This is a genomic window from Streptosporangium sp. NPDC023615 (assembly GCF_040640155.1).
In the GTDB taxonomy this organism is placed as follows: Bacteria; Actinomycetota; Actinomycetes; order Streptosporangiales; family Streptosporangiaceae; genus Streptosporangium.
In genome coordinates, this window is the sequence record NZ_JBFABE010000049.1 from 5,734 (window position 1) to 57,651 (window position 51,918).

41 protein-coding genes and 1 riboswitch are annotated in these 51,918 nt (G+C 73.1%); of the genes, 18 read left to right on the top strand and 23 right to left on the bottom strand.

Features of this window, described 5'->3' with window-relative positions; translation table 11 throughout:
- Positions 1-72: 72 nt before the first annotated feature.
- From AB0G16_RS27490 to AB0G16_RS27505, 4 genes are all read right to left on the bottom strand, one after another.
- Positions 73-1,455: a HAMP domain-containing sensor histidine kinase gene (locus tag AB0G16_RS27490; RefSeq protein ID WP_362810882.1), complete on the bottom strand. Its 1,383-nt coding sequence runs from the start codon at positions 1,453-1,455 to the stop codon at positions 73-75.
- Positions 1,455-2,162: a response regulator transcription factor gene (locus tag AB0G16_RS27495; RefSeq protein WP_362810885.1), complete on the bottom strand. Its 708-nt coding sequence runs from the start codon at positions 2,160-2,162 to the stop codon at positions 1,455-1,457. The genes AB0G16_RS27490 and AB0G16_RS27495 overlap by 1 nt, the downstream gene beginning before the upstream one ends.
- A gap of 34 nt (positions 2,163-2,196) precedes the next feature.
- Positions 2,197-3,387: an L-2-hydroxyglutarate oxidase gene (gene lhgO / locus AB0G16_RS27500; RefSeq protein WP_362810888.1), complete on the bottom strand. Its 1,191-nt coding sequence runs from the start codon at positions 3,385-3,387 to the stop codon at positions 2,197-2,199.
- 155 nt (positions 3,388-3,542) lie between these two features.
- Entirely contained in the window at positions 3,543-4,568 is a 1,026-nt protein-coding gene (locus AB0G16_RS27505) for an NAD-dependent epimerase/dehydratase family protein (protein ID WP_362810891.1), read from the bottom strand.
- A gap of 376 nt (positions 4,569-4,944) precedes the next feature.
- On the opposite strand from AB0G16_RS27505, the gene AB0G16_RS27510 reads away from it, so the two are divergent.
- Entirely contained in the window at positions 4,945-5,322 is a 378-nt protein-coding gene (locus AB0G16_RS27510; protein ID WP_362810894.1) for an STAS domain-containing protein, read from the top strand.
- A gap of 105 nt (positions 5,323-5,427) precedes the next feature.
- Here AB0G16_RS27510 and AB0G16_RS27515 read toward each other — a convergent pair whose 3' ends face one another.
- On the bottom strand, positions 5,428-8,856 hold the full coding sequence (locus tag AB0G16_RS27515; protein WP_362810897.1) for a hypothetical protein: 3,429 nt from the start codon (positions 8,854-8,856) through the stop codon (positions 5,428-5,430).
- Between the two features lie 72 nt (positions 8,857-8,928).
- The gene (locus AB0G16_RS27520) at positions 8,929-10,158 is read right to left on the bottom strand and encodes a hypothetical protein (protein ID WP_362810900.1); all 1,230 of its coding nucleotides are present in this window, start codon (positions 10,156-10,158) and stop codon (positions 8,929-8,931) included.
- Between the two features lie 120 nt (positions 10,159-10,278).
- Here AB0G16_RS27520 and AB0G16_RS27525 point away from each other — a divergent pair, with 120 nt between their 5' ends.
- Positions 10,279-11,247, top strand: coding sequence for an aldo/keto reductase (locus tag AB0G16_RS27525; RefSeq protein WP_362810903.1), 969 nt, complete (start codon positions 10,279-10,281; stop codon positions 11,245-11,247).
- A gap of 169 nt (positions 11,248-11,416) precedes the next feature.
- Here the strand turns inward: AB0G16_RS27525 and thpR are convergent, their stop codons facing one another.
- The 3 genes from thpR to AB0G16_RS27540 all read right to left on the bottom strand — a co-directional run bounded on the left by thpR (position 11,417) and on the right by AB0G16_RS27540 (position 13,987).
- Positions 11,417-12,154, bottom strand: a complete 738-nt coding sequence (gene thpR, locus AB0G16_RS27530; RefSeq protein WP_362810906.1) for an RNA 2',3'-cyclic phosphodiesterase — start codon at positions 12,152-12,154, stop codon at positions 11,417-11,419.
- Complete coding sequence (locus AB0G16_RS27535; protein ID WP_362810909.1) at positions 12,111-13,352, bottom strand: MFS transporter; 1,242 nt, start codon at positions 13,350-13,352, stop codon at positions 12,111-12,113. Before AB0G16_RS27535 ends, thpR begins: the two co-directional genes overlap by 44 nt.
- 173 nt (positions 13,353-13,525) lie before the next feature.
- A complete protein-coding gene (locus AB0G16_RS27540; protein WP_362810912.1) occupies positions 13,526-13,987 on the bottom strand; it encodes a MarR family transcriptional regulator in 462 nt (153 codons plus the stop codon).
- Positions 13,988-14,306: 319 nt separating this feature from the next.
- Here AB0G16_RS27540 and AB0G16_RS27545 point away from each other — a divergent pair, with 319 nt between their 5' ends.
- A complete protein-coding gene (locus AB0G16_RS27545) occupies positions 14,307-14,591 on the top strand; it encodes a hypothetical protein (protein WP_362810915.1) in 285 nt (94 codons plus the stop codon).
- Between the two features lie 96 nt (positions 14,592-14,687).
- Entirely contained in the window at positions 14,688-15,560 is an 873-nt protein-coding gene (locus tag AB0G16_RS27550) for a hypothetical protein (RefSeq protein ID WP_362810918.1), read from the top strand.
- A 164-nt stretch (positions 15,561-15,724) separates the two neighbouring features.
- On the opposite strand, the gene AB0G16_RS27555 is transcribed toward AB0G16_RS27550, so the two are convergent.
- On the bottom strand, positions 15,725-17,122 hold the full coding sequence (locus tag AB0G16_RS27555) for an NCS2 family permease (RefSeq protein ID WP_362810920.1): 1,398 nt from the start codon (positions 17,120-17,122) through the stop codon (positions 15,725-15,727).
- A 203-nt stretch (positions 17,123-17,325) separates the two neighbouring features.
- Between AB0G16_RS27555 and AB0G16_RS27560 the strand changes: the two genes are divergently transcribed.
- Positions 17,326-17,586, top strand: a complete 261-nt coding sequence (locus tag AB0G16_RS27560; protein WP_362810922.1) for a DUF2530 domain-containing protein — start codon at positions 17,326-17,328, stop codon at positions 17,584-17,586.
- A gap of 144 nt (positions 17,587-17,730) precedes the next feature.
- On the opposite strand, the gene AB0G16_RS27565 is transcribed toward AB0G16_RS27560, so the two are convergent.
- Together AB0G16_RS27565 and AB0G16_RS27570 are read right to left on the bottom strand one after the other, a co-directional pair.
- A complete protein-coding gene (locus tag AB0G16_RS27565) occupies positions 17,731-21,045 on the bottom strand; it encodes a hypothetical protein (protein WP_362810925.1) in 3,315 nt (1,104 codons plus the stop codon).
- Positions 21,046-21,294: 249 nt separating this feature from the next.
- Positions 21,295-22,119, bottom strand: coding sequence for a DUF3027 domain-containing protein (locus AB0G16_RS27570; protein ID WP_362810928.1), 825 nt, complete (start codon positions 22,117-22,119; stop codon positions 21,295-21,297).
- 181 nt (positions 22,120-22,300) lie between these two features.
- On the opposite strand from AB0G16_RS27570, the gene AB0G16_RS27575 reads away from it, so the two are divergent.
- Positions 22,301-23,920 (top strand): MFS transporter, encoded by a 1,620-nt coding sequence (locus AB0G16_RS27575; protein WP_362810931.1) that lies wholly within the window; start codon positions 22,301-22,303, stop codon positions 23,918-23,920.
- Between the two features lie 105 nt (positions 23,921-24,025).
- Here AB0G16_RS27575 and AB0G16_RS27580 read toward each other — a convergent pair whose 3' ends face one another.
- Positions 24,026-24,424 (bottom strand): cold-shock protein, encoded by a 399-nt coding sequence (locus AB0G16_RS27580; RefSeq protein ID WP_344921876.1) that lies wholly within the window; start codon positions 24,422-24,424, stop codon positions 24,026-24,028.
- 90 nt (positions 24,425-24,514) lie between these two features.
- Entirely contained in the window at positions 24,515-25,207 is a 693-nt protein-coding gene (locus tag AB0G16_RS27585) for an HAD family hydrolase (RefSeq protein ID WP_362810934.1), read from the bottom strand.
- Between the two features lie 371 nt (positions 25,208-25,578).
- Between AB0G16_RS27585 and AB0G16_RS27590 the strand changes: the two genes are divergently transcribed.
- A complete protein-coding gene (locus AB0G16_RS27590) occupies positions 25,579-26,202 on the top strand; it encodes a helix-turn-helix domain-containing protein (RefSeq protein WP_362810937.1) in 624 nt (207 codons plus the stop codon).
- A 25-nt stretch (positions 26,203-26,227) separates the two neighbouring features.
- Here AB0G16_RS27590 and AB0G16_RS27595 read toward each other — a convergent pair whose 3' ends face one another.
- Entirely contained in the window at positions 26,228-27,961 is a 1,734-nt protein-coding gene (locus AB0G16_RS27595; RefSeq protein ID WP_362810940.1) for a hypothetical protein, read from the bottom strand.
- Positions 27,962-28,107: 146 nt separating this feature from the next.
- Here AB0G16_RS27595 and AB0G16_RS27600 point away from each other — a divergent pair, with 146 nt between their 5' ends.
- From AB0G16_RS27600 to AB0G16_RS27615, 4 genes are all read left to right on the top strand, one after another.
- Positions 28,108-30,513 (top strand): helicase C-terminal domain-containing protein, encoded by a 2,406-nt coding sequence (locus AB0G16_RS27600; RefSeq protein ID WP_362810943.1) that lies wholly within the window; start codon positions 28,108-28,110, stop codon positions 30,511-30,513.
- Between the two features lie 279 nt (positions 30,514-30,792).
- Positions 30,793-31,704 carry a DUF4190 domain-containing protein gene (locus AB0G16_RS27605; RefSeq protein ID WP_362810945.1) on the top strand — a complete coding sequence of 304 codons (912 nt, stop codon included), beginning with the start codon at positions 30,793-30,795 and terminating at the stop codon, positions 31,702-31,704.
- 310 nt (positions 31,705-32,014) lie between these two features.
- Positions 32,015-33,658: a DNA repair helicase XPB gene (locus AB0G16_RS27610; RefSeq protein WP_362810948.1), complete on the top strand. Its 1,644-nt coding sequence runs from the start codon at positions 32,015-32,017 to the stop codon at positions 33,656-33,658.
- Between the two features lie 401 nt (positions 33,659-34,059).
- Positions 34,060-36,099, top strand: a complete 2,040-nt coding sequence (locus AB0G16_RS27615) for an AAA family ATPase (RefSeq protein WP_362810951.1) — start codon at positions 34,060-34,062, stop codon at positions 36,097-36,099.
- A gap of 70 nt (positions 36,100-36,169) precedes the next feature.
- Here the strand turns inward: AB0G16_RS27615 and groL are convergent, their stop codons facing one another.
- The 6 genes from groL to AB0G16_RS27645 form a co-directional block, all read right to left on the bottom strand.
- Positions 36,170-37,798 (bottom strand): chaperonin GroEL, encoded by a 1,629-nt coding sequence (groL, locus tag AB0G16_RS27620; protein ID WP_362810954.1) that lies wholly within the window; start codon positions 37,796-37,798, stop codon positions 36,170-36,172.
- A 552-nt stretch (positions 37,799-38,350) separates the two neighbouring features.
- Positions 38,351-38,551: a cold-shock protein gene (locus AB0G16_RS27625; RefSeq protein WP_362810957.1), complete on the bottom strand. Its 201-nt coding sequence runs from the start codon at positions 38,549-38,551 to the stop codon at positions 38,351-38,353.
- A gap of 417 nt (positions 38,552-38,968) precedes the next feature.
- Positions 38,969-39,244, bottom strand: coding sequence for a MoaD/ThiS family protein (locus tag AB0G16_RS27630; RefSeq protein ID WP_362810960.1), 276 nt, complete (start codon positions 39,242-39,244; stop codon positions 38,969-38,971).
- Between the two features lie 22 nt (positions 39,245-39,266).
- Positions 39,267-40,559, bottom strand: coding sequence for a threonine synthase (gene thrC / locus AB0G16_RS27635; RefSeq protein WP_362810963.1), 1,293 nt, complete (start codon positions 40,557-40,559; stop codon positions 39,267-39,269).
- 14 nt (positions 40,560-40,573) lie between these two features.
- A riboswitch (SAM riboswitch) is annotated at positions 40,574-40,714 on the bottom strand.
- 278 nt (positions 40,715-40,992) lie between these two features.
- Positions 40,993-42,618 carry an alpha-lytic protease prodomain-containing protein gene (locus tag AB0G16_RS27640; RefSeq protein ID WP_362810966.1) on the bottom strand — a complete coding sequence of 542 codons (1,626 nt, stop codon included), beginning with the start codon at positions 42,616-42,618 and terminating at the stop codon, positions 40,993-40,995.
- A 230-nt stretch (positions 42,619-42,848) separates the two neighbouring features.
- A complete protein-coding gene (locus tag AB0G16_RS27645) occupies positions 42,849-43,406 on the bottom strand; it encodes an RNA polymerase sigma factor (RefSeq protein WP_362810969.1) in 558 nt (185 codons plus the stop codon).
- A gap of 237 nt (positions 43,407-43,643) precedes the next feature.
- Between AB0G16_RS27645 and AB0G16_RS27650 the strand changes: the two genes are divergently transcribed.
- Both AB0G16_RS27650 and AB0G16_RS27655 read left to right on the top strand, forming a co-directional pair.
- Positions 43,644-45,068 (top strand): trehalose-6-phosphate synthase, encoded by a 1,425-nt coding sequence (locus tag AB0G16_RS27650; RefSeq protein WP_362810972.1) that lies wholly within the window; start codon positions 43,644-43,646, stop codon positions 45,066-45,068.
- 196 nt (positions 45,069-45,264) lie between these two features.
- Positions 45,265-46,569 carry an MFS transporter gene (locus AB0G16_RS27655; protein ID WP_362810975.1) on the top strand — a complete coding sequence of 435 codons (1,305 nt, stop codon included), beginning with the start codon at positions 45,265-45,267 and terminating at the stop codon, positions 46,567-46,569.
- On the opposite strand, the gene otsB is transcribed toward AB0G16_RS27655, so the two are convergent.
- Complete coding sequence (gene otsB, locus AB0G16_RS27660) at positions 46,526-47,311, bottom strand: trehalose-phosphatase (protein WP_362810978.1); 786 nt, start codon at positions 47,309-47,311, stop codon at positions 46,526-46,528. The genes AB0G16_RS27655 and otsB overlap by 44 nt on opposite strands.
- Positions 47,312-47,510: 199 nt before the next feature.
- Positions 47,511-47,813, bottom strand: coding sequence for a DUF3263 domain-containing protein (locus tag AB0G16_RS27665; RefSeq protein WP_362810982.1), 303 nt, complete (start codon positions 47,811-47,813; stop codon positions 47,511-47,513).
- A gap of 114 nt (positions 47,814-47,927) precedes the next feature.
- Between AB0G16_RS27665 and AB0G16_RS27670 the strand changes: the two genes are divergently transcribed.
- From AB0G16_RS27670 to AB0G16_RS27690, 5 genes are all read left to right on the top strand, one after another.
- Positions 47,928-48,743 carry an SAM-dependent chlorinase/fluorinase gene (locus AB0G16_RS27670; RefSeq protein WP_362810985.1) on the top strand — a complete coding sequence of 272 codons (816 nt, stop codon included), beginning with the start codon at positions 47,928-47,930 and terminating at the stop codon, positions 48,741-48,743.
- Between the two features lie 222 nt (positions 48,744-48,965).
- On the top strand, positions 48,966-49,418 hold the full coding sequence (locus tag AB0G16_RS27675) for a hypothetical protein (RefSeq protein WP_362810988.1): 453 nt from the start codon (positions 48,966-48,968) through the stop codon (positions 49,416-49,418).
- A gap of 25 nt (positions 49,419-49,443) precedes the next feature.
- A complete protein-coding gene (locus tag AB0G16_RS27680; protein ID WP_362810990.1) occupies positions 49,444-49,959 on the top strand; it encodes an OB-fold domain-containing protein in 516 nt (171 codons plus the stop codon).
- Positions 49,956-51,143 (top strand): lipid-transfer protein, encoded by a 1,188-nt coding sequence (locus AB0G16_RS27685; protein ID WP_362810993.1) that lies wholly within the window; start codon positions 49,956-49,958, stop codon positions 51,141-51,143. Before AB0G16_RS27680 ends, AB0G16_RS27685 begins: the two co-directional genes overlap by 4 nt.
- 132 nt (positions 51,144-51,275) lie before the next feature.
- Complete coding sequence (locus tag AB0G16_RS27690; RefSeq protein WP_362810996.1) at positions 51,276-51,776, top strand: hypothetical protein; 501 nt, start codon at positions 51,276-51,278, stop codon at positions 51,774-51,776.
- Positions 51,777-51,918: the final 142 nt, after the last annotated feature.

The following is a 51,918-nucleotide window of genomic DNA, read 5'->3' on the forward strand; positions in this document are numbered from 1 at the left end:
TCAGCCGATCCCGGAGACCAGGGGTCAGCCGATCCCGGAGACCAGGGGTCAGCCGATCCCGGAGACCAGGGGTCAGCCGGTCTCGGAGGCCAGGGGGAGGAACACCCGGAACGTCGCCCCCTTGCCCGGCTCGGACTCCACCGCGACGTCGCCGCCGTGCGCCTCGACCATCGCGGACACGATCGCCAGCCCCAGGCCGCTGCCGCCGTCCTCGGGGGCGCGCCGTCCCCGGGCGGAGTCGGCGCGGTAGAACCGCTCGAAGACGCGCTCGCGCTGCTCGGAGGTGAGGCCCGGCCCCTCGTCGGCCACCTCGATGACGGCCATGCCGTCCTCGCCGCGGAGCGCCACCCGCACCGGGGTGCCGTCCGGGGTGTGGGTGAGCGCGTTGGTCATGAGGTTGCCCACGACCTGGCGGAGCCGTACCTCGTCCCCGGAGACGATGAGCGCCGAACCGTCCACCGAGAGCCCGACCTCGCGCCCGGGGGCGAGGATGCGGGCGTCGTGGACGGCGTCGGCGGCGATGGCGAGCAGGTCGACCGGGCGCATGACCATCGGCCGCTGCTGGTCCATCCGGGCGAGCATCAGCAGGTCGTCGACGAGCAGGCCCATCCGGACCGCCTCGGACTCCACCCTGCGCATCAGCGGCGCGGCGTCGATGCCGGGCGCCTGCCGGTAGAACTCCGCGAAGCCCCGGATCGAGGTCAGCGGGGTGCGGAGCTCGTGCGAGGCGTCCGCGACGAACCTGCGCATGCGCTCCTCCGACCTGCGGGCCGAGGACTCCGACTCCGACCGGGCCCGGAAGGCCGCCTCGATCTGGGCGAGCATGCCGTTGAGCGAACGGCCCAGCCGGCCCACCTCGGTACGCGGGTCCGCGTCGGGGACGCGGCGGCTCAGGTCGCCCGCGGCGATGGCCTCGGCGGTCCGCTCGATCTCCTCCAGCGGGCGCAGGCTCCTGCGGATGATCAGGACCCCGGCTCCGGCGAGCATCAGCACCAGGCCGCTCCCGCCGAGCACCTCCACCAAGGCGAGCTGGCCGACGATCTGCCGCACCTCGCTCATGTCCACGGCCGCGACGACGCTCCCGCCGTCCCCCGTCGGGATCGAGCGGGCCCGCCAGTCGCCGCTGTCGAACGGCCGCGCCCCCTGGCCCGGCGCCACCTCGGGTCCCGGCCTGCCCTCCACGTCGGCCCCGCTGAAGGTGGTGCGGACCCGGCCGTTCCCGTCGCGCAGCTCCAGCTTCGCGTCGGGGGGGAGCGGCTTGCCGATCGGCGGGACCCCCCGGCGGATCCGGCGCAGCGCGGTGTCGGCGATGAGGACGGTCTGGGCGTCGACGCGGTCGATCAGGTAGCCGCGCATGATCGAGACGCTGCCGATCCCGATGAGCGTCAGCGCGATCGTCAGCAGGATCAGGACGATCGCGATCAGCTTCACCCGCAGCGGGGTCGTGTCGAGCATCACGGTCCCGGCGGCAGGCGCAGCACGTACCCGACCCCGCGCAGCGTGTGGATCAACCGGGGGTCGACGTTGTCGATCTTGCGGCGGAGGACCGAGACGTAGGACTCCACGATCCCGACGTCGCCCCGGAAGTCGTAGTCCCACACGTGGTCGAGGATCTGGGCCTTGGACAGCACCCGCCCGGCGTTGACCATGAAGTAGCGCAGCAGCTTGAACTCCGTCGGCGACAGCGCCACCGCCCTGCCCTCGCGCCAGACCTCGTGGCTCTCCTCGTCCAGCTCGACGTCGGCGAAGGTCAGCCGGGACGGCCTGGGCGGCAGGTCCCCCGAGGAGGTACGGCGCAGCACGGCCCGGATCCGGGCCACGACCTCCTCCAGGCTGAAGGGCTTGGTCACGTAGTCGTCACCGCCCATGGTCAGTCCCCGGATCTTGTCCTCGGTGGCGTCGCGGGCGGTGAGGAAGACCACCGGGGTGTCGCTCCCGCCGCCGCGCAGGCGCCGTACGACGTCGAAGCCGTCCATGTCGGGCAGCATCACGTCGAGCACGATGAGGTCGGGGCGGTGGCGTTGCACGGCCGCGACGGCGTCCGCGCCGTTGCCCGCCGTGTTGACGCCGAACCCGGCGAACCTCAGGCTCGCGGCGAGAAGTTCGAGGATGTTCGGCTCGTCCTCGACGATCAGCAGGCGGGCCTCGGGCGAATCGGTCACCGTTCCATCCTCACCGGCCCATATGGGAAAGCAGTCAACTGGTCGATATCGAGGTTAACCCCACGATGTGCCGTGCTATCGCCAGGCTGGAGGTGGCCGCCGGTGAGGGGGCGTTCCGTACGAGGACGACACGGCCGTGCACGTCGATCGAGAAGTCGTCCAGCATGCCGCCGCGCGCGTCCACCGCCTGCGCGCGCACGCCCCCGGCGGTCCTGACCAGATCGTCGCCGGTCAGGGCGGGTACGTAGCGGCGCGCGGCCCTCAGGAACGACCTGACGCCGATCGAACCGGCCACCTCCCTGACGCCGGTCCGCCAGTGCTCGGCGGCCAGCCGCCGGGTGCCCGGCCAGGCCAGGATCCGGGCCAGCTCGGACGGGTCGACGTCCCGCCAGGTGTAGCCCTCCAGCGCCAGGGCCATGACCGCGTTGGGCCCGACCAGCACCTCGCCGTCGATCCTGCGGGTCAGGTGCACGCCCAGGAAGGGGTAGCGGGGGTCGGGGACCGGGTAGACGAGCCCGCGGACCAGCTCCCTCGCCTTACCGGCCAGCGCGTAGTACTCCCCGCGGAAGGGGACGATCCGCACGTCTCCGGGCGCCCCGGCCATCCGCGCGACGGCGTCGGTGCCGAGCCCGGCGCAGACGATCAGCCGGTCGAAGGTCAGGCTCCGCTCGCCGGCCACGACGCGCACCCCGCCCGCGGTCTCCCGGACGGACCGCACCGGGTGCGAGAGCAGCACCGAGCCGCCGCCCTGCCGTACGTCCTCGGCCAGGCGGCGGGCGACCGCGGGGAAGTCGGTGATCGCGGTGCGGGGGGAGTGCACCGCGCCGGTGCCGACGACGTGCGGCTCGACGTCGCGAAGCGCCAGCGCGTCCAGCTCCGCGATGCCGGGCACCCCGTTCGCGCGGGCCCGCCCGGCGATCTCGCGCAGCGCGGGCCGCTCGGCCGCGGTGGAGGCCACGACGAGCTTGCCGACCTCGTCGTACGGCAGGCCGTGCTCGGCGCAGTACTCCCGCAGCAGCGCGACACCCTCCCGGCAGAGGCGGGCCTTGAGCGAGCCCGGGCGGTAGTAGATCCCGGCGTGCACGACGCCGCTGTTGTGCCCGGTCTGGTGGGCGCCGACGCGGTCCTCCTTGTCGAGGACGGTCACCGTGGCGCCGTGGGTCAGCGCCGCCTGCCTGGCCACGGCCAGCCCGACGATCCCCCCTCCGACGATCCCGAGGTTCATCGCGGCCTCCTTCCGGCGGTCACCGGTCTCCGACGGTCACCGGCCCTTGACGATCGTCGGTCTTCGAGGGTCACCGATCTCCGGCGTTCATCGGCCCTCGGCGGTCATCGGTCTCCGGCGGTCACCGATCCGCGAGGGGCGTCGGTCTCCGGCGGTCATCGGGTGACACTACCGGCCAGCCTGCCGACCCTGCCGGGGTCGAGATGCCCCTCCTGGGCGAGCCAGCACAGCGCGTCGGCGACGGTCTCGTGGACCGGGCGCAGGCCCACGCCCAGCGCCTCCAGGGTCGGGGTGTCGTACGTGCGGACCATCGTGACCATCATCTCGACGGCGTCCCTGGTCAGCGGGTAGTCGATCTCCTTGATCAGCTTCATCGCGTCCCCCACGGCGGCGGCGCCGCGCAGCACCGACCGGTGGATCCTGAACCTGCGGCAGCGGTTCCCGGTCACCTCGTCGCAGACGTCGGCGAGCCGCGCCCAGGTGAGGTAGTGCCCGCCGAGCATGAACCGGCGCGGGCCCAGCCCCGGTTCGAGGCAGCGGGCGAGCACGACGGCCAGGTCCCGCACGTCGACGATGTTGACGCCGCCCTCGGTGATCGGCCAGCCCTGCTCCAGGCCGGCGCGCAGGCCCTCCATGAGCGCGTCCAGCGAGGGCTGGCACGGTCCGGCGACCCCGGACGGGTAGACGATCGTGACCGGCATCCCCCGCTCCTGGAGGCCCCGGGCGTAGCGCTCGGCGGAGATCTTGCTCCTGCCGTACCCGTTCCTCGGCGTGGAGAGCGGGCTCTCGGTCGTGATCACCGGCCCGGACGGGGGAACGAAGACACCGATGCTGGAGACGTGCACGACGGGGTCGAGACCGAGTTCGACGGCCTGGCCGAGGACATTCTTCGCTCCGGTCACATTCGTGCCGTCCAGGTCGTCCGCGCGGCCGGCGATCCCGATTTCCGCGGCGGCGTGAATGACCGCGTCGCAGCCCTCCAGCCCGTCCCGTACGGCCGCGGCGTCGCGGATATCGGCCCGGTGCAGGGCGACGGGTTCCTTCACCCCGAGGCAGGCCAGCACGGTGCGCGTTTTCTCCGGATCGCGTACGAGGAGCAGCGGCTCGTGCCCGTCGGCGAGAAGGCCGGGGACCGCGTGCGAGCCGACGAAACCCGATGCTCCGGTTACCAGAACGCGCATGTTCGCAAGTTAGCGGCAATCCTCACCGGAAGAGAAGGGATGACCGGCACCGTTCTTAACCGTCATTGTCCATTGCGGGAAATCCGTATGGCACGGTCAAGGAATACGCGAATATGTCCGGGCAGTAAATCGCGATGCGGTCATTCACCTTCGACGGGGAACGCGCGCCCCACCGGTCCCGGGAGTGCTCCGTATCGGCCCCGGAGTGTTCCCCGCCGGCCCCGGGGTGGCATGCCGGTCCCCGGGGGCGGGGTCACCTCTGGGTGCACGCGCCGTTACGCACATGTCTCCGGTCCGTCGCCCAAGCGGGCGCCTGAGCGGGGTATACCTTGATCAGGCCGGATTTTGACCGTTCCCCGGGTGGAGATGCGAGGCGATGAGCAGAGAACTCTCCATCGGCGTCGACCACCACGAGCACACCGGCTGCGCCGTGATCACCGTCCACGGCGACATCGACCGCAATTCCAGCGTGCTGCTGAGGGCGGCCATCGAGCGGCTGGTCTCCGACCGGCACACCCGGATCGTCATCGACGCCGAGGACATCAGCTTCTGCGACTCCACCGGGCTGAGGGTGCTCCTCAGCGGCGCACGCGTGACCTCGGAGGCGGGCGGATGGCTCCGCCTCGCCGGGATCTCCGCGGTCCTCGAACGCCTGTTGCGGGTGACCGGCCTGTACGACTGGTTCCCCGTCGACGAGGACGTGACCGTCTCCCTCGGCCACGCCAGGAGCCGCGGCCTGCAGTCCCCGGGCTGAGGACCGCCGGGGACGGGTGCGGCCCGGGGACGGCCATCGGGGCCGGGGCCGGGCGGGGACACGGAAAGGGACGGGGAAGGGGAAGGGGACGCGGACGGCCGTGGGTCAGCGCATCCGGCCCAGGGACGCGCGCAGGCGCCGCACGTCCCCCAGGCGGGCCTCGTAGGTCGCGCCGACGGCCACGAGCAGCAGACCGCCCAGCGCCATCGGCACCCACCGGGGCACCAGCGCGACCATCTGCCCGATCCACGGGGCCAGTTCGTGCAGGGCGACGACCGCCAGGCCCAGCCCGCCGAGCACCGCCGGGGCCTGGAGCCGGGACCGGGCGCCGACCAGCAGCACGGCCAGCGAGACCCCGCCGAGCAGCAGCGGCCGGAGCCAGCCCGAGCCCCCCAGGAGCGCGAGCAGGGAGGGCACCAGGCTGGAGGCGAGCCCCGGGCCGTAGGCCACCCAGGAGGAGGTCTCCGAACGGCGCGCCCGCAGGAAGCCGATCACCAGCAGCACCAGCGAGAACGGCACCGTGTAGGCCTCGATCACGGTGACGTCGGAGGCGAGCAGCCGCAGCCAGGAGGCCACCAGCAGGAATCCCGTCCCCACGTATCCGGCCCACCGCCGGTCGGGCCGCAGCGCGGTCCCGGCCGTCAGCACGCCCGCGACGGCACAGGCCAGGCTCGCCGTCGGCAGGTCGGCCGAGGCGAGCGGCAGGGCGACGACCACCAGCACGTACCCGGCCGTCTCCACGCCGGCCGCGTACGACGCCCGCCGGAACCGGCCCGCCAGGACGGCGGCCGCGCAGGCCACGGCGAGCAGGCCGAACGCCGCGTACCGCACCGGCCGCTCCAGCGCCAGCACGGCCGCCAGCGCCTCGCCGCCCACCAGCAGCGTCGCCACCCCCGCCGCGACCGGCGCGACCGCACCCGCCCGGCTCCCGGGGGTCACGCCCGCCCGATCGCCCGGGGTCACGCCCGCCCGGCTCCCGAGAGCCACCGCCACGGCGACCGCGGCCACCAGCGGGAGGACGACCAGCGTGGCGGTCCGGCTCATCAGGGCCCAGGAGACCGCGACGAAGGCGATCCAGAGCGCGGCCACCCCGCCGAAGGCCCAGGCGGCGCGGCTGCGCGCCGCCGCCCACGCCGGTGGGACCACGCCCGCGACGAACAACGCCACCTCGACCCCGTACGGCAGGGCGGCCGAGATCGGCAGCGACACCAGGACCGGGGGCCAGGCGAGCAACGCCGCCCTCAGCGCTCCCGGACGGCGTGCCACCTGCCACGAGACCAGCACCGCCGCCACCGCGACGAGGACCACCACCGTCACGAGCAGCGGATGGCGGCCCCCCGGTCCGGCCACCACGGCCCAGGGTCGCAGGAGCGGGCGATGGAGCTCGCCGATCGCGGTGAGGGCCGGCGCGGCGGAGAGGACCGCGAGGAGGGCCAGCGCCCCGCTCAGCACCAGCCCGGCCAGGCGTCGCGGATCGTCTCCGGCCGGGTTCCCCGGGGGCGTGACGAGCGGCACGAGGACGGGCGGCACGAGGAGGACGGCCAGCACCGCGCCGGCCCCCAGCGAGAGGGAGAGCCCGTCCCCCACGCTCGTCCACCCCGCTCCGGCCGGGACCGCCCAGATCAGGCCCGTCGCCGAGAGCACCCCCATGACCAGCGAGAACGCCGCCACGGGTCGCACCCTGGCGGTGTAGGCGGCCACCCCCCAGGCGACGAGCAGGACGGCGAGCACCGCGTAGGTGGTCGCCCGGCCGCTGAGCGCGGTCGCCAGCGCCTCGGCCGACACCGCCCCGGCCGCGAGGGCGAGGGCCCAGGCCCACCGCCGCCGCGTGGACAGGGCCAGCGCGGCCACGAGCGCGACGGCCAGCGCCGGCAGGACCACCAGGTCCACCCGGTGACCCCAGCCGAAGGCGACGGGGGCGGCGGCCACGGCGAGCGTCCCCGCCGCGAGCGCCGCGAATCCCATGCGGCGCCGCCCCCGGACGGCCGCCCACGCCGCGGCGAGGGCCAGCGCCCCGGCCACGACCGGGAACTGCGGGAAGGGCGCGATCAGCCCGGCGTCGGCGAAGCCCGGCGCGCCCCAGCGGGCGTACTCCCAGCGGGCGAGCAGGGTGAAGGCCACCGCGTCCGCGAACGGGAGCGCGGTGACCACCGCCAGCACCCCGCCGGAGACGGCGCCGATCGAGCGGATCCGCGGCCCGTCCAGACCGGGCGCGCGGAGCATGACCACCACGGTGGCCAGGGCCGCCGCGGTGTAGGGGACGACCTCCCAGGTGTACGGGAGCAGTGCCCGCAGAGGCGACGCCAGGCCCACGGTGAGGGTCAGCGCGGAGAAGGCGGTGAGGTCCATGAGACGGCCGCCCTGCCGTACCCGGCGCGCGACCGCCAGCCCGGTCACGGCCAGCACGACCAGCAGGGCGCCCCGGAGGGCGGAGATCGCGACGCCGTCGACCTGGCCGAGCAACTGCTGCAGGAGGACGGACAGGGTGCCGTGGCAGACCCCCAGCCCCCAGAGCACGCCGAAGCAGACCGCGACCGTCCTCCTGGGCGCGCCTCGGGGGCGGGCCGCGGCGGCGGGGCTCCGGTGTGCGGCGCCGCGGATCAGGAGGGCCGCGTCGGCGGCGGCCGTGGCGGCGAGGGCGGCGGTGATCCACAGCGCCGTCTCGTCGAAGGCCAGGAGCGAGAGCGGGAACTGGGCGATCACGACCGCGACGGGGAGCGGCAGCCGCAGCGGGAGGAGCCGCGAGTACCCCGCCATCACGAGGGCGACCAGGGTGAACAGCAGGGCGGCGTAGTGGGGCCCGGTGAGCGTGTCGGCCCCGGCGAGCCCCGTGTGCCTGGCCGCGTACCCGTCCAGGAACAGCAGGGCGACACCGAACATCGCGATGGTCTCGGCGGTGGTGACGAGACCGCGTCTCACCAGGAGCACCGGGGCGGCGAAGGCCAGCCCGGTCACCACGGCGAGAACCGTCGCCCGCCCGCCGAGGCCCATGCTCCCCCAGCTCACCACCGTGAACACCACGGCGGCGACGACCAGCAGCAGGCCGCCGAGGCCGAGCAGCAGGTTCTGCACCGCCCGGGGGGAGACCTCCTTCGGCGCCCCGGACGCGGGCGCGGGCACGGGGGCGGCGGCCGCGGGGGTGGGGGCGGAGGTAGCGGGCGCGGGGGTGAGCGCGGAGACGGGGGCGGGGGTGGACGTGGCGGCCGGGGAGGGTTCCGGGCTCGCCGGGCTCGCCGGGCTCGCCGGGCTCGCCGGGGGCACCGGAGGCACCGCCTGGCCGGCCCGCGCCAGGCGGGTCCGTTCGGCGCCGAGCAGGCCGAGCAGGTGGGCCCGGCGGGCGAGGAGCCCGGACTCGCGGGCGCGCAGGCCCTCCAGTTCCCGGTCCAGCCGCCACAGCTCGGTGGCGACCGGCCCTCGCAGCGGCAGCTCACAGCGCGGGCAGCGCTCGTACGTCCCGGCGAGGGGGGCGGCGCACTCGGGGCAGTACACCCGCACCGGCGGGCGGCCGGGCGCGGGAGCCGGGATTTCGTCCATGATGTGCAGGATGGCGGAGACGCCTTGCGACGCGCTTGCGCGGGACTACTCAATCGCGTCTGAGTACCCCCGTCAGCGGGTGATACGGGCGATCAACGCGATCACTCCCGTGGCTCCCGCAGCGACGGCCAGCCAGAGGAGCACCGACGAGGTCGGCACCCCGGCGTCGGCGTCGTCGCTCTCCCTGCCGGCCACCGCCGTCGCCTCCAGGGGGGCGGCGGGGCCGGGCGGCGACGTCGGAACCGCCCGCCGCGACGCGGAGGGGGGACCCGGGGTCGCCGTGCCGAGGACCGTCTCGGGCAACGGCACCTGGTAGACCGGGCTGCGGGTGCCCTCGGTGCCGGTCAGCAGGCTCCTGCCGTCACGCGTATAGGTGATCGACTCGGCCTGCTCCAGGTCCGGCATGGTCACCCGGGCGATCTGCTGCCCGGGGGCGCGGTAGACCGTGGCGGAGAAGTAGGTGCGGATCACGAAGCTCGACCCGTCGGGGGCGTAGGCGGCGTCGGTGGCCATGATGGGCGCGGGGCCGGCCTCGCGGAGCACGTTGACGCGGTCGGTCCGCAACCGCTTCGGGGCCTGGTAGACGGCTCCGGCGAACTGCTTGGTCACGACGTAGAGGCGCCCGGTACGGGGATGCACCATGATCCCCTCGGCGTTGTGCCCGCCGTCCTCGTATCGGAACCGGTAGCGCACGGCCGGTACGACGGCGTCGGCGAGCGCGGTGGGCTCCTCCACCCGGTACACCGAGACGTCGGGCCAGGCCCCCTCGAAGTTGTCGCCGATGTCGGCGAACCAGAGCACCCCCCGCCCGGTACGCGGGTCCGTCGAGGCGGCCATGCCCTCCCAGTCGCGGGAGGCCGCGCCCCGCAGCGTGAAGGTCGCGCGGGTCCGTCCCCCGGGACCGACGGCGAAGAAGACCGGGCCCGCGGAGCTGTCGTTGTGGGTGTAGTAGACGCCGTCGTGGGTCGGCGAGACCGCCAGGCCGCTCGACTCGGTGATCCGCTCGTCCCTGAAACGGAAGAGGAGCCGTCCCCTGTCGTCCACCGGCGAGACCCGTCCCGGCCCCCACGTCGCGGCGTGCCCGGCGGCGCCTCCCACGGTGTTCTCCACGGCGCTTCCCGCGGTGTTCTCCACGGCGCTCCCCACCGCGTTCTTCGCGGTACCGCCCGGGGCGTTCCCCGCCGTGCCCCCGGCGGCCCGCTCCGTACCGGCTCGCGCCCCCTGACCGGCGAAGACCAGGGACGCGATCACGCCGGCCACCGCGAGCACGCGAACCACGACATCCCCCGGCTTGTTCAGCATGCAGCCATCATGCCCCGGCGGCCGCGGTGGACGTCACCGACGCGACGGGCCGCACCGGCGCGGATTTCCCCCGTGCCCCCGCTCGCCTGGAGTGCACTCCAGGTACCTAATGTGGGAGTCATGGATTACACGCAGCTCGGCCGTACAGGCCTGAAGGTCAGTCGTCTCTGCCTCGGCACGATGAACTTCGGTCCCCAGACCTCGGAGGAGGACTCCTTCGCGATCATGGATCATGCCCACGATCTGGGGATCAACTTCTTCGACACGGCCAACGTCTACGGCTGGAAGAAGGGCGAGGGAGTCACCGAGAACATCATCGGCCGGTGGTTCGCCAAGGGAGGCGGGCGCCGCGAGAAGACGGTGATCGCCACCAAGCTCTACGGGGACATGGGCGACTGGCCCAACGACGGGCGCCTGTCCGCCCTCAACATCCGCCGGGCCGCCGACGCGTCGCTGAAGCGGATGCAGACCGACTACATCGACCTCTACCAGGCACACCACGTCGACCGGAACACCCCGTTCGAGGAGTTCTGGGAGGCCATGGACGTCCTCAAGCAGCAGGGCAAGATCCTGTACGTGGGGTCGTCCAACTTCGCGGGCTGGCACATCGCCAAGGCCCAGGAGGAGGCCCGGCGCCGCAACACCCTCGGCCTGGTCTCCGAGCAGTCCCACTACAACCTGCTGGTCAGGGCTCCCGAGCTCGAGGTGATCCCGGCGGCCGAGGACTACGGTCTCGGGCTGATCCCGTGGAGCCCGCTCGCCGGCGGCCTGCTCGGCGGCATCCTGCGGAAGATCGACAAGGGCCGTTCCGCCACCCCGCAGATGGCGTCGGAGCTGGAGAAGCACCGCGACAAGGTGGAGGCCTACGAGGCGTTCGCGGACGAGCTCAGCGTGGACCCCGCCCACCTGGCGCTCGCCTGGCTGCTCCACCAGAGGGTCGTCACCGCGCCGATCATCGGCCCGCGCACGATCGACCAGCTCGACGGCACCGTGAAGGCGCTGGAGGTCGACCTGGACGAGAAGGCGCTGGCCCGGCTGGACGAGATCTTCCCCGGTTTCAGGACGGCCCCCGAGCACTACGCCTGGTGACAGACCGCCGGAAAGCCCGCCGGCCGGCGCCACGAGACGGTTCCGGACGGCGGAAGGCGGCGTGAGGCGGGGCGGCTAGGAGACGAGGGCGCCGACCACCACGAGGAGCACGAGCACGACGAGCACCGTGGGCAGAAGCCAGCGACTGGGACGATCCACGCCCTGGAGCCTAGCTCTGCCCGCGGTGTGCCCGCGCCGTCAGACACCATTGCGCCACGCTCTCGTAGCGGACCTCGTCCCCCCGGCGGAGCGCGGCCCCGGCGTCGCTCCGCATCAGGTGGACGGTGGCGGCCTCCCAGGCGGTGCCGGAGAACGGCGCGAACTCCTCGACGAGCCCCCGCACGTCCGTACCGGGACGGCATCTGGCCAGGGTGAGATGAGGGGTGAACCGCCGGCCGGCCCGGCCCGTCCCGGCTCTCGCCCCCGCCCTCGAAGCCCCGGCCCGCCCCGCTTTCCCGCCCGCTCCGGCGCCCGCGGACCCGTCCAGCCCCGCTCCGGACCCGACCAGCCCCGCTCCGGCCCCGTGAGGGTCGCGAGGGTCGCGATCCACCCGAGACCCGTGATCCACCTGAGCCGCGTCCTCCACGGATGCGGCCAGGCGTGCGAGCCGTGAGCGGTCGCCGTCCACCCCGGTCCAGAAGACCCGTGCCCCGTCCGCCGACGGGAACGCGCCGGCGCCGGTGAACGACAGCGTCATCGGCTCGTGGCCCGCGACGGCGTCACCGAGCCGCGACCGCAGCCCGGGCAGCGCCCCGTCGGGCACCTCTCCCAGGAACGACAGCGTCACGTGCCAGTTCACCGGGTCCACCCGGCGGAGCACGGGCCACCACGCCCGGGAGGACTCCAGCGCGCGGACGAGTTCGTCACGCACCGGCGGTGGTGGCGTCAACCCCACGAACAGCCGCACGGGACCTCCTGCTGATCACCTTCGTCAGTAGCATCGCCGCGCCGACGCCCACGAGGGTGAGCGTCCCGCCCACCGTGACCCCGGCGCGGGGGCCGCCCAGCTCGGAGATCCAGCCGAGCAGTGGCGCGCCCAGCGGGGCGCCACCGGTGAAGACGAGCACGTAGATGCCCATCACCCGGCCACGCATCTCCGGCGAGGTGGCCATCTGCACGCTGGCGTTGGCAGCGGTGTTCACCGAGATCAACGCTATTCCGGCGGGCACCAGCAGCACCAGGTAGAGGGGGTACCAGGGGGCCAGTCCGCTGGCGATCTGGAACAGGCCGAACGAGACGGCCCCGGCGATCAGCAGCCGCCTGCTGGGTCGCACCCTGCGCGCCGCCATCAGCCCCCCGGCCAGCGCGCCCACCGCGAACATGCTGGAGGCGATGCCGAACGAGGACGCGCCCGCCCGGAAGACCTCCCTGGACATGAGCGCGATCGACATCGAGAACGACTGGGTGAACAGCGAGACGAAGCCGAGCAGCAGGATCGGCATGAGCAGCTCGGGCCGGCCCATGACGTACCGCACCCCCTCGCGGAGCTGCCCCTTGCCCCTGGGCACCGGCTCGGACGCGGTCAGCTCGCGGGTGCGCATCAGCAGCAGGCCGCTGATCACGGCGACGAACGAGAGCGCGTTGATCATGAAGATGGGGCCGGTGCCGCCGAGCGCGTGGATCAGGACGCCGGCGACGGCCGGGCCGACCACGCGGGCGAGGTTGAAGCTGGACGAGTTCAGCGCGATCGCGTTCGGCAGGTCCTCGCGGCCGACGATCTCGACGACGAACGCCTGGCGGGTCGGGACCTCGACGCAGGCCAGCAGGCCGACCGAGAACGCCATCACGTACACCTGCCAGACCTGCGCCGAGCCGGTCACCGTGAGCACGCCCATGGTGAGCGCCAGCAGGCCCATGAGGGACTGGGCGACCAGCAGCAGGCGCCGCTTGGGGTAGCGGTCGGCCAGCACGCCGCCCCACAGCCCGAACAGCATCAGCGGCAGGAACTGCAGCGCGACGGTCACGCCCAGCGCGGTGGCGTTGCCGTTCGTCAGGTCGAGCACCAGCCAGTCCTGAGCGGTGCGCTGCATCCAGGTGCCGACGTTGGAGACCACGCCTCCGGCGGCGAACAGCCGGTAGTTGTGGATGCGCAGGGAGCGGAACATCCCGCCCCGTGTCCCGGGCGCGTCCGCGGCCTGGGCGGTCCCGTTCCGGGTCGTCCGGTTCCCGCCCGCCGACGTGGCGCCCGGGGTCACCGGGGCGGCCGTGGGTGCCGTGGGTGCCGTGGCGGCGGTCGTGGCGGCCGGGGCCGGTGGGCCCGCCGGTTCCTCGGGGTCGGCTAGATCCGGCTGAGCTTCTCCAGTATCGGAGCCGCCTGCCGGAGCGTGGCCCTCTCCTCGGGGGTCAGCTCCTTCAGGCGCTGCGTCAACCAGGCGTCCTTGAGCCGCCGTTCCTCCCCGAGCAGGGTCGAGCCCTCCTCGGTCACGCTCACGCTCACCTGACGCCGGTCGGTCGGGTGCGGCGTACGCGACACCAGCCCCCGGTCGGCCAGCGCGGCGATCACGCGGGTCATCGAGGGCGGCTGCACCTTCTCGAGGTCGGCCAGCTCGCCGGGGGTTATCCCGGAGTTTCGCTCCACCGTGGCGAGCGTCGCGAGCTGCGTGGGCGTCAGCGAGTGCACCGCGGCCTGCCTGCGCAGGCGTCTGGTCAGCCGTGCCAGGGACACGCGCAGCGCCGAAGCCAGACCGGCGTCGCTGCGCAGGCTGGCGACGCGGTCCTTCCTGGGAAGATTCGTTAGCATAAGTCATTACCTTCGCTAACTATATAGGGATGCACGGGATTCCCTCCAGGGGGCACTGCTCGGCGCGGGCCGTACAGCGTCCCAGACGGGTGAGGGTTCGCCAAACCTTCGCCCCGGAGCACCCGCCACCCCGGCGGCCCGGCCTCCACTCCCGGGACGCGCCCCCCGGAGGAAACCGCCCGAGGAGACCGTCCCGACAAGGCCGTCCCGGACCGTCCCGGCCGGTTCACCCCGGGGCGCCTCCCGCTCGGCCGGTTACCTTCCCCGGCTGCGGGGTAGCCGCCCGGCCACTTCCGCAGAACGGGAAAGGATGATCGATATGGGAATCAAGGAGACGCTCTTCCAGGGACGCGCCGAAATGGTCTACGACGGGCACACCATCGCCGTGGAGAGCAAGACCGGCCGCGGGGTCGGCAACCATCACCGCCTGTTCGTCGACGGTCAGGCCCAGGACGCCGAGACGACGTTCCTCGGCGACCACCTGGACGGCACCCTTCCCGACGGCAGGGCCTTCAAGGTCCGTGTCGAGCAGGGCGTGCGCACCCACTACCACCTGCTCATCGGCAACGAGGAGATCAAGATGGGCAGCGACTTCGTCGCCTGACCCCGGCCCCGGCCCCGGCCGGATCACCCGGCCCGGGGTGGCACGTGTCCGATTCGTTCAAGACGGCCGGTCCCGCCCCGGGCCAGTATGGGCGTCATGCGTGACGACATCTTCGACGCCGCCCGGGATTTCATCCTCCGCGAGGGACGCCTGCTCGAACGGCGGCTGTTCGCCACCCTCTTCGAGGGAGCGCCCGCCGACGGGGTCATCGACTCCCTGCGCGGCTACCGGAACCCCGACGGCGGCTTCGGCCACGGCCTCGAACCCGACAAGCGCTGTCCCGACAGCCTGCCCATCGACGTGGAGGCCGCCTTCCAGGCGCTGGCGGCCGCCGGCTGCCCGCCCGACGGGGACCTGGTCACGCGCGCGTGCGACTGGCTGGTGACGGTCAGCGCGCCGGACGGGGCGGTGTCCCTGTCCCTGCCGGTCATGGAGGGTTACCCGAGGGCCGGGCACTGGTCCGACTGGACGTACGCGCCGGGCCTGAACCCCACCGCGGGCCTGGCCGGGCTGCTCCACCTGATGAAGGTGGACCATCCCTGGCTCACCCGGGCCACCGACCGGTGCTGGGCGGCGCTGGAGAAGGGCTTTCCCGGCGACGCCCACGCCATGTCCGAGACGATGGTGTTCCTCGAGCACGTCCCCGATCGCGATCGGGCCGAGGCCGTCGCCGAGCGGGTGGGGGCGTGGCTCCCCGAGCTGACGTGGTACCGGGCCGACCCCGCGGACCCGTCCTACGGCGTCACCCCGCTGCACCTGGCCCCCACCCCCGGCAGCCGCTGGCGCCGCCTGTTCGCCGACGACGTGATCGAGGGCCACCTCGACCGCCTGGTGAACGACCAGCAGCCGGACGGGGGATGGGCCATCACCTGGGAGCCGCCGGGCGCGGCCGCCACCCTCGAGTACCGGGGGGTCGAGACGCTGCGGGCCCTGCGGGTGCTCACCGCCTACCGCGGACGCGGGAGGTGAGCGAGGGACGATCGTCGGTCCTGCGCGAACGGGGGCCGTCAGGGTGATCGGTCCCCGGCGCGGACGAAGACCGTCACGGCGATCGTCTCCACCGTCGCCGTGACGGCCTCCACCGGTCACCATGACGGTCCTCATCGTCGCCGTGACGGCCTCCGGGGCACCGCTCAGGCGAGGTTGAGCAGCGTCCTGATCGGGCCGAGGGCGAAGTAGATCACGAACAGCCCCGCGACGATCCACATCAGCGGGTGGACCTCGCGGGCCCTGCCCGTGACGGCCTTGATCAGCACGTAGGTGACGAAGCCCGCCCCGATACCGGTCGCGATCGAGTACGTGAACGGCATGAGGACGATCGTCAGGAACGCCGGGATGGCGATCCCGTAGTCGCTGAAGTCGATCTCACGGATGGCGGTCATCATCAGGAAGCCGACCACGACCAGAGCGGGCGCGGCCGCCTCGTACGGGACCACCGCGACGAGTGGCGAGATGAAGATCGCCAGCAGGAAGAGCACGCCGGTGACGACGCTGGCCAGGCCGGTGCGCGCGCCCTCGCCCACGCCGGCGGCCGACTCGATGTAGGTGGTGTTGGAGGAGACCGAGGCCGCGCCTCCGGCCGCCGCGCCGATCGAGTCGACGAGGAGGATCTCCCGCGTCCTGGGCAGGCTGCCGTCCGCGCGCAGCAGCCCGGCCTGTCCGCCGACGCCCACGATCGTGCCCATGGTGTCGAAGAAGTCGGTGATCAGCAGGCTGAAGATGAGCAGCAGCGCCAGGATGGCCGAGACGGAGCCGAAGGCGCCGAAGGGGTCGAACTCCCGGAACAGCACCAGCGGGTTGTTGAACCCGAAGACCTGCTCGGGCAGCCGGGGGACGACGAGCTGCCAGCCCGACGGGTTGGGGGGCCGGCCCGGCACCGTCGAGGCCCCGACCTTGGCGACCGCCTCCACGACGATGGCGAGGACGGTGGTGGCCAGGATGCCGATCAGGATGGCACCCCTGGTCCTGCGCGCCACCAGCACCACGATCAGCAGCAGGCCGAAGACGAAGACGAAGATGGGCCAGCTCGCCAGCGAGCCGGCGATGCCCAGCTCCAGCGGCGGCCCGGCCGCCACGCGCCGGACGAAACCGGCGTCCACGAAGCCGATCAGGGCGATGAACAGGCCGATGCCGACGCTGATCGCGGTCTTGAGCTGGGGTGGGATGGCGTTGAACACGGCGGTACGGAACCCGGTGAGCACCAGGAACGCGATGATCACGCCTTCCAGGAACACCAGCCCCATCGCCGACTCCCAGGACATCTGGGAGGCGATGCCGTAGGTGACGAAAGCGTTCAGGCCGAGACCGGCGGCCATCGCGAAGGGGACCTTGCCGATGACCCCCATCAGGATGCTGAGCAGACCCGCCACCAGGGCGGTGCCGGCCGCGACGAGCGGGATGTTCGGCGTGCTCCCGTCGCCGATGAACTGTCCCTCGGCGTCCTTCACGGTCGCGATGATCAAGGGGTTGAGCACGACGATGTAGGCCATCGTGAAGAACGTGGCGAACCCGCCGCGCACCTCCCGGCCCACCGTGGAACCCCGGTCGGAGATGAAAAAGAAACGGTCAAGTCCACTGCTTCGGGAAGGTAGGACATCTTTCACTCACGCAGAGTGACATTCACCTCCCCTTCAGGGAAGTACCGGCCACCGATGGTGATGGTTTCGAGACGGATTCGCGCCTTGACGTAATCCGTTTTGCGAACAGTGAGATGCCATCACCTAGTCTGGATGGCGTGAACCAGCCACACCCTCCGGAGCTGCAGCCGTTGAGGACCAACGACACGCTCACGATCCTCGTGGGCACGGTCCTGTGGGCCGTCGCCCTGATCGTGCTCCTGGTCGTGCAGCCCGACCCCGGGCAGCGCTGGTGGATCTGGACGTGCGTCTCGGGCATCTGCGGCGGCCTGTTCGGCATGTGGTTCGTACGCCGCCGTGACCGCCGCCGGCCGCCCTCGTCCGAGGAACCGATCGAGCCGACCACGGCGATCCTGTAGGACCGCCCGGTCCCGCCGGGCTCCGCGGCACCGCCGCGGCGATCCCGCGGAGCCCCGCGGAGCCCCACAGAGTCCCGCGGAGTCCCGCGGAGTCCCGCAGAGCCCCACGGAGCCGGTGCCGGAGCCGTCCGGCCCCGCCGGCCGCTAGGTGGAGGCGGTCCAGCTGTCCAGGTCGGCCTCGGCCAGCAGCAGCGGCACCGCCGCCGGGTCCCTGAGCAGCGCCGCCACCGCGAGCCGGTCACCCCACTGGCCGGACGCCCAGGCGAGCCCCCGCGCCAGGCCCTCCACACCCGAGGCGTGCACCGTGCCCTCGAAGAACCGCCAGGCGGCGGGGACGCCGTCCACCAGCAGCCTCTCGTGCTCCACGTAGCTCGCGGGCGCGCCCGGCAGCAGCGACCGCACCGCGGGCGGGACCTCGCGGGTCTCGCCCGAGGACGTCACCTCACCCGCGGCCTCCTCCCCCGCCAGCGGCAGGTCGAGCAGCTCCGACAGGGCCTCGGCCAGGTCGAACGGGGCCAGGACGAGCGGCCTGGTCGCGACGAGCGGCAGCAGGTCCGGCGCCTCGACCACGACCGGCTCCCCCGCCGGACCGGCCCCGTCCCCCCGGCCGGGACCCGGACCCGAGACGGAACCGGAACCGGGATCCGAGCCGGAGGGGAGCGGGCGGCCGTCCTCGGCGTCCACCACGACGACCTCGCCCTCCAGGACGGCGCGGATCGAGCGCGGGGGCGCGACGCGGGAGGGGTCGACGGCGGCGAGCGCCACCCACAGGGAGCGGAGCTGGGCGCGGTCGACCTCCACGGACGGATCGCCGAGCAGGTCGAGCAGTTCGTCGGGCCCGCCGTGCGAGGCGAGCAGGTCGGCCAGGGTGCTGCGGACGCCGATCATCGCCAGCGCGGCCTCGTCGACGAGCGGCGGGGCGTCCCCGTACAGGCCGAAGAGCAGCGGGTCGCCGGCGGGGAGCCTGAGCTGGGTGGGGCGCCTGCCGCCCAGCACCGGGTGCGTGGAGAGCCACCACGCGGTGTAGGAGGGCACCTCCACGACCTCCCCCGCCACCAGGACCCGCAGGGGGTGCAGGACCGAGCGGAGCGGCGGGCGCGACAGCAGCGCCAGGGCGGCCGGCCAGTCGGCGACGTACTCCAGGTCGCGTACGGCCGAGAACTCCCGGGCGACCGGCGGGACGTCCATCTCGGGCAGCAGGTCGAGGACGGTCTCCAGCCACTCGTCCTCGCGGTCCAGGTCGTGGTCGCACTCGTCCGGGTCGATCATGACGTCGGCGTCGTTGACCACCGCGAAGCCGTCGAGCACCCCGGTCGCGGCGAGCACCCGGGGACCGTACCGCTCCACCAGCTCGGGCGCGGCCGTGCCGAAGTGCGTCTCCTCGTCGAGCAGCCCGGCCAGCGAGCCGTCGGCCAGCAGCAGCTCACCCGCCGGGTACAGCTCTCCGTCGGCACCGCGCAGCGCCAGCTCCGCCAGCCAGGGCGCGTCACCGGGGGCCAGCCCGGCGGCGTCGACCAGCGCGAGCACCGCCCGGCCCACCGGCTCGGGGTCGGGACTGTCCAGGGACTCCGACACGGCGGAGCGGGTCAGCGGATCCTCCAGGACCGTACGGGGGGTGGCCTCGCCCGCGCCGAGCCGCAGCAGGAGCGGGTGGGCGGCGTCCGGGTGCACCACGCGCAGCCCCAGGGGGGCCAGGACGGCCGGGTCCAGTGCCGCGCCACCGGCGCCACCGGCGCCGCCGGCGAGCAGCAGGGTGCCGCGCGGCCCCCTGACCAGGCGGCCGTCGGCGAGCGGGACCGGCAGCGCGCCGAGCGCCTCGGGGTCGTCGGCGGGCAGCACCTCGTACAGCGACCGCCACCAGGCCGGGTCCCTGTCCTTGACGGCGTCACCGGAGAGCATGTCCACGATGTCGGAGAGCTGCACCCTCCTGACCCCGAGGGCGGTGATCGCCGGATGCCGGGACGGCCACCCCGCGGGCAGCAGCCCGGGGATCATGGGGGCGACCCTGTCCAGCAGCTCCGCGGGCGCCGCCACCACGGAGGCCTGCCGCCCGGAGACGACCAGGCCCTCCCCGGGGACCGGCGAGCCGGCGGGCGCGGCTCCGGAGGGGGCGTGCGAGGCGGCCGGGGCCGCGCCCCCGGCGGCGCCCCCGAAGGCGCCCCCGGACGCGGGCCTGGACGTAGGCCCGGTCTCGGCCGCGGACACGCCGGGGTCGGTGAGGCCGAAGTCCGCGAGCAGGGCGGAGTCCGGGGAGCTCGCGGGGTCCGCGGGCGGGGAGAGGGCGGGGAGAAGCGGCGCGTCCGGGAGTCTGCGCAGGACGGCACGGCGGATGCGGGCGTCGAGCTCGCCCTTGCCCATCAGGCCGGGGACGAGGTCGAGCAGCCTGGGCGTACGGGGCAGCTCCGCGAGGAGCTCCAGGTACGTGTCGGCCGCGCGCTCGACCAGGAAGTCGGCCAGCGGCCCCGGCGCCACGTGCCGGCGGTCGGTGGCCATCGGGAACGAGGCGATCAGCAGCGCGGGCAGGTCCAGCGGCTCGTCGCTCGGCGTGGGCGCGTGTACCACCGGCGGCACCAGGGCGGGCAGCGGCATCGGCTCCCCGCCCGCCGCGCCGGAGCCGGAACCGGTGGCGGGCCCGGGAGCGGCGACGGGCACCGCCCAGCGCACCAGCCAGTGCGGCCGGGAGCGCTCCTCGGTCGGGCGGTCGGCGAAGAGCTCGGTCACCTGCTCGGGGGTGAACCGCCCCGAGGCGGAGACGACCTTCCAGCCCTCCGCGGTGACCGTCCTGGTCTCCCCGTCCACGTCGACCTCGATCGACTCCAGCGCGGGCAGGCCCAGCAGCAGCGCGGGGCTGGTCTGGCGGAGCATCGCGCGGACGGCGTCCTCGGCGGCCTCGTCGCGGAGCGGCAGCCGTACGAGCGTGTCGAACCCGGCGGGGATCTCGACCGGGCCCGCGGGGAAGGGCAGGCGCAGCAGCGGGACGTGCCCGCCGCGCTCGGCGAGCTCCTTGGCCAGCGCGGGCTCGGCCGCCACCAGGGCGGCGGTCTGGTCACGGGACCAGCGCACGACCCCGGAGCCGAGGGAGCCGATCACCGGCTCGTCGCAGACCGACACCACGGCCGCGAACCCGACGCCGAAGCGCCCGGCCGCGCGGGTCTCGTCCCGCTTGGCCGAGACGCGCAGCGTGGACAGGCCCTCGATCCCGGCCTCGTCCACCGGGGCGCCGGTGTTGGCGGCCGAGAGCACGCCCTCGCGCAGCGAGAGGCGGAGCCGCCCGGGAACGCCCGCGCGCAGCGCCGCGTCCGCGGCGTTCTGGGCGAGCTCGACGATCAGCCGGTCACGGTAGCCGCCGAGCGCGAAGTCCTCCTCGGCGTTGGCGTCCTCGCGGAAACGCGCGGGCGAGGCCGTCCAGGCGGCCAGGACGGCCGAGCGCAGACGTTCGGTACCGAAGATGTCAGTCAAGGCGATGCTTCCAAAGGTCAGGGCCCCGTGGGCCGTCTCTCACGTCCGGTCGTCCGGCCGTCCGGGGGTGTGCGCCGCACCGCCCGGAGCCCGATCCCGGCGCCCCGCGACGGAAAGGGCGGCCCGGACACCCCGGGAGCGTACCGGCCGCCGGCGACAGAACCGGTCGCCGGTGCGGCGGCCCGGAAGGGGACGCCGGGAGGAGGCGTCACGGGCCGCCGGGTCACCCGGCGACCCGGGGTCGCCGGATCAGGAGTGGCCGAGCGGCTCGGAGGCGGTCTCGTCCACGGAACCGGCCAGATCCGGCTCCGGTCCGTTCTCCGGGTTCTCGGCGGTGTCGTAGGAGAGATCGTCGAGGATCGGCGAGGCGGGCTCGACCTGGTGCGGCAGCACCGCGGCCTCGGAGTGCGCGCCGCACCCGTGGTCGGCGGCGACCACCCGCCCGTCGTCGGGGGCGTACTCGTTGGCGCAGACGCCGAAGCCGGTACGCAGCGCGCCCGCGAGCGGCCAGTAGAAACCGCAGGTGGAGCACTGGGCCGGAGCGGCGTGCGCGAGCGGGGTGTGCGGCCCGGACTCGCCGGAGTGCCAGCGGCGCACGGCGCGGTCACGGCCGATCGGGGAGAGCACCCGGGCCCGGCCGAGACCGTACTCGAAGATCATCTGGTGGTCGGTCTCGTCCGTGGTCTCGGTGAAACCTGGCGCGAGCCGATCGTCGTCGTCGGAGGTGGGCAGCAGGTCGCCCACGCCGAGGTCGCCGGGCAGGAGCCGGTCGCTCCACGGCACCCACTGCGGCGGCATCAACGCGCCCGCCCCGGGCAGCAGCACGACCTCGCTGACCGTCACGTTGCGCGCCCGGGAGGCACGGGCCACGGTGACGGCCCAGCGCCAGCCCCGGTAGGCGCGGTCGAGACAGGCGAAGTAGTGGGTGACCACGCGGTCGCCCTCGCCCTCCACCCCGAGGTGGTCGCCCACCTGCTCGGGCTTGACGTTCTCCTCCACCGCCGCGCGGGCCAGGTCGACGGCCGCGACGCACGCCTGGTCCGGGACCACGGCGCGGGATCGAGTCCGGCTCACGAGTCGTCTCCCGTCAGCCTCGCAGCACGACGGCTGCTGTCCCTACTGGCTCGCTCGCTGCGCTCACTCACAGTTCATTCTCACCCATGACCGGAGCGAACGGCACCGCGGACCGCCGATCATCCGGCGAGTGACCAACCGCACCGGACAACTCACGCGCCCTTCGGGTATGACTGGATACGTGGCAGCGGGGTGGGAGCGGGTGCGGCAGGCGGCGGGCGAGGCCTCCCGGCAGGTGGGCCGGTCGGTCTCCGCCGCGGGCCGGGCGAGCGTGCGCGCGGGCAGGAGTACCGGCCGCACGGCGGCGCGGGCGGGCCGGGGCGCGGTCGGCGGCACCCGCCGGGCGGGGCAGGCCGCGCGCCGGCTGACCCACGCCCAGGGCGCGGGCCGCACCGGGCTGGGCCAGCTGATCGAGTTGACCGCGGCGCACAGCGCGGGCGACGCCCTGGTCACCGCGGCCCTGGCCGGGACGCTGTTCAAGCTCCCGGTCAACGAGGCACGCGGCCAGGTCGCGCTCTACCTGCTGATCACGATGATCCCGTTCGTGGTGGTCGCGCCGTTCGTCGGCCCGGTCCTCGACCGGTTCCGCTCCGGGCGGCGCTTCGTGATGGCGGGCACCCTCTTCGGCCGTGGCCTGCTCTGCTTCGCGATGGCGGCGGCGATCGTCCCCGGCGACGTCTTCACGATCTTCCCCGCGGCGCTGGCCGTGCTGGTGCTGTCCAAGGCCTACAACGTCTCCCGGGCGGCGATCATGCCGAGCGTGCTGCCCGCCGACATCGCGCTGGTGACCGCCAACGCGAGGGTCGCCCTGTTCGCGCTGGTCGCGGCGGGGGTCGCGGTGCCGATCGGCGCCGGCACCAGTGCCTGGCTGGGCGCCGAGTGGGTGCTGCGCGGGGCGACCGTGCTCTTCCTGCTCCAGGGCGTGCTGGCCGTACGGCTCCCCCGGCACGTCGACTCCCCCGACCTGGAGGGCCTGGACGAGGAGGGGGAGGACCGGCCGCACCGCTGGCGGACCATGCTCAACGTGGGCCCGGTGGTGGCCGAGGCGATGTACGCCAACGTGGCCGTCCGCGTCTACTCCGGTTTCCTGCTGTTCTACCTGCTCTTCCTGGTCCAGGACAGGAACCTGCCCGGCCTGCCGCCGACGGCGGCGATCGCCGCGCTGGCCGTGGCCGCCGGGGCCGGCGGGCTGGCGGGCACGGCGGTGGCCTCCTGGGTGCGCAACCACTCCCCGCAGGTCATCGTGCTGGCCACGCTGGCGGTGACGACCGCGATCACCGTGCTGGCCGCGGTCGTCTTCCGGATGTGGAGCGCGGTCGCCGTCGCCCTGGTGGCGGCGTTCGCCCAGGGGCTCGGCAAGCTCGCGCTGGACGCGATCGTGCAGCGTGAGATCGGCGAGGAGGTGCGCTCCTCCACGTTCGGCGTGGTGGAGGCCTTCCTGCAGATCGCCTGGGTGCTGGGCGGCCTGGTCGGGCTCTGGCTCTCGCTGTTCGCCCCCGGGTCGGCCGGGCTCGCCGCGATGGCCGTGGGGCTGGCGGGCTCGCTCGGCTGGCTGCTGGTCCGGCGCCGCGGACGGGTCCGCGAGGTGGAGGCCAGGGTGGAGGCGGCCCGGGGCTCGTCCTCGGCGGCGTCCGCGCCGGACGACGCCCGGGACGGGGACGGCTCCACGCACTCGGGGCGTTCCGCCCACCAGGACGCGTGGGGCAGGCCGCGACCGGCGGGGACGACCACCGCGGTGGTGCGGCACACGGATCCCCCCACCGAGAAGCGGACCAGGCCGCTGACCAACCCCCACGGCTGAACCACGACCGGACCGGGCCCGGCCGCGGTCGCGCCCGGTCCGGGCCGGTCGCGCCACGGCCGACCGGGTGACCGGTCGGCCGTGGTCCGGGGGGACGGCCGGAGGTCAGTCGTCCAGGTCGTCGGCCACGGCCCGCAGGACGGCAGCGATCTTCTTCGCGTGCGCGGCCTCGGGCTGCTTGCCCTTCTGGTACGACGTGGAGACCGTGTCGAGAAGCTTGATCAGGTCCTCCACGATGACGACCATCTCGTCGGGCTTCTTGCGCTTGCCCTTGGGCTTGGCGGTCTTCGCGAGCGTTGGAGGCTGGTCGATCACTCGGACCGACAGGGCCTGCTGGCCGCGGCGCCCCTCGGCCACGCCGAACTCGACCTTCTGGCCCGGCTTGAGGGAGTCCACGCCGGAGGGCAGCGCGGAAGAATGCACGAAGACCTCGCCGCCGTCGTCGCGGGTGAGGAAGCCGAATCCCTTGTCGGCGTCGTACCACTTGACCTTGCCACTCGGCACAGGGGTGACCTCGTTCAGACTGTCGTGAAAAGGAATGGAAGTAGGTTATGCCCAGCGGGCGCCGGGAGCGACCGTATATCGAGCCCCGAATTATGCGGGAACGCGTATGGTTCTCCAGCCTTCGAACCATTCGGCGAACTCGGTCAGGTCACCCAGGACCACGTCGGCTCCGTGGTCGCGCAACTCACCCTTCGAGCAGGGACCCGTCGCCACCGCCACGCTGAAGGCACCCCCCGCCCGCGCCGCGTCGACGTCCGCGACGTGATCTCCCACGTAGGCGTCGGCGCCGAACGCCGCGAGGGCCGTTCCCTTGGCCGTCCCGAAGAGCGATCCGGCGACCTCGTCCACCTCCAGGCCGAGGAACTCGACCGTGCGCGTCGCGTCGCGGACGTTCTTCGCCGTCACCACGATGACCCTGCCGCCCGCCCGCCGCACGGCCAGCACCGCCTCGCGGGCACCGGGCATGAGCGTGGTGACGGGGACGGCGATCGACGCGTACAGCCGCCGGTAGAGATCGGCGACGGCGGGGACCTCCTCCGCGGGCATCCAGTGGGCCAGCTCCCACTCCAGCGGCGGCCCCAGCCTGGACAGCACGGCGGCGGTGTCGATGCGGACACCGGTGCGCACCGCCACCTCGTCGAAGGTCGCGGAGATGCCGGCACGCGTGTCCGCGAGCGTCAGATCGAGGTCGAACCCCACCGAGTTCATCGGGTTCATCGGGTTCACCGGGTTCACCGGGTTCACCGGGTTCACGGGGTCCACGGGGTTCATGGGGTCACTCACCGCTCCTTCTCGACTACACGGAGATGGTTCTCTGATAAGCCCTCAAAGAATGCCAAATAGCCTTAAACATGGCCAATCAAATCCTGCCGTCACCGCGCCCCGCCGCGTCGCCCTTCGGAAAAGGGTTTACTTATCCCGAAGGCGGATGACACCCTTCCGGGGGTTCCACGGGCGCCCCTCCGGCGAATCCATGATCGTCCGTTCCGTCGGACGCGAGCCCGTCCCGTCGGACGTGAGCTCACCCGGCCGGACGCGGGCGCGCCCTGCCGGACACGACCGTCCCGCCGGCCGCTCACCCCGGGCACGCCCGGCGCGGCGCGATCCGGTGCGCTCGGCACTGGATAAGGTCACCGTGGAGGTATCGGCAGAGAATGACCAGATCGACGCGCGAGCGGATCATCGACGAGTCCCTGCGCCTGTTCGCCGAACGAGGCTACGCGGCGACCTCGGTGGCCGAGATCGAGGCCGCCTCGGGGCTGTCGCCGGGCGCCGGAGGGCTCTACCGCCACTTCAAGTCCAAGTACGAGGTCCTGGCGGCGGCGATGAACGAGCACGCCGCCCGGACGCGGGTGCAGATCGCCGAGACCCTCGCCGAGTTCGGCGTCGTCGACACCTCGACCGGTATCGAGGAGCGGCTGGCACACCTGTGCAGGGCGGGCCTGGCCAAGGTCCGCGAGGAGCGGGAGCTGACCCGCGTCTTCTTCCGCGACCTGAGCCAGTTCCCCGAGCTGGTCGCGACCGTGCGCGAGGGTCTCCTGCAGCCCATGTTCGACGCGATCACCACGTGGTTCCGCGCCCAGCCCGAGTACGCCGGGGTGGAGGCCGACTGGCAGGCCATCGGGGCCGTGCTCGGCGGGGCGGTCGTGCACTACCAGCTGTTCCAGGAGACCGTGGGCGAGCCCCCCGGCCGGGCGGAGCGCGATCGCTTCGTCTCCGCCTGGGTACGCCTCGCGCTCGGCCTGCTGCCCCGCCCGGCGGCCCGGAGCGTCGTCTGAGCGGTGGGCCACGGACTGGGCGGGGTCACCGGTGTCCCCTGCCCGGCTGGATCACCGGGTTGAGCAGGCGGTAGGTCAGCCAGAAGACACCCCACGCCGTACCCAGCAGGAACATGAGCCCGCTGATGGTGAAGAACTCCTCCACCACCCTGCCGAGGTCCTCCCTGGCGCGGACGAGGGCGACCAGGCCGCCGCCCAGGGTGTAGCTCAGCATCGGGGAGGCGATCCCGACCACCTTGTCGGAGGGGGTCCACGCCTGGCAGGCGACGACCACGAGCGCACCCACGGCCCAGACCAGAACCGGGACGGTGAAGATCGCGATCGTGGCGAACGGGAACGGGATCAGCAGCCCCGCAAGGGTGAGCAGGGCCATGCCGATCGTCTCGCGGTGGTGGCTCAGCAGGATCGTCCGGGCGTCCTGCGTGCCCGGTGTGATGTCCTCGCGCGATCGGGGCGGACGGTTGCGGCGCAGCAGGCCGGGACGGCCGCGCGCCTGCCTTTTGGCCAGCCGCTCCTCCGCCTCCCGGATGCCCCTGGCCACGCCGGGCGGCATGTCCGGCCGGATCCCGGCGCCACCGGGCCCGTTCCCGGGCGCCTTCACCGGCGGTCCGGCCGGCCCGCCGGGCACGTCCCCCTCCCCTGACACCCCTGACGGTTCCGACGGCTCCCCCGGCTCCTTCCGCCCGGCCTCCGGCGTCCTCCCCGGTGACTCCCGCCCCTCCTCGGTCCCCGTCGGCGTCCGGCGCGTCTCCGGCCCCGGTACGACGGGGGCGAGGGGATCCGGCGGGAACGGCGCGAGGGGGTCGGGCACGGGCGGCGCCGGAGGGGCCGGGGCGGGCGGCGCGAGGGGGGCGGGCGGCGCGAGCGGGTCCGGCACGGACCGGTCCCGCACGGGCCCGCGCCACACGAGCTCGTCCTGCATGGGCTCGTCCCGCACGGGTGGGATCTCCTCGGTCGGCGGGTCCCCTTCCACCTCGTCCTCCCACTCCGCCTCCGCGGCCCGCCGGTCCGGGGAGTCCTCGGACTCCGAGGAGGGCATCGGGGCGTAGGGGTGGCCGCGTACCGGCCGACGGGGAGCGGGGACGCCGGCCTCGCCGGCGCCGCCGGGGTTCCGGGACCCGCCGGGATCGCCGGGGTCGCCGGGGTCGCCGGGGACAGGGGGATCGCCGGAGCCACGGGAGCCGGGAGAGTCGTGGGGGTCGCCGGGCGTCGGCGCGGCGAGAGGCGACTCGGACGGCGCCGAAGGCCGCGGCACGGGCACCGGCGACACCGAGACCGCCGAGGCGGACTCGGAGGCGGGCTCGGAAGCAGAGGCGGAGCCGGACTCGGAGGCGGTCACGGTGGTGGAGGTGGGGACGGGCGATACCCGGGCGGACGGAAGCCGAGCGGGCGGAGCCTGGGCGGACGAGGCGTGCGCGGACACGCCGGAAGCACCCACCACGCCGGAGGCAGCGGCCGGACCGGAGGCACCGGCCACCCCGGAAGCGTCCGCCGCACCGGACGTCGTCCCGGACGGCCGGGACGCCTCCTCCTCACCCAGCCGGCGCAGCTCCCGGCCCACCAGCTCGACGGGATCGCCGAACCCGGCCAGCACCCCGGCCACGACGGCCGGGTCGTCCCTCCCCGCCCGTTCGGCGTCGATCCGCCTGCGCAGCCCCGCGATGAAGTCGATCCGCCGCCTCGGTGGCAGCACTCCGTGGGCGGCGTCGGCCACCTTGCTGACATAGTCCAGGACGAGCTGGTCGGCGCGCTCGATCACACTGACCATCCTCTCTCGGGATCGCCTCCCCCGGAGGGGTTCTTCCCCGATTCACCGCGCATCACGTGATCGATTCGCGTCCTTCACACGATCACGGAATTCCCCCAGGCCGCGCGATGTCGGTCAAGCCTCCTACCATTGGCGGAATGAGCACGGAGTTCACCGAGTGGCTGCGCGGCCGGAGCGACGATCGGCTGCGGGCCCTCGTCTCCGTGCGTCCCGAGCTCATCACGCCCGTGCCCGCCCACCTGGAGGGGCTGGCCGGGCGGGCGAGCAGCCCGTCCGCGATCGGAAGGGCCCTCGACCGGCTCGACCGGTTCACCCTGGCGGTCGTGGAGACGCTGGCCGTGCTCCCCGGCCCCCTGCCCTACCGGTCGCTCCGCGCCCAGATGGCCCGCGCCCTGCCCGGGGTGGCCGACACGACGTTCCAGAGCGCGCTCAAGGAGACGGTCGAGCGGCTGCGCACCATGGCGCTGGTCTACGGGCCCGACAAGGCCCTGGCCACGGCTCCCGGCGTGCGCGAGGTGATGGACGGCCCGGCGGGGCTCGGCCCGCCCGCCGTGGAGGCGTTCCGGCACCACCCCGCCGAGCGCCTCGCCGAGCTGGTGCGGGACGCCGGGGGCGAGGACGGCGACACCAAGGAGGCCCTGGCCGCGCTGCTCGCCGATCCGGGCGTCGTCGGACGGCTGGTCGAGGAGGTCTCGCCGCAGGCCCGATCGGCGCTCAACGAGCTGGCCTGGGGTCCGGCCAGCGGCCGGGTGCCGAACGCGCGGCGCGAGGTGCGCGCCGCCACCGCGCAGTCCCCGATCGACCAGTTGCTCTCCCGGGCGCTGCTGGCCGCCACCGGTGAGGAGAGCGTGGTGCTGCCCCGCGAGGTCGCCCTGTTCCTGCGAGGCGGCCGCGTCCATCGCGACCTCTCCCCCTTCCCGCCCGCGACCGAGGGCACCGTGCGCGACCAGGGGCTCGCCGACCGCACGGCGGCCGGGCAGGCGTTCGCCTTCGTCCGCGCGGTGGAGGAATTGTGCGAGCGCTGGAGCGCCGATCCGCCCGGCGTGCTCCGCAGCGGCGGCCTGGCCGTACGCGACCTCAAGCGGACCGCCGCGCTGCTCGACCTGCCCGAGTGGGTGACGGGGCTCATCGTCGAGGTCGCGTACGCGGCGGGGCTGGTGGCGGCGAGCGGCGCGGTCGACGGCGACTGGATGCCCACGCCCGGCTACGACGGCTGGCGGGTGAAGGCTACCGAGGACCGCTGGGCGGTGCTGGCCACGACGTGGCTCGCCATGGACCGGCTGCCGGGCGTCATCGGCGACCGGGACGAGCGTGACCGGCTGCTCAACGCCCTCCATCCCGACCTGCGCCGCTCGTCGGCGCCCGAGGTCCGCGCCGCCACCCTGGGTGTTCTCGCCTCCGCGCCGGGGGTCGCGCCCACGCCGGAGGCCGTACGCGACCGCCTGGCCTGGGAGCAGCCGCGCCGCCGCGGCGGCCACCGCGACCAGCTGGTGGAGTTCACGCTGCGGGAGGCCGAGCAGCTCGGCGTCACCGGGCTGGGGGCGCTCTCCGGTCACGGCCGCGCCCTGCTCCCCGACGCCTCCGGTGATTCCGGCGCCTCTGCGGGCACCGCCGGTGGCCCCGCCTCCTGCGCCGCGGCCCGGTTGCTGCTCCCGCTGCTGCCCGAGCCGCTCGACCACGTCCTCCTCCAGGCCGACCTGACCGCCGTCGCCCCCGGGCCGCTCACCGGGGAGCTGAGGCGCTGGCTGGCGCTGGCGGCCGAGGTGGAGTCCACCGGCGGGGCCACGGTCTACCGGTTCGACGAGCGGTCGGTCCGGCGGGCGCTGGACGCGGGGCAGGGCGCCGACGAGCTGCTCGCCATGCTGGAGCGTCACTCCACCACGCCCGTGCCCCAGCCGCTCGGCTACCTGATCGCCGACGTGGCCCGGCGGCACGGCCGGATGCGCGTCGGCACGGCGAGCGCGTACGTGCGGTGCGACGACTCCTCGCTGCTGGACGAGGTCATGGCCGACAAGCGGGCGATCCCGCTGCGGCTGCGGCGGCTCGCCCCCACCGTGATCGCCTCCAAGTCCTCCAGGCCCGCGCTGGTCGACGCGTTGCGCGCGATGGGGTACGCCCCCGCGGCGGAGTCGCTCGACGGTGACGTGATCGTCACCCAGCTCGACGTCCGCCGGACCGAGGGCGTGCCCGCGGCCCGCTCACCGGTCATGTTCGGCGGGCCGGAGGCCGAGGTGGTGGCGGCGGCCATCCGTGCCGTACGCGCCGGGGACGCCGCCCACCTGGCCCGCCGTCCCCCGGTGGCCGCCCCCGACGGCCAGATCCCGCGCTCCCCGGCCACCGCCACGATCACCGCGCTGCGCGAGGCCATCCGTCAGGGGTCGCAGGTCTGGATCGGCTATCTCGACTCGCAGGGCAACGCGACCAGCCGGATCCTCGAACCGGCCCGGATGGAGGGCGGCTACCTCACCGCCTACGACGAGACGCGGGCGGCGGTGCACCGCTTCGCCCTGCATCGCATCACTGGGATAGCCGACATCGCCTGACATGCCGCTCACCCGTTCCACCGAGGACCGGGAACGACCGTACGGCTCCGGTGTGCCGGGGAAGACCAGGGGGTAATGTCGGTCCCGGGACGGACCGCCCCGGGACCGGCCGCCGGGCCGCCGAGGCACGTCGCCGTCCGGGAGCCGGAGCCTTCCCGGCCTCGTCCGGAATCCGGCCACCGGAACGGAGGCCGACCCATTCGTCCCTGGCACACGGTTCACGGCTCATATCGTGATATCTGTTGATGTCCCGAGCTCCACAGAAGCGAGAGATCCACGGTGAGCAGCGGTCATTCCGAAGGTCCCGGCACCGATCCGGACGACTGGAAGAGCCCCTACGGCACGGGTGCCGGTCAGGTCCCCGGCGACGGCCGGCTTTCCCACGACCGGGAACGGTCCGCTCAGAGGCGTCCGTCCGGGCACGCCGGGTCCGGGCACGCCGGGGCCTTCGGCCACGGGGCCTCCCCCTACGACGACCAGGCCCCGGACGGCCCGGCCCGCACCGGCTCCCCCTACTCCGGCCCCGCCTACGGCGATCCCGCCTACACCGACCAGGACCATGACGCCCCCACCCTCGTCGGCCTGGATCTCGGCGGCGAGGACCACACCCTTCGGGGCCACGACCTGGGGTACAGCGGCCGGACGTACGCCGACCAAGGCCACACCGGCGGCCACCACGACACCGGGTGGTACGGCGGCGGAGGACACACCGCCGCGGGTCACGGCGGGGGCCCGGGGAACGGAGGTCACGACGGCGGAGGCCACCCCGACGCGGGACACGCCGCCGGGGAGTACGCGGGCCACACCCGGCGCGATCACGCGGATCCCTCCCTCCACGGATACGGGCAGAGCGCCCCCTCCCCCTACGGGTACGGACAGGGTTACGTCGAGCAGCCCCACGCGCCCGGCCACGGTCCCGGGACGTCCCGTGCCACCGAGGGCGTCAGGACGCACGCGATCGTCGCCATGGTCGTCGGCATCGTGCTCTCGCTGAGCTTCTTCCTGAGCATCGGAGGGCTGGTCGCCGTCGTCCTGTCGGGTCTCGCCCTGGGCAGGGTCGACACCGACACGCGGGGGGCCGGGAAACTGCTCAGACGGGCCTGGATCGGCATCGGCGTGAACATCGGGCTGATCGTCCTGGGGGCGGTCGTCTTCGTCGTCGCCGGGCTCAACCACGCGTTCGGTCCCTGATCGTGCCGGGACCGGCGGGGCCGCCGCCGGGCCCCGGCCGCCGCGGCGACACAGGGTGTCCGGCAGGTCCCGCACGCCCGGTGCCCGCACACCCGGCGACCCCGTACTCTCGGTGTCCGGGCACGTGGTGAACGCGCGCGTGCCGGCCGGGGATGTGAGATCGCTCGCATCGGCGGGCCGCGCGGGACTGCCCACGCGTCCCCGCCCGTTGCACCCGGGGAACGTGGGGCAGGGGACGGCCCGGTGGACGACCGCCGGGTGCGACCATGAGCCGAACCGCCGCGACACGCCGTGACCGAGGGAGACGTCTGTGACTGACGGACCATTGATCGTCCAATCGGACAAGACCCTGCTCCTCGAGGTCGACCACGAGAAGGCCGGGGAGTGCCGCAAGGCGATCGCGCCCTTCGCCGAGCTGGAACGCGCCCCCGAGCACGTGCACACCTACCGGGTCACGCCCCTGGCGCTGTGGAACGCGCGGGCCGCCGGGCACGACGCCGAGCAGGTGGTCGACGCCCTGATCGCCTACAGCCGCTACCCGGTGCCGCACGCGCTGCTGGTCGACGTCGCCGAGACGATGGCGCGCTACGGCAGGCTCCGCCTGGAGAAGCATCCCGTGCACGGACTCGTCCTGACCAGCACCGACAGGGCCGTGCTGGAGGAGGTGCTGCGCTCCAGGAAGATCCAGCCGCTGCTGGGCGAGCGCCTGGACGACGGCGTGGCGGTGCACCCGAGCGAGCGCGGCAACATCAAGCAGCTCCTGCTCAAGCTGGGCTGGCCCGCCGAGGACCTGGCCGGGTACGTCGACGGCGAGCACCACCCGATCGAGCTCACCGAGGACGGCTGGGAGCTGCGCACCTACCAGCGCGAGGCCGCCGAGGCGTTCTGGCACGGCGGCTCGGGCGTGGTGGTGCTCCCGTGCGGGGCGGGAAAGACGATCGTGGGCGCGGCGGCGATGGCGCAGGCCAAGGCCACCACGCTGATCCTGGTGACCAACACGGTCTCGGCCCACCAGTGGAAGCAGGAACTGCTCAAGCGGACCTCGCTGACCGAGGACGAGATCGGCGAGTACACCGGGACGAAGAAGGAGATCCGGCCGGTCACCATCGCCACGTACCAGGTGATGACGACCCGCAGGCAGGGCGTCTACCGCCACCTGGAGCTGTTCGACGCCCGCGACTGGGGGCTGGTCGTCTACGACGAGGTGCACCTGCTGCCCGCGCCGATCTTCCGGATGACCGCCGACCTGCAGGCCAGGCGGCGGGTCGGGCTGACCGCGACGCTGGTGCGCGAGGACGGCCGGGAGGGCGACGTGTTCTCCCTGATCGGCCCCAAGCGGTACGACGCGCCGTGGAAGGAGATGGAGAACCAGGGCTGGATCGCCCCGGCCGACTGTGTCGAGGTGCGGGTGACGCTCACCGACGAGGAGCGGCTGGCGTACGCGATGTCGGAGTCCGAGGAGCGCTACCGGTTCTGCGCGACCACGCCGTCCAAGACGCGGGTGACCGAGGCGCTGGTCCGGCGGCACCTGGACGAGCAGGTGCTGGTCATCGGGCAGTACATCGACCAGCTCGACGAGCTCGGCGAGCACCTGAACGCGCCGGTGATCAAGGGCGAGACGAAGGTCAAGGAGCGGGAGCGGCTCTTCCAGGCGTTCCGCGACAAGGAGATCCAGGTCCTGGTCGTCTCCAAGGTCGCCAACTTCTCCATCGACCTGCCCGAGGCCGCGGTGGCCATCCAGGTGTCGGGCACCTTCGGGTCACGGCAGGAGGAGGCGCAGCGGCTGGGCCGGGTGCTGCGGCCGAAGGCGGACGGCGGCGGGGCCCGGTTCTACTCGGTGGTCAGCCGTGACACGGTCGACCAGGACTTCGCCGCCCACCGGCAGCGTTTCCTGGCCGAGCAAGGGTACGCCTACCAGATCATCGACGCGGACGACGTGCTCGCCGGAGAATGACACCACTGGCGAACACGCCGTCGATGTGTGTCAGGCCCACGAAATCCCTCGGGCTTTCGACAAACAGACCACCCCCTCGCTAGGCCTCAGCGGCCACTGGCGACATACCCCCATGATCTGCGCGAGTCACCATGTTCGGCTGCCTTTTTCGTCATTTCATCGCAGAATCACAGAGAGTATCAGGTTGATTACCGATTGATCTGAGATCGGCCTGAAGAATGCCCGGGACGACCGTCGAAGGATCGTCCACGGGCGAGTCCCACGATCATCGAGGTGTCCCGGACCGCCGCTCCCGGTCCGGCCCTAATCCCTTTGAGGCGCGCGAGCGCCGCCGCTAGGCTGGTCGATTCGCTGCCCGATGACCACCGTCACCTCCGTTCATGAATGGGAGGCGCTTCAGCATGCCCGCACATCAATTGGCCCCCGACATAACCGAAGATCCCGCCCGGATCCTCGCCGCCGAACGCGAACACCTGGCCGTCTCCAGGGCGGCGCTGCGCGCGATGCGCGAGCACGCCGCCTCCCTGTCCTCCGACGCCGCCGGGGACTGGGTCTCCCAGCAGATCCTCCAGGCCCTGCTGGACCAGCGGGTCGCGGCGCTCGCCGACCACTCCGGCACGCCCCTGTTCTTCGGCCGCCTCGACCGCGAGGCCGACGACGACCTGCCGGGGACGGTCCACGTCGGACGCAGGCACGTCCACGACGACCGCAGCCGCCCCCTGGTGATCGACTGGCGGGCCCCGGTCTCCCGGGCCTTCTACCAGGCCAGCCCGTCCGACCCGATGGGCGTCGTCCGCAGGCGCCGGTTCGGCTACCAGGGCGGCGACCTGACCGCCTACGAGGACGAGCGCCTCGACCAGGACGGCCCCGCCGTCGCGCGGAGCAGGATCCTCACCGAGGAGATCGAGCGCCCCCGCTCGGGGCCGATGCGCGACATCGTCGCGACGATCCAGCCCGACCAGGACGAGATCGTCCGCTCCGAGCTGACCCGGACCGTGTGCGTCCAGGGTGCCCCCGGCACCGGCAAGACCGCGGTCGGCCTGCACCGGGCGGCCTACCTGCTCTTCACCCACCGCGAGCGGCTCGCGCGGTCGGGCGTCATGATCGTCGGCCCGAACCGGGCGTTCCTGTCCTACATCTCCTCGGTGCTGCCGGCCCTGGGCGAGGTCAAGGTCGACCAGACCACGGTCGCCGGGATCCTCGGCGACCACTCCGCCCCCGAGGAGGCGGCGGTCGGCGCCCTCAAGGGGGACGCCAGGATCGTCGGGGTGCTCAGGCGCGCCCTGTGGATGCACGTCGTCAAGCCCGCCGAGGGCGTGCTCTACACCAAGGGGATCAACCGCTACCGGGTCGCCGACCACGAGGTCCGCGAGATCGTCGCCGCCCTGCGCGGCACCGTCCGCTACGGTCCCGGCCGCGCCACGCTCGCCCAGCGCCTCGCCCACCTGGTGCTCGTCCGGATGGAACAGCGCGGCGAGTCGCCCGACGACCGGGTGCAGGACGCGGTGGCCCGGTCGGCGCCGGTCAAACGGCTGGTGGACGCGGTGTGGCCCAAGCTCACCCCGCAGCAGGTGCTCCACCGCCTGTTCAGCGACCCCGGCTTCCTGGCCGCGGCGGCCAAGGACGACCTCACGGCCGAGGAGCGGTCGCTCCTGCTCTGGGCCAAGCCCCCCAAGTCCTTCCGCTCGGCGAAGTGGTCGGCGGCCGACGCCGCGCTGATGGACGAGCTGGGCGACATGATCGAGCGGACCACGCCGCTGGGTCACCTGGTCGTGGACGAGGCCCAGGACCTGTCGGCGATGCAGCTGCGGGCGCTCGGGCGGCGCTGCCGCACCGGGTCGGCCACCGTGCTGGGCGACCTCGCCCAGGGCACCACGCCCTGGTCCGCCCGCTCCTGGACCGAGGTGCTGGGCCACCTGGGCTTCGAGGACGGCGCCGTCACCGAGCTCACCCTGGGGTTCCGGGTGCCTCGCGAGGTCCTGGACTACGCGGCCAGGCTGCTGCCGTCGGTGGCCCCAGGTCTCGCCGCCCCCCGGTCGCTGCGGCCCGGCGCGGGCTCCCTGTCGGTACGGCCGGTGACGGACCTGACCACGGCGTTGTCCGGCGCCGCCGAGGAGGCGCTCGCCCGCGAGGGGTCGATCGGCGTCATCGTCCCCGACGCCCTGGTGGACGCCGCCTCCGCCGCCGTGTCCCACCTGGACCACCGGGTGCTGAGCCCCGACACGACCGGGGACCACCGCCTGCTGGTCGTCCCGGCCACCCTGGCCAAGGGCCTGGAGTACGACCACGTGATCGTGGCCGAACCGGCCGGCATCGTCGCCGCCGAGCCCCGGGGCCTGGCCCGCCTGTACGTGGTGCTGACCCGCGCGGTCACCTCGCTGACCGTGCTGCACGCTCGGCCGCTCCCCGAGCAGCTCGGCCGGGCCGTGTCGTCCGGGTGACGTGTCGCCGGTGAACGACAAAAAGAGGCGGCCCCCGGAAGGGGTCGCCTCTTTTTCGAAAGCGTCAGGACTAGAAGTCCATGTCGCCGCCGCCGCCGGGCATGGCGGGAGCGGCACCGGCCTTCTCGGGCTTCTCGGCGATGACGGCCTCGGTGGTGAGGAACAGCGCCGCGATGGACGCCGCGTTCTGCAGAGCGGAACGCGTCACCTTGGCCGGGTCGATGATGCCCGTGTCGAACAGGTTGACGTACTCGCCGGTGGCGGCGTTGAGGCCCTCACCCGCGGGAAGGTTGCGCACCTTCTCCACCACGACGCCACCCTCGAGGCCGGCGTTCACGGCGATCTGCTTCAGCGGCTCCTCGAGAGCCTTCTTCACGATCGCGGCACCGGTGGCCTCGTCGCCGGAGAGCTCCAGCTTGTCGAACGCCTTGGCGCCGGCCTGCAGCAGGGCCACGCCACCACCGGGGACGATGCCCTCCTCGACGGCCGCCTTCGCGTTGCGAACGGCGTCCTCGATGCGGTGCTTGCGCTCCTTGAGCTCGACCTCGGTCGCCGCGCCGGCCTTGATGACGGCCACGCCGCCGGCCAGCTTGGCGAGACGCTCCTGGAGCTTCTCACGGTCGTAGTCGGAGTCGGTGTTCTCGATCTCGGCGCGGATCTGGTTGACCCGTCCGGAGATCTGCTCGGCGTCGCCGGCACCGTCGACGATGGTGGTCTCGTCCTTGGTGACGATGACCTGGCGGGCCCGGCCGAGCTGGTCCAGCGTGGTGGACTCCAGCTTGAGGCCGAGGTCCTCGCTGATGACCTGGGCACCGGTCAGGATGCCGATGTCGCCCAGCATGGCCTTGCGGCGGTCACCGAAACCGGGCGCCTTGACGGCGACCGAGCGGAACAGACCGCGGATCTTGTTGACGACCAGGGTGGCCAGGGCCTCGCCCTCGACGTCCTCGGCGATGATCAGCAGCGGCTTGCCGGCCTGCACGACCTTGTCGAGAACCGGGAGCAGGTCCTTGTTGGCGGACACCTTGGAGTTGACGACCAGGATGTAGGGGTCGTCGAGGACGGCCTCCATCCGCTCCGGGTCGGTCACGAAGTACATCGAGGTGAGGCCCTTGTCGAAGCGCATACCCTCGGTGAGCTCGAGCTCGAGACCGAAGGTGTTGCTCTCCTCGACGGTGATGACGCCTTCCTTGCCGACCTTGTCCATCGCCTCGGCGATCATCTCGCCGATCTGCGGGTCGCCCGCGGAGATCGAGGCGGTGGAGGCGATCTGCGCCTTCGTCTCCACGTCCTTGGCGAGCTTGGACAGCTCCTCCGACACGCGCTCGACGGCGGCCTCGATGCCCTTCTTCAGGGCCATCGGGTTGGCGCCGGCGGCGACGTTGCGGAGACCCTCACGTACGAGAGCCTGAGCGAGCACGGTGGCGGTGGTGGTGCCGTCACCCGCGACGTCGTCGGTCTTCTTGGCGACTTCCTTGACGAGCTCGGCCCCGATCTTCTCCCACGGGTCCTCGAGCTCGATCTCCTTCGCAATGGAGACACCATCGTTGGTGATGGTGGGGGCTCCCCACTTCTTCTCCAGAACGACATTCCGGCCCTTGGGGCCGAGGGTCACCTTCACGGCGTCCGCGAGCTGGTTCATGCCACGCTCGAGACCGCGCCTGGCGTCCTCGTTAAACGCGATCATCTTGGCTGCCATACGGCTAGACCTCCCAGATACAGGGTGGCTTGCACCGGACCGAGCCGACGCCCGCGACGGCATGTGGGCCCACGACTCCGTTCGGCGGGCCCCATCGCCTCGATCCAGGTTTGGCACTCCTCATGTGCGAGTGCCAACAAACTGTTTAGCACTCTACCCTGTCGAGTGCAAGCCGCGATCGCCTGACCTGCACGGCGGGACGGCGCGCCCCCTCCTCGGGGACGACACTCCGGGAGCGGGACGCACATCGGTCCCACGGCACGTCAGGGGGGATCCGCGGGCTCCGCCCCCGGCCCTCGGGGGACGCGAGGCGTCCTCGGTCCCAGGCCTCCGGCGGGAAGGTTCCGCGCGGAGCGAAGTCCGCCGCGCCGTCGGCGCACGGGTCGAGCCGGACGCGACGGCCCGGACATGCCCGCCGGGTCGAGACGGGTCGGGTCCGGTCGGGTCGGGTTGGGCCGAGCCGGGCCGGACCGGCGGGCGGAGCCGTGGAACAGGTCACACGCTCCGCGAGGATCCACCGGCCCGACCCGGCGAGACGGGGGACGGCCGGGGTCAGACCGCCCGGACGGCCTCGGCCTGCGGGCCCTTCTGTCCCTGGGTGATCTCGAACTCCACCCGCTGGCCCTGCTCCAATGCCCGGTAGCCGTCCATCATGATCGCGGAGTAATGGACGAACACATCCTTACCACCGTCTACCGCGATGAAGCCGTAGCCCTTGTCCGCGTTGAACCATTTGACGGTGCCCTGCGCCACGTGTGACTCCTCTTACTGGTCTTTAGGACGACGCCCATTCCTCTCGCGAAGTCCTCAATCTCCGGACGAACTTCGCCGCGTCGATCGCCCTCGACCATACCTGTGGGAAGCGGTCGGGCAACAGAGTCAAACACCAAACTCCCCGTTTATCAGAGTTTTCAGTACGGGATCAGAGTTTGACTATCACTATTAGTTAGTTCAATTTTGTAACATCCTCCCGAGCGACGAATATGAGCCCGAGTCATAAAACACGACACCCGCCCGGCCGGAGCCGGGCGGGTGTCGCGGGAGAGATGGCACGCCACGGGCCGTGCGCCCGCGGGCGGGGCCGCGGCAGGGCCGTGACAGGAGTCGCACGGCGCCGGCGCAGGGCCCCGGGGCCGGAGGGGACCGTGGAGGCGGTGAGGCGGCCTGGGCTCAGCCCCCGGCCACCGCCGGGATGATGGAGACCTGGACGCCCGCGGGGGTGGCCGTGTCGAGGTTGTCCGCGAAACGGACGTCCTCATCCCCGACATAGACGTTCACAAAACGGCGAATCTTACCCGTTCCATCAAGAATTCGGGCGCCGATCCCCGGGAAGTCCGCCTCCAGCTTCTGCAGAACATCGCGCAGGGTCTCCCCCTCCGCGCTCACCTCGGCGGCACCGCCGGTGTACGTCCGGAGAATCGTCGGAATCCGCACAGAAACGCTCATAATTCGTAACCTTTCACGGTTTTTAGGCGATGGCCGCACGGAATGCGTCAAGAGAGGGCCGAATGACCGCGGTGGGACGCGCCTCGGTGGCCACCACGTCCAGGGTCTTGAGACCGTCCCCGGTGTTGAGCACCACGGTCTCCGCGTCGGGGTCGAGCGTGCCCGAGGCGACCAGCTTGCGGAGCACCCCGACGGTGACGCCGCCGGCGGTCTCGGCGAAGATGCCCTCGGTCCTGGCCAGCAGCCGGATCGCGTCGACGATCTCGGCGTCGGTCACGTCCTCGACCGCTCCGCCGGTGCGGCGGGCGATGTCCAGGACGTAGGGACCGTCGGCCGGGTTGCCGATCGCCAGCGACTTGGCGATGGTGTCCGGCCTGACCGGGCGGATCACGTCGTGCCCCGCCTTGTAGGCCGCCGAGACCGGCGAGCACCCCTCGGCCTGGGCGGCGAAGATCTTGTACGGCGTGTCCTCGACGAGCCCGAGGGCGATCAGCTCCTTGAACCCCTTGTCGATCTTCGTGAGCTGGGAGCCCGAGGCCACCGGGACGATGATCTGCTCGGGGATGCGCCAGCCGAGCTGCTCGGCGATCTCGTACGCCAGGGTCTTGGACCCCTCGGCGTAGTACGGCCGCAGGTTGACGTTGACGAAGCCCCACTTCTCACCCAGCTCGTCACCGATGAGCTCGGAGCAGAAGCGGTTCACGTCGTCGTAGGTGCCGTCGATGCCGATGAGCCTGCCGCCGTACACGGAGGCCATGACGATCTTGGCTTCCTCCAGGTTCGAGGGGATGAACACGCAGGAGTCCAGCCCGGCCCGCGCGGCCGCGGCGGCCACGGCGCCGGCCAGGTTGCCGGTGGAGGAGCAGGAGAGGGTGTGGAAGCCGAAGGTGCGGGCCGCCTCCACGGCGATGGCCACCACGCGGTCCTTGAAGGAGTGCGTGGGGTTTCCCGAGTCGTCCTTCACGTGCAGCGAGCGGATGCCCAGCTCGCGGGCGAGGTTCCCGGCGTTCACGAGCTTGGTCCACCCGGGTGCCATGTTGGGCTTGGAGGCCACGTCCGCCGGGACGGGCAGCAACGAGCGGTAACGCCAGATGTTGGCCGGCCCCTCGGCGATCTGCTCCCGGGTCACGCGCCCGAAGTCGTAGGCGATCTCCAGGGGCCCGAAACACTCGATGCAGGCGAAGCTGGGACCCAGGTCGTAGCGGGCACCGCACTCGCGACAGGACAGGGCGACGGCGGGGCCGAAGCTCCCGCCCCCGTCCCGAGGACGGTCGAGCGGGGCGGCGGTGGTGTTCTCAGTGGTTGCGAGCGCCATGAAGCGAGGCCTTTCCCTCATCTTCGTCTGCGACCACCCTGGTCACAGACCGGAATTGGCACCTGTCCCGGCCGACCTCGTCAGATCACGAGTCTTGAACCGGGATGGTTGCCGGGGCTTCGCAGGGCCGGTCCCTCCACCCCTCTGGATGAGCACGTATTCATTTGTGAACCTGACGCGCAGGTCTCCAGCACTCTACCCCGCCGTACCGCCGTCCCGACAAGCCGTCTCAGGATACGAGACATGACGTGTTAACCACCGGACACCACCGTCGGCACCGGCCCGGGACAGCGGGCTCGGCCGTCCTCCCCGTGCGGCGGATCCGAGGCGGTGGACGCGCGGCCGCGGATCTCGGACGACGTGTTCCGGACGCCGGACGACAGACACCGGAGATCGGACGGCGGAGATCGGACGAAGGGCGGCGGCACGCCGGTCAGGGAACGCTGCGGACCGAGAGCGGGGACGGCGCCCTGAGCCCGACGGTGTAGGAACCGGAACCGGCCACGCTCACCACCCGGTAGCGGTAGAAACCGGGCGCCCCGACATAGGTGATCTTCTCGTCCGAGCCGGCGCTCCGCGAGGAGGCGACGACCCGCCAGCCGGAGCTGCTCCACTTCTGCAGGTACAGGTCGAAGTCCGTGCCGGCGGGACCGTCCAGGCACCCGTAGTGGGTCCCCGTGATGGCCGCCCTGTAGTAGACGTTCCTCGGGTGGTACACGGACTTCCCGGCGGCCAGCGCGCCGGTGTAGGTGGTCGGGTAACCGGTGCAGGTGCCGGTGGTGGGCGGCGGCGGGTTGCCCGCGGTGGTCTTCAGCGCCAGGCCGTAGGCGGTGAGGATCTCCCCGATCGGCTGGAAGTAGGTGACGCCGCCCGAGCCGCAGTCGCCCGAGCCGCCGGAGGTGACGCCCTGGGCCTGGTCGATGGAGATGAACGAGCCGCCCGAGTCGCCGGGCTCGGCGCACACGCTGGTACGGGTGAGCTGGAAGACGGCGCCCTGCGGGTAGGTGACGCTGGCGTCGCGCTGCTGGATGAGGCCGCAGTACCAGTCGGTGGTGGAGCCCGACCGGCAGACCGAGGCGCCCTCGATGGCGACCCTGGCCCCGGCGACCGGGACGACGCCGCCCTGGCCGTTGTCCACCCCGGCGGTCGCCGTCCAGGCGCTGTTGACCGCCACCCAGGCGTGGTCGCTGCCCGGGAAGACCGAGCCCTGGAAGGTCCCCTGGGCCAGGCGGTTGAAGCCGGTGGTGGCCGCGCCCCGCCTGCCGCAGTGGCCGGCGGTGACGAAGCCCGGCTGGTTCCCCCTGAGGACGGAGAAGCCCACCGAGCAGCGGTTCACCGCGCCGGTGTAGTAGGCGTTCCCGCCGACCAGGTCGTACAGCGGCAGGGGCGCCTCGGTGGAGGGGAGCACGACCACCGCGGTCTGGTCGAGGCCGGAGGAGGCGATGATGTTCTGGGTCTGTTCCGGCCGCGGGGCCAGCACGACCACCTTGTTCCGCTTGACGTCGACGTAGCGCACGCTGGAGATCAGCGGCTTCGGCGGCAGCGTGGCGTCGAGCTTCTCCTTGACCTCGGCGAGTTCCGCCAGCGACCGGGGCACGACCTCGGCCTGCGCGCCGGCGGCGACGATCTGGGGGATGTCGGCGATCGTGGTGCTGGCCACCACCAGGGTGTGCGCGGTCTTGGCCCGCAGCCAGGCGCCGCCGAAGCGGGGCCCGAGCCTCCTGCTCATCTGCTCCGCGATCGGGATCAGCCGCGCCTCGTTGAGCAGCCGCGCCTCGGCCTCGGCCCTGGTCAGGTCCAGGTCGCGCTCGAGGGCCTCCAGCATGCCCGGCGGCGGCGCGACCGAGGTGATCACCACGCCGGGCGTACCGGGCCTCCCGGGGACCTTCGGTCCGCCCGTCGCGCCCGGCACGATCGGTCCGGCCGCCCCCGGGGTGCCCGGGGTGCCCGGGGCGCCCGGGGCGCCCGTCCGGCGGTCGGCGTCCGCCGGGGCGGCGGCCAGGGTGAGCGCGGATACCGCCAGGACGCACCCGGAGGTGACGACGTGTCTGCGGGACATGTGGGTCTCTCCTCGACCTCGGCTTCCGGAGCGGAGGGGGGAGGATCGCCCCGTGCCACCGGCCGGCCGTGTGGCGCGAGCGCTCGACCGGGGTGACGCGGACAAGGTCACCCTAATCCAGTCGTCGCCGGTCAAGGCCGCAGAAGCCGCACGCCACGCGGACGACCGTCGGCACGACCGCCGGCGGCGCGAGGGGGGACGGGCGGGCGACGACGATCGGGGGCGGAGGGTCAGAAACCGTAGGCGTCGCCCAGGGCGCCCTGGACGTACTTGCGGGCCTGGTGGATGCGGGACTTGGCGGTGCCCAGCGGGATGCCGAGCTGCTCGGCCACCTCGTTGTAGTCGAGCTGGCAGATGTCGCGCAGCACCAGCGCCTGCGCCAGGTCCGGCTTCTCGGCCTCCAGCGCCTCCATCGCGTCGAGCAGGTCGAGCCGGGACCCGGCGATCACGCTCACCCTGGCGACGTCCGGCCTCTGCAGCGGGAGCTCGTCCGAGCTCTGCTCGGCGGCGCGGCGCTTCAGCGAGCGGTAGGTGGTCCTGGCGCAGTTGGCGGTCACGATGTGCAGCCAGGTGCTGAACCTGGCGCGCCCCTCGAAGCGGCCGATGTTGCGGGCCACCGCGAGCAGAGTGTCCTGACAGGCCTCCTCGGCGTCCTGCCGGAAGGGCAGGATGCGGCCGCAGTGCCGGAGCACGGCGGGCTCGATGCGCCTCAGCAGCTCGCCGAGCGCGCGGTGGTCACCGAGGGCCGCCTCCCGGGCCAGTTCCTCGGTCGTCTCGTCCAGCGCCATCACGGGCCCCCATCAGCGGTCACGGTCGCTGGCCATCCTATGGTCGGAGGTCATGGCGGTTCAGCGACGAAGTCACCACAAAACCGTGTAAAAAAACAGGCTCACCAGCCGACCTGCTGACAAGAGCTGACACAATCCGATGAACGCCGTTCTTCCGTGTCCCGAAGAGGGGGGCATCCCGAACAGGTGCCGGTTAACCTTCAGGACAGGCGTGTCCCTAGCCAGTGAAGGGATCTCATGAACGCGATCCTGGTGGCCTCCAACCGCGGCCCCGTCTCCTTCACCCTCTCCGAGGACGGCTCGCTGTCCATGCGCAGGGGAGGGGGCGGGCTGGTGTCGGGGCTGTCGGCGGTCGCCAGGGACCTCGGTGTGCTGTGGGTCTGCGCCGCGCTCTCCGACGGCGACCGGGGCGCGGTGCGGGCGGCGCCCGGCGGCCGGCTCGACCAGGCGGGTTACGACACCGGGGCGCTGCGGATGCTCGACATCCCCCCGGCGACCTTCCACCGGGCGTACAACGCCGTGGCCAACTCCACCCTCTGGTTCGTCCACCACCTCCTCTACGACACCCCCAACAGGCCGCACTTCGACGCCAGGTTCCGCCGGGAGTGGGAGTCGTACCAGGCCTACAACGAGGCGTTCGCCATGGCGCTGGCCGAGGAGGCCCCGCACGAGGCGCGGGTGATGGTCCAGGACTACCACCTCAGCCTCGTCCCGGCCATGCTCCGGGGCGTGCGGCCCGACCTGCGGGTGGCGCACTTCTCGCACACGCCGTGGGCCCCGCCGGAGTACTTCACCCTCCTGCCCGACGACGTGGCGGCCGAGCTGCTGGAGGGCATCCTGGGCTCCGACCACGCCGGCTTCCTGACCGCGCGCTGGGGCACCGCGTTCATGGACTGCTGCCGGAGCGTGCTGGGCGCCTCGGTCGATCCCGTGGCCCGTACGGTGACCCACGCGGGCAGGACCACCCGCGTCGGCGCGCACAGCCTGGGCGTGGACGGCAAGGCGCTCTGGGACCGGGCCTGCGAGCCCGACGTGGAGTCGCACATGGCCGCGCTCCGCGCCCAGGTGGGCGACCGCAGGCTGATCGTGCGGATCGACCGGACCGAGCTGTCGAAGAACATCGTCAGGGGCCTGGTCGCCTACCGGGAGTTCCTGGCGGCCCACCCCGAGTGGCACGGCCGGGTCACGCACCTGGCCTTCGCCTACCCCTCCCGCCACGACCTCCCCGAGTACCGCGAGTACACCGCGGCGGTGCAGCGCTGCGCCAAGGAGATCGAGGACGAGTACGCCACCGAGGACTGGGACCCGCTGATCCTCAACGTCGACGACGACTACCCGAGGTCGCTGGCCGCCTACCGGCTGGCCGACGTGCTGCTGGTCAACCCCATCCGGGACGGGATGAACCTGGTCGCCAAGGAGGGGCCGATCCTGTCGCCGGGCAGCGCGCTGGTGCTCTCGCGGGAGGCGGGGGCCGCGGCCGAGCTGGGCGAGCACGCGCTGACGGTCAACCCCTACGACGTCTCGGCCACGGCCGCCGCGCTGCACGAGGGGCTGACCATGCCCGAGGGGGAACGGACCAGGCGGGGCGGTCTGCTGGCCGCGGCGGCGACCGCGCTCCCGCCGCACCGGTGGTTCGCCGAGCAGCTCGACGCCCTCGCCTGACCGCGCCGCCCGCCGCGCCCTCCCCCGACCCCGGCCCCGGCCCCGATCCCGCGCCCTCACCCGTCCCCTTGCCCGGCCCCTCGCCCGGCCCCGCGCTCCTCCCCCTCGATCCCGTGCCCTCACCCACGTCCGCCCGTGCGGCTTCGAGGGCCTGTGAGATAGTTTCCGGGGCCATTTCAGATTTTTCGATTTTTCGATGCCCGGGGAGAACGAGTTGACCGCGATCACGCCCGTCCGGCTGGTCCGCGACCGCCCGACCTGGCTGGTCTACCTTCAACTCGGCGTCTTCGCCACCTACCTGTACGGCCTGAGCGCCGCTCTCCCGCTGCTGCGGATCGACCAGCAGCTCTCCCAGGCGGTCGCCGGGCTGCACGGTACCTCGATGGCCGTGGGCGGCATCCTCACCGGTCTGGTCCTGCCCCGGCTGACCGCCAGGATCGGCCGCCGTGCCGTCATCTGGACCGGGCTGGCCGGGATGAGCCTCGGAACGTTCCTGGTCGCGGCGGCCCCCACCGTCCTGCCGGTCACCCTCCTCGGCTACGGCATCGCCAGCGGGATGGCCTCGATCGCCATGTACTCGGGCATGGCCGCGCTCGACGACCGTCACGGCCCGGCGGGCCCGGCGGCGATCAGCGAGGCCAACGCGGTCTGCGTGATCGTCGGCATCGGGGTGCCGTTCGTGGTCAGCGTCGCCGCGCAGAGCGCGCTGGGCTGGCGGGTGGCGCTGCTGATGCCCACCGTGCTGACCGTGCTGCTCGCACTGTTCATGGGACGCGTCCGGGTCCCCGAGCACCCCGACGCCGCCCCGGCCCAGCCGCCGGAGGCCGCGGCACCCGGGGACATCGCCGTGTCCGGGGAGGGCACCGCGCCCGGAGGAGGTGCCGCGTCCGGGCGCGGTGCCCGTTTCGATCGGCGCTTCCACCTGGCCGGGGCCGTGCTGTTCTGCTGCGTCGCCACCGAGTTCTGCTTCAACCTGTGGGCGGCCAAGCTGTTCTCCGACCGGACCGGCCTCTCGCCCGCGGTGGCGGCGACCGCGGTCGCCGCGCTCACCGCCGGGATGGCGGCCGGCCGGCTGGCCGGGGGATGGCTCGCCCTGCGGATTCCGGCGACGGTCCTGTTCACCGGCGCCCTGCTGGTCGCCGCCACCGGCTGGGGCCTGTTCTGGCTGAGCACGGAGCCGGCGTTCTCGTACGCGGGCCTGGCCGTGTCCGGGCTGGGGGTCGCGCTGCACTTCCCGATGGCGCTCTCCCGGCTGCTGGCCGTCTCCGGGGGGCGGCGCAACCAGGCGACCGCGCTCGCCTCGATCATCGCGAGCGTCGCCCTGGGGATGGGGCCGTTCGTGCTGGGCGCGCTGGCCGACGGGTTCGGCACCCGGACGGCGTTCCTCATGGTGCCCGCGCTGATCGGGGTGGCGCTCGCCGGGCTGCTGATCGGCACCCGCGGGGACGCCCCCGCCCTCACCCCCGCGTCTCGCCCTCGATCGCGTCCGCGATCGAGCTGAGGAGCTCCAGCACCCCGGGCGGCCCATCGACGACCAGGTCGGCCTCCACCTCGATCTCGGGCGACCCGCTGAACACCGTCACCCCCGGCAGTCCCGAGGCGCGCACGGCCGCGAACGCGGGCAGGTCCCCCAGGTCGTCCCCGGCGAACAGCACCGACCGGGCGGCCCGCTCCCGCAGGAAGGCGCCGAGCGCCACCCCCTTGTCGATCCCCGGCGGGCGCAGCTCCAGCACGAGCTTGCCCGGCTCCACGGTCAGCCCCGCCCCGGCGGCGAGCGTGGCGACGGGCTCGCGCAGCGCCTCCAGGGTCACCCACGGATCGGCGGCCTGCCTGGTGTGCACGGCGACCGACCGTTCCTTGTCCTCGATGATGACCCCGTCCAGCCCCGCGGCCAGCAGTTCCAGCCCGGCCCTCGCCTCCGCCAGGCCCGGATGGACCGGCGGCGCGGCCATCTCGCCCGCCTCCCAGCGTTCGAGGCCGTAGTGCCCGAGCACCACCAGGCCGGGCACCGCGGCCAGGGAGCCGTACTCGACCGCGACCGCCGCCGGGCGGCCGGTCACGATCACCAGGGAGCCGATCAGTCCGCCGAGCCGGGTCAGCGCCTCGGCCCCGCCGGGGACGATCCTCGCCGCGGCGGGATCGGCGACGATGGGCGAGAGCGTGCCGTCGAAGTCGAGCCCGATCACCGCCCCCGCCGGATCGGCGACGATCGCCTTCAGTCCTTCGGTGGTGTTCGCCCTCATGCCCGCCCCAGCCCGTCGAGTGTGCCCGTGTCCGCCGTCATGCCAGCCCCAGCCCGCCGGGTGCGTCCGCACCCGCCGCGTGGGCCCTGTCCGCCGTCCTGCCGTCCGGTTCCTGCCGTCCGGTTCCTGCCGTCGTGGTGACGATCCCCGCCGGGGAGGGTCCGGCCGGGACGTCCGCCCGAGCCGTCGTACCCCACCGTCAGGGACGCAAGCCCATCTTCCGGGCGGCGCGTTCCCGGCGGCGGGTCTCGCGGAGGCGGCGCAGGCGTTTGACCAGTATCGGGTCGTGGGCGAGCGCCGCCGGAAGGTCGATGATCTCGCTGAGGAGCTGGTAGTAGCGCGTCGCGGACAGGTCGAAGGTCTGGCGGATCCCCTGCTCCTTGGCACCGGCGTGATGCCACCAGCGCCGCTCGAAGGCGAGCAGTTCCCGCTCCGTGTCGGTGAGCGCCCGCGACGGGGGCTCGGCCGTGGCGCCGTCGCCGGGGGTCGGCGGGGGGTCCATTGCTACCTCCTCGGTCGGGCGGGCGGGGATCGCACCGCGTGCGCGACCAGAAGTCAGGATAGTCCGGAATTTCGCGCTGTTCATGACGGATGTGGCGACGTACAGTCACCAGGTGTGACCTCTGTCATCAGCCTTCTCAGTGACTACGGCCTGGAGGACGGCTACATCGCCGCCTGTCACGGCGTGATCGTCGGTATCTCTCCGGAGTCGCGGATCATCGACGTGTGCCATCTGGTGCCCTCGGGAGACGTGCGGCGCGGGGCCGCGATCCTGGCCCAGACGATCGCCTACCTCCCCGCGGGCGTACACGTCGCCGTGGTGGACCCGGGCGTCGGCGGGTCGCGCAGGGCCGTGGCGGTCGAGGCCGGGGAGCACGTGTTCCTGGGGCCCGACAACGGCCTGCTGTCCTGGGCGGTCAGCGCCAGCGGAGGCGCCCGCGCCGCCTACGAGCTGTCCAACGAGGATCTCTTCCTCGCCCCGGTCTCGCCGACCTTCCACGGGCGTGACCTCTTCGCGCCGGTGGCGGCGCACCTGGCGATCGGGCGCCGTCCGGCCGAGCTGGGCCAGGAGATCCCGCTGAACCGGCTGGTCTCGCTGCCCGCGCCCACCTCGACGGTGCGGGAGGGCTACGCCGAGGGCGAGGTGCTCTCGATCGACCGGTACGGCAACGCCCAGCTCTCGATCGGCTCGGGCGACCTGGTGAGCCTGGGTATCGCACCGGGGGACACCCTGGCGGTCTGGCTGGGCAGGAGGCGGCTCGCGGTGCCGTTCAAGGAGACGTTCACGGCGGTCCCCCCGGGCGAGGTGGTGGCGTTCGTCGACTCGGCCGGGCTGGTCGCGCTGGGCGTCAACGCCGGGGACGCCTCGCAGCGGCTGGGCCTGCCGCCCGGAGCCCACGTGCGGCTCTCCCTGGCATCCCGTCATACGTGAGTACGTGCCCCACAAGGGGATCTAAAGGGAATTACTGTATGTATCAGTCTGTTTACTGAAGCGTCATCTTCTCCGGAAGAGCGCGTGTCAGAATTCCGGTGACGTGTAACCCCGCCCCCCTCCTGTCGAGGTCACCGTGTTCCCTCCCCCCTTCGTTCCGGCGTCCCCTCACGGGCGCGCATCCACCGTCCCCCCGCCCACCGGCCGTCCGGGAACCCCGCGGTGAGGGGCGCCATGGCGCTCACCGCCACCCCGTTCTGCGTGGCGGTGGCGACCATGAGCGTCACGCCCGTCACGCCGTCGGACCCCCTGCGCCTCGCCTCCGGCCGGATCCCGGCGATCGCGGTGGCCGCCGGACCCGCGCCCCCGGCCGCGGCCCGGGCCACGGGCCACCCGCACCGGCCGACCCCGGCCGGCTGCCGCCCGGACGGGCCGGCGGGCGAGACCGGCGTCCGGCGCGACATCGTCCACGACGTCCCCGTCACGCCCGAACCGGCCCCGGGACCGGCCCCGGCCCACCCCGGCGGCGTCGCCGCCCCACGGGGGGCGGCCCGCGACACCCAGGTCTCACTGGTCCTGCTGGCCCTCGCCCTGGCGGCACGCGCGGTGTTCATGCGCCGCCGGAGGCCCGATGCCCCCGCCGGGCCGCCCGCCCCGGAAGGGGGTGTTACCTAGCAAGCGCTTGTGTACTATCGGCCCTATGACCGCACCCGTGATCGACGGCTGGTTCACCGTGGACGACGGTGTCGCGTACCTGCTCGGCACCGCCTGCGACCGCTGCCGGACCGTCCACTTCCCGCCCCGGACGGGTTTCTGTCACAACCCGCGCTGCGACGGCGAGAACCTGGCGCGGGTGCGCCTGCCGCGCCGGGGTGCCGTGTGGTCGTACACGAACGCCTGCTACCCGCCCCCCGCCCCGTTCGTGGCCGCCGACCCCTACGTCCCGGTCACCCTGGCCGCGGTGGAACTGGCCGGCGCGGGGATCGTCGTGCTCGGCCAGGTGAAGGACCTGACCGTGGACGACCTGCGCGTGGGCATGGAGCTGGAGCTCACGACGGGAGCCCTCGCCGACGGCCCCGAGGTGTGGATGTGGGGCGCCCCGTCCACCGGGGCGCCCGATCCGGCCGGCGGGGCGGCTCGGGCCGACCCGGCGAGCACGGCCGATGCGGTGACATCGGCCGGCCCGCGGGTGCCACCGGACGGGCGTGCCGCATGAGCGACGTCGTCGTCCTCGGCGCCGGGATGCACGCCTGGGGCAAGCGGGGCCAGCCGTTCGCCGAGTACGGGGTGGCGGCCGCCCGGGCCGCCCTGCGCGACGCCGGCGTGGACTGGGCCGACGTGCCGTTCCTCGTCGGCGCCGGCACCATCAGGAACGGCTACCCCGGCTTCGTGCCCGGCGCCACCTTCGCGCGGGCCCTGGGGTGGAACGGGGCGCGCATCGCCTCCTGCTACGCGGCGTGCGCGTCGGGCGCCCAGGCCCTGGAGACCGCCAGGACCCGCATCCTGGCGGGCCTGTGCGACGTGGCGATGGTGGTCGGCGCCGACTCCACCCCCAAGGGGTTCCTCGCCCCGGTGAGCGGTGAGCGTCCCGACGACCCCGACTGGCTCCGCTTCCGGCTGCTCGGCGCCACCAACCCGGCCTACTTCGCGCTCTACGCGCGCCGGCGGATGGCCCTGTACGGCGACACCGCCGAGGACTTCGCCGCCGTCAAGGTGAAGAACGCCCTGGCCGGGTCCCTGAACCCGAACGCCCGCTACCGCGCGACCGTCACCGCCGAGCAGGTGCTCGCCTCCCCGATGGTCGCCGACCCGTTGCGGCTGATGGACGTCTGCGCCACCTCCGACGGCGGCGCGGCCCTGGTCCTGGCCTCGGCCGACTTCGCCCGCCGCCACGGCGCGAGCCGCCCGGTACGGCTCGCGGCCGTCTCCACGGTGACGCCGTCGTTCCCCGGCACCGTGCTCGAACTGCCGGAGTTCGCCACCGACTCCACCGCGGCCGTCCCCGCGCCGGCGCGGCCCTTCCGCGCCTCGATCGCCCACGCCGCCTACGAGGAGGCGTCCCTGGGCCCCGCCGACCTGTCGCTGGCCGAGGTGTACGACCTGTCGACCGCCCTGGAGCTCGACTGGGTCGAGGACATCGGCCTGTGCCCGCGCGGCGGGGCGGCCGGGCTGCTGCGCGCCGGGGACACCGCCCTCGGCGGCCGGGTCCCGGTGAACCCGTCCGGGGGGCTCGCCTCCTTCGGCGAGGCCGTACCGGCCCAGGCCGTCGCCCAGGTGTGCGAGCTGACCTGGCAGTTGCGGGGGACGGCGGGCGCGCGTCAGGTGCCGGGGGCACGGATCGGGCTGGCGATCAACCAGGGCCTGTTCGGGCACGGCTCCGCGATCATTGCCACAACCTGACCATTCTTGACCCTCCAGAAAGCATGTCGCTGGATAGCCTCACTCTCGTTACTTTGAGTAGCCGCGTGCAGACGGTCCGTTCGAAAGGGCCCACAACACTGCCGCGACGATTTCCTTCCAGGGGGAACCACAATGATTCGTCGTCTTCTCATCACCTCCGCGTGCGTCGGTATCGCCGTCATCGCACCGGCCGCGGCCGCGTCCGCCGCAACCTCCTCCACGGCCGCCAAGGCCTCCGTCACCTCGGTGGCCAAGGCCGCCGCCAAGACCAAGGCCGACTGCTGCGGCGGCGTCGTCGCCGTTCCCACGGTCGTCTGCCCGCCCGCCGTCGTCGCGGTTCCCACCGTCTACGCGGCCGGTGGCTGCGGCGGCGTCTACGGCGGCGGCGTCGTGTACGGCGGCGGCGTCTACGGGGGCGGTGTCTACGGCGGCGGCGTGTACGGCGGCGGCGTCTACGGCGGCGGCGTGTACGGCGGCGGCTACGGCGGCGGCGTCTACGGTGGCGGCTTCGGCCGTGGCGGCAACAACATCGGCGGCGGCGGCAACATCATCAGCAGCGGCAGCGGTACCGGCCACGGTGTCGGCATCGGCGGTCTCGTCGGCATCGGCGGCGTCGGCGTCGACATCCTCTAGTACGTCGTCCTCCGGTACGCCGAGGATTCCGCGCTAGATCGACCCACGCGGTAGGTCGGACGGGGCGCGGCCCCCACCCGTCACGGGTCGGCTTCGAGATGTCCTGGCCGTGCTTCACGGTCCCGCCGGGCGGGGAGATCGA

What these genes read in the sequence shown, in the direction of transcription:
- AB0G16_RS27590 (WP_362810937.1), top strand. Translation starts at nt 25,579, where the DNA reads ATGACCAGATCGACGCGCGAGCGGATCATCGACGAGTCCCTGCGCCTG.
- AB0G16_RS27505 (WP_362810891.1), bottom strand. Translation starts at nt 4,568, where the DNA reads ATGCGCGTTCTGGTAACCGGAGCATCGGGTTTCGTCGGCTCGCACGCG.
- AB0G16_RS27490 (WP_362810882.1), bottom strand. Translation starts at nt 1,455, where the DNA reads ATGCTCGACACGACCCCGCTGCGGGTGAAGCTGATCGCGATCGTCCTG.
- lhgO (WP_362810888.1), bottom strand. Translation starts at nt 3,387, where the DNA reads ATGAACCTCGGGATCGTCGGAGGGGGGATCGTCGGGCTGGCCGTGGCC.
- AB0G16_RS27630 (WP_362810960.1), bottom strand. Translation starts at nt 39,244, where the DNA reads ATGAGCGTTTCTGTGCGGATTCCGACGATTCTCCGGACGTACACCGGC.
- AB0G16_RS27615 (WP_362810951.1), top strand. Translation starts at nt 34,060, where the DNA reads ATGCCCGCACATCAATTGGCCCCCGACATAACCGAAGATCCCGCCCGG.
- groL (WP_362810954.1), bottom strand. Translation starts at nt 37,798, where the DNA reads ATGGCAGCCAAGATGATCGCGTTTAACGAGGACGCCAGGCGCGGTCTC.
- AB0G16_RS27600 (WP_362810943.1), top strand. Translation starts at nt 28,108, where the DNA reads ATGAGCACGGAGTTCACCGAGTGGCTGCGCGGCCGGAGCGACGATCGG.
- AB0G16_RS27540 (WP_362810912.1), bottom strand. Translation starts at nt 13,987, where the DNA reads ATGCTAACGAATCTTCCCAGGAAGGACCGCGTCGCCAGCCTGCGCAGC.
- otsB (WP_362810978.1), bottom strand. Translation starts at nt 47,311, where the DNA reads ATGAGGGCGAACACCACCGAAGGACTGAAGGCGATCGTCGCCGATCCG.
- AB0G16_RS27520 (WP_362810900.1), bottom strand. Translation starts at nt 10,158, where the DNA reads ATGCTGAACAAGCCGGGGGATGTCGTGGTTCGCGTGCTCGCGGTGGCC.
- thrC (WP_362810963.1), bottom strand. Translation starts at nt 40,559, where the DNA reads ATGGCGCTCGCAACCACTGAGAACACCACCGCCGCCCCGCTCGACCGT.
- AB0G16_RS27525 (WP_362810903.1), top strand. Translation starts at nt 10,279, where the DNA reads ATGGATTACACGCAGCTCGGCCGTACAGGCCTGAAGGTCAGTCGTCTC.
- AB0G16_RS27680 (WP_362810990.1), top strand. Translation starts at nt 49,444, where the DNA reads ATGACCGCACCCGTGATCGACGGCTGGTTCACCGTGGACGACGGTGTC.
- AB0G16_RS27640 (WP_362810966.1), bottom strand. Translation starts at nt 42,618, where the DNA reads ATGTCCCGCAGACACGTCGTCACCTCCGGGTGCGTCCTGGCGGTATCC.
- AB0G16_RS27690 (WP_362810996.1), top strand. Translation starts at nt 51,276, where the DNA reads ATGATTCGTCGTCTTCTCATCACCTCCGCGTGCGTCGGTATCGCCGTC.
- AB0G16_RS27545 (WP_362810915.1), top strand. Translation starts at nt 14,307, where the DNA reads ATGGGAATCAAGGAGACGCTCTTCCAGGGACGCGCCGAAATGGTCTAC.
- AB0G16_RS27515 (WP_362810897.1), bottom strand. Translation starts at nt 8,856, where the DNA reads ATGGACGAAATCCCGGCTCCCGCGCCCGGCCGCCCGCCGGTGCGGGTG.
- AB0G16_RS27685 (WP_362810993.1), top strand. Translation starts at nt 49,956, where the DNA reads ATGAGCGACGTCGTCGTCCTCGGCGCCGGGATGCACGCCTGGGGCAAG.
- AB0G16_RS27655 (WP_362810975.1), top strand. Translation starts at nt 45,265, where the DNA reads ATGCCCGGGGAGAACGAGTTGACCGCGATCACGCCCGTCCGGCTGGTC.
- AB0G16_RS27645 (WP_362810969.1), bottom strand. Translation starts at nt 43,406, where the DNA reads ATGGCGCTGGACGAGACGACCGAGGAACTGGCCCGGGAGGCGGCCCTC.
- AB0G16_RS27665 (WP_362810982.1), bottom strand. Translation starts at nt 47,813, where the DNA reads ATGGACCCCCCGCCGACCCCCGGCGACGGCGCCACGGCCGAGCCCCCG.
- AB0G16_RS27535 (WP_362810909.1), bottom strand. Translation starts at nt 13,352, where the DNA reads ATGTTCCGCTCCCTGCGCATCCACAACTACCGGCTGTTCGCCGCCGGA.
- AB0G16_RS27650 (WP_362810972.1), top strand. Translation starts at nt 43,644, where the DNA reads ATGAACGCGATCCTGGTGGCCTCCAACCGCGGCCCCGTCTCCTTCACC.
- AB0G16_RS27510 (WP_362810894.1), top strand. Translation starts at nt 4,945, where the DNA reads ATGAGCAGAGAACTCTCCATCGGCGTCGACCACCACGAGCACACCGGC.
- AB0G16_RS27550 (WP_362810918.1), top strand. Translation starts at nt 14,688, where the DNA reads ATGCGTGACGACATCTTCGACGCCGCCCGGGATTTCATCCTCCGCGAG.